Consider the following 57,541-nt stretch of genomic DNA (forward strand, 5'->3'; position numbering starts at 1 on the left):
ATGTGTGCTGTTTTATGTCACTTCAAGGTTTTCGGACGGACGATATAGATATCGCATTTTGCATAACGGGAAATGTTTTCAGAAACACTCCCAATCATGATTCGTTCCATCGCATTCATCCCGACTGCTCCGCAGACGATCAGACCCGCACCAACGCGTGGTGCGATGACCTTTGGAATCAGTGTTTTCGGAGAGCCATTTTCGATGATCAGCTCAACTGTCTCGACACCTGCTTCTCGTGCCCGCTTTTCGTAACGATCGAGCAATTCTTGTGCATATTCGGTAACGTTTTGATCAATGAAACGTTTATTGGCACGTACGTTAGCAAACGTCTGAATATCGATGACATGGGCGATGACGAGTTTAGCATGATCAAGTTTGGCAAATTTCACTGCCTTCTCAAATGCTAAATCTGCTGTCTCTGATCCGTCGACTGCTACCAAAATCGTATGATATTGGCTCTCCATCAAGATTCATCCTTTCCGCACGACTCTCTTACAACATCCGATCATTTTCATTTTCAAGGGCACGGTTTTCGTGATCAAGTTTTCGTTCCGCTTCGATTCCCTCTGGCTCTGTTTCCAGAATACTTTTTGGTTCCGGCGCAGGACGAGAAGCCCCTGCTTCGTCTGCCAACAGGACATAATCGCCTTGCTGGACACGTAAGACGTGTTGCCGAATATCTGCCTCCGGCAATCCGAGTTCCGTAAAAGCAGTTTGAATTTCCTCAGCCGAAGCTGGTTTGCCTGTAAACCGCTCAAACAGCGTCCGTTTTCCAGAGACGAGTTGCGCCGCCGATTGCCCACGTAACATCGCCATATCAGTCTTGTCTTGCAACACGATATATAGATCCTCTTCTAGATAACCTGCAAAATGTAAATCCTCGATCTTACGAATTAAATCCGTTTCATTCTGATAGACACCAATCCATTGTTTTTTCCCCATGATGCACGCCTCCCCCTTTTATAACAGCTATATGGGATATACCCCAAATTCACCTAAAACATAACTAGGACGAAGAAGACTTAGGTGAATGCTGTCGAAAAAGACGTTGACGTTTCTGAAAGACGTAATAACATAGGAGTAAAACACACATTATGCCAATTCCCGCTACGATCTGTTGCAAGAGAATGAGACGTTCGTTAAACAATAGTCCAGCTAAATACCAGATGAGTGCGAGACCAAATACCCAATCTGAATGGATTGCGATGAACAGGAGTCCACCGATAACAGCTAGTGCGAGCGCACTCGTGCTCCATTGGCGTTCGGAAAGACTGAATAGAGAAGTGAACTGAAAATCCGATAAGATCCGAAATGGTAAAATCAATAGCATCGTACTGATCCAGGCAAGCAACACTGAAACTGGAGAGCGCATCCACGGCGAACGCCGGGGATGGTGTTGAATTTTCATATAGACTAAGCAAAGGCTGATGAAAGAAATCGTCGTCGAGACGAGTTCCCAAGGGGGGCCACTCATACTACTGATTCCAAGCGTCACGAGTGATAATGCAAGCCACCCTCCGATATCTTCAATCAGTTCTCGATCCGCAGGGAAGGCACGTACCGGTCGAATACACCAAATCAATAATGTCGTAAACACGACACCGGCAATGGCGTCAAAGAATGGTGCAGGAACAAGAGGTAACTTAAGAATGGTCATCGGCTGTTGCCAAACGACGCGTGCTAGCATTGCAAAGAGGAATGCTCCTACATTCATCAAGCGTAAAAATGTTAAATACTGCACGTCCCTTTTCACCTCCTCGTTCAGTCTGTTATTTAATTCCCGCTGTAGGAGTCCGAAAAACTAAAATGTCGCTTTGTTCTGTTGCCAAATTCCGGTACGATGAAAGGAAAAGGAGGAACGAGAATGGACGCATTTTTACTACCCCATCAATACAATTTCATTCGGAATCAAGTCGAGCTGCTGCAACATCAATTCGCAGCCGTTCATGACCCTGATGTTCGTGATGCTGTTCGGTACAGTGCCGCTGAAAAGATATTTGATCTATTGCCAGTACTTACACCGGAACAGGAAATCTTGTTGACGAACATTCGTGACGCTGAATCCGAACAGGATCTTCTCATGTATTTGACACGTGTGGAGCCGTTCGTCCAACCATTTCCGACCATCTCTGAATCACGAATCCGACAGCTCTTTAAAAAAACGAAAAAGCTACACGTTCCGCCACTTCACTCCTTTGAGTGGACACACACGACGTTTTTAAGCTGGAACGATACCGGAAATCGGAAAAAATATTTCGTCTATCCCTTGAATGGTGAATGGATTGGCGTAGAAGGTACCTATCTACCATCGATTCAAAAAGGGATTTGTGCGATTTGTCATACGTATAGTGATATTACACTCGTAACTGTCACGACACGCCGTTCGACTGAACAGCATCAAACGATTGGTCATTATATGTGTATCGATAGTGATGCTTGTAATCAAGCAGTGACCAAGCCGGACGTTATTGAAACGTTCTTAGCCCGTTCGCAAAAGAAATGATATACATCAAAAAACACGTTCGTATGACTGGTCCGTTTGGATCAGTATACGAGCGTGTTTTAGTATATGATTTCATTTATACCTTCGTCACCGTCGAATCATGCATAAAAAATTGATTTTTCCCCCGACGTTTTGCTTCGTACATTGCAAGATCTGCCTGCTCGATCAAGTCCGATCGAGAGGCTGCATGTGTAGGATAAATCGCGCCCCCAATACTTGCCGTCACAGGAAGTGGAATGATGCCATGATGAAACGGCTGTTGAAACAAGGAAACCAGGTGTTCTCCACACTGCACGACTTCTGATTCTTGTTCAACGTCAAATAATAAGACGATGAATTCATCCCCACCCTGTCTCGAAATGACCGTATTAGGCGGTAGTTTCTTTTGTAAGCGTGCCGTGACGTCGATGATGAGCTGATCTCCGACACGATGTCCGTACGTATCATTAATCTCTTTGAAGTGATCGATATCGATAAAGAATAATCCGACTTGTCCTTCACTCGCTTCCGCTCGGTACAAGGCATCTTGAAACAATCGTGCAAACAGATACCGATTCGGTAACCCTGTTAAAGCATCGTGATACGCCATGTGCCGCATCTCTTCCATGGCAGATGCTAGTGCTTCCGTTCGTTCCTCTACCTTCGCCTCAAGGTTTTCACGCAGTCGTTGATTATCAACGACGATCCGAATTTGACGGGAAATTAATAACGGAATCGCAATCATCAGACCAATCGTCAAACCATTCCAACTGATTGTTTGCCGTGCCATCGTCACGAATAGAATTAACAAGAATACGTATGGCGTAATCAAACGCAAGACATCGATCCATTTCCGAGCGACATCAAAGCTGACGAATGATTCCTCAGCATCAAAACGATAAGCTGCTAATCCGACGATCATGACAGTCGCTAACCATAACGGATCGAGCCAACTCGAAGGGATGGGGTAATCAAATCGTTCTAGCACGACGTATAGAAGGTCGGCAAGTAACTGAAAATGAAAAGCGAGTAAAATTAATAACAACGAGCCACCATTGCCACGCTTCATCAAACCAAAAAACAAGACAATCATTCCACCGAGTAATAATAAATCGCCGATCGGATAACGGAGCCATAAAATCGTTTCGATCGTCAGCAGCGTATTCGCTTCTAAATACGGTGTCACTAAATAGTGCCATGAGAGCGACCCTGCAACGACTAGAATGATGAACTCATCGAATAAAAAAACACGCAAGTTGACCTCGCGTCGTCGATTGCGAAGAAAATAGCCAAAAGCGATCAAATAAATCAAGATTTGAAGACTGAAGATCAAGTCGATCCAGTCAAACGGTTCCGTTCGCGTTCGTCCTTGTAGAAAATATAGAAGCTGTCCACATTCGCCTAATCCAAGCATGGCGTTAGCGAACAATAAAAGAAGAAATAAACGATAGGTAAAAGGGCGTCTTGTCTGACGTCGTTGTGCCTGCCAAATCAAATAGAGGGAGATCATCACACCACCGATCGTGAACAGACTGTTGACGACTTGTCCGATAAATGTATCCGTTCCAATGCACGTCACCCAGCCGATATGAAAGAGTAACCAACCGATGACGACTCCCAACCATTTCTGATACATAACGAATCCCCCCTTTCCTTTTTTAACCATAGTTCGTTTGTCCTATAGGTATATCGGTTCACGATTGCTGTTTATTCACTCTTTTTTTATTTTATTAAAAATATTTTTGACAAGATTACTCTTTTTAAACGTAAGCAAAAACCGTGTTCACACCTAAGCGGTTTGAACACGGTTTAACAGAAATACATCATGTTTTCTTTAACTAGAACGTCGATTCTCTTCTGTCGAATCGATCGATTCACTTAAACTGAGCGGTAAGACGATGATGAAGCGACTGCCTTTTCCGACTTCAGATTCGACGTGGATGACGCCTTCATGTTCTTTGACGATTTCTTTACAAATCGATAAACCGAGTCCAGTTCCACCGATTCGACGTGTATCGGAATTATCGACACGATAGAATTTATCAAATAAATGAGTAAATGCGTGGCGTGGAATCCCAATTCCTTCATCCTTCACTTCAATGATGGCTTGATCGTCTTTCGTATCAATCCAGACATCCACACGTCCACCATCGGGAGAATACTTGATTGCATTGTTGATCAAGTTACTCATCAATTGTTTGATCCGGTCTTCATCTCCTAAGATGAATGGACGATCCGGACTAAGCAATTGCAAATGAAGATCGTGTCGTTCACTTGAAGCGTCATACAGGGACATCACTTGTTCAGTTAGGCTGAGCAAATCAAGATGTGCCATTTGGTACAACTGTCCACCCGACTGCATCCGTTGAACGTCTAAGAAGTCCGTGACGAGGTTCGATAATCGTTCTGTCTCATTATGGATCGTCGCTAGATACTTCTGCTGTTTTGAGTCATCGATCTTTCGATTTAGCATCAACTCTGTAAAACCGTAAATCGATGAGAGCGGCGTTCGCAATTCATGTGACACAGTCGAGACAAGTTCTGTTTTTAGACGATCGGCTTCTGTTTCCCGGGTAATATCCCGTAAGACGAGAATGATTCCCTTCCATCCCCCGACGACATCAATGCGTTCCGCGTAGACTTCTAGATGCGCCGTATTGTTTCGAACATCAAATCGGACTTTGTCCGGTGAAATCTTACCGGAACGAATTAAATCCAGATACGTATTAAAGGCTTCAACATCATCCACCAACTGACGCATCACATCAATGACGTACTCACTCGAAGGTAACGTCCGATCTACTGTGAATTCCGTTTGAAGTTCTGGAATCAAGTCAAACAATGGACGGTTGACGTATAACTCCCCATTTCCATCCTCGAGATAAATGATCGCTTCTCGAATTGAGTCCAACACTTGCTCTGTCTTTTCTTTTTCCTGACGCATCCCTTCATAAGAACGCGTACGTAGAAGTGAAAGCGTCATTTGTTGCGCAAACTCGCGAATATCCGTCAGCTGTTGTCCTTTATATGCAGATTTGTAGCGAACGAGATAGATGGCAGCAATCAATTCATGCGTTTCTGGATCTTGAACCGGAATCGTCACCTCATACGTACTAAAGGAATACGGATGCTCTTTTTCACGTGTAACGCGCTTCTCCGATTGAACGAATTCCATCTTGCGAACAGATCGATTGATGACGGACATCTCATCTTTCAGGAGATCTTTTAAATAGTCCATCGTCATGCCGTTTGTGGTTGCACCCATAAACTGCCCTTCTTCATAAAGCAATAGAGCACCGTACTCTGAAGAAGTGATATCGATCATCTTTTGAACGATTGCTGGATACGATTCGACAGTTTCGCGAACGGCAAGTGCCTCTGTTAGTTCACTACGTAATCGCAACTTTTCCTCATTCTTTTTCGTCGTTTGATACGCTTCTTCGAGTTCCTCTTGTTGCGCCTGTAACTCTTCTTGTTGCGCGAGCAATTCCTCACTTTGCGCTTGCAATTCTTCATTTTTACCTTGCATCGCATCCGTATGAGCATTCGTCGTCACGACCATCCGATTAAAGGAAGCACGTAATAATCCGATTTCGTCTGGACGTTTTTCTGTCGTCTTATCGATTTCAATCGGTTCCTTGCGAGCAAGTTTTTGATTATCGTCTACTAATCGTAACAACTGCCGCGTCATCCGGCGAAGGAACGGGTGAACGAATAAGAGAATGAATGCGACGAGCACAACGATACTTGAGATCCAAATCCATTGTGATTTTGCAACTTCACTCCGCAATTCCCCGACAGCGGTTTCTTGCTGTTGACTTAAATTCGTCCGGTATTCGTCAAGCGCTGCAGATGCTTTATCAATATCTGGTGTAATATCGATTGAACCGTCTGCGGTTGGCTTTAATCGTCCTTGTTCTACGAGACGTTTCGCGATTGGTAAGGAAAATAGACTGTCACCTTGTAAAAAATCCTCGTTGATTCGATTCGCCTTTTTTTCATTGACGTAAGACTGGGTCAGCGGAAATAAGGCGTCATAGTAAAGTTCATATAAATTCGTCATTTGTGCCGCGAATTCTTCTTCTTCATCCGTTTTTGCGTTTCGCATGAACCAATCGGTCTCACTTTTAATATCTGTTCGAAGTGCTTGAACCTCGTCAAACCGATCCTGGTCTCCAAAGATGACAAACCCTCGTAAACCGAACTGAACCGTTTGCCAATTGTCCCATAAATCGTTGGCTCGGCGATTTTGTTCACTGATCGTTTCTAAATTTTGTTTAGACGTTTCAATTCGCCCTTCCATGTAGTCATAGACAAAGAACGAAGTAATCGATACTACGATCAGTACCGCATAAAAAACCGTCAGCAACTGCCGACCGATTCGTCGCCGAATCCAATTCATCATGAATGTATCCTCCTCATCATTCATTGAATGATGCTTTTTCATTTGTTTCTTTTAATATAATAGAAACGCTTTCGAAGCAACAGCTAAGATGTACAAAAAAAGACCTTTTCTCGGAATGTACCCGAAAAAAGGTCTTTTCATGCTCTTATTTTTTCGCTTTTTTCACTGTCACAGACGTTACAGGACTCACTTGTCCGCGTGTATTCTTAACGTAAACCGACAGTTTCGCTTTCGCTTTTTGCTTCGGAATTTTGACGGAATAGTTTCCTTTAGAAGAAACCGTTCCTTTTCCGATGACTTTTTTCTTCGCATCTTTTACGTAGACACTCAATTTCTTTTCAGCTGTTCCGGTTACTTTCGTTTGACCGGCATAGACCGATTTCACTTTTGGTGCCTTTGGTGCTGGTAAGACTTTTACGATCGTCGGTTTACTTGTTCGTTTTGCAATATCCGTCACCGTAACGATCAAGCTTGAACCACCAACTTGCTTTGGTAACTTCGCGCTAAACTTACCTTTTGCATCGACTTTCGCTGTTGCAATTTTCTTTTGTTTCGCATCTTTGACTGTAATCGTACCACCCGCAAGAGCTGTACCTGTCATTTTTGTCGCACCGGCAAGAACTGGTTTCACTTTTGGTGCTTTTGGTGCTTTTCCAGGAAGGACTTCTGTCCGTTCCGATGTGACGTCTAATCCATTCGCATAGCGAACCGTCAGAACTGTTTTTTGGTTTTGACGCGGAATCTTGACGCTGTATTTTCCTGCTTGTGCTGTTGTCGTAGCTAACTTTTTATTCGTTGTTGTTTCTTTGCCATTCTTATCTTTTGTTACGACAGCTGCCCACACTTCAACTTTCGTCCCTGTCTTGACTGTTCCAGAAACAACTAGTTGGTTATCGTAGACATCATTGACGTTCCCGTTCAAGTTCAACTGGGAGATCGCACGTGGAATACTAACTTTCCCGTAGCCAGCGACTGGACTGACATAAGCTGGGAACTCAGGCTCGATTTTCTCACCATCTTCGTCCTCATCTTCAAATTCATACCAGTCATTCGGATTTTCAAACGCAAGCGGTTCTGCACTCTTACGCAAGATTTGTTCGATTTGCGCTGGTGTCAGTTTCGAATTTAGTGATTTCAAGATACCCGCTACTGCGGCAACATGTGGCGAAGCCATACTTGTTCCATCCATGTACACCGTGTTACCGTCTGGAATCAAACTAGCCACTTTTGATCCTGGCGCTACGACATCAAGTCCAACACCATAGTTTGAATAATCCGCGACCATTCCGAGAGGGTTCGTCGCTCCGACAGAAATCGCGTATTCCGAGTTCGCTGGGTAACCGACCATCATGTCGTAGTCATTTCCTGAAGCAGCTACGACCGTAACACCATGATCTGCTGCATATTTCATCATATAAGCCATCGTCCGGCTCTCACCGCCACCAAGACTCATATTGATGACTTTTGCATCATGATCAACTGCATATTTAATCCCGAGTGCGATGGCGTCTGTTTCCCCTTCACCGTTCGCATTCAAGACTTTAACCGGCAGGATTTGTGCCGATTGATGGATTCCCTGGATACCATAATCGTTGTTCATCGTTGCTGCGATGACACCTGCCACGTGTGTCCCGTGACCGTTGTCATCAATTGCATTCCCGTCACCGTTGACGGAAACGTAGTTCTTTTCATTTGCGATATCAACTTTGCCTTGTAAGTCCTTCAAACGATAATCAACACCTGTATCGATGACTGCAATCTTAACAGGAGCTAATTTTTTTGTTCCAAAACGTTGTTGGAATGCTTCAAAGCCGATCCCAACGTTATCAAATTGCTCAAAAGCAGTCTTTTTATTGACGGCCCACTGGTAGTCGAAGTTGATATCACTTGTCGCACGGTACGTCTGAACTTTCTCAACGTACTCAACGGCTGACGAACGATTGAGTGATTGTTTTAATGCTGCCGCTGATTGACCTTTAACAGTTGGATCTTCCGTCACGATGACGAAGTCTCCTGCATTGCCAAGGGATAAACGTTCTACATCATTTGCCTGAACGCCCGCAATCTTCATCGAACGGTTCATCTTACCTGGTTTTAATTTGACGATGTAACGTGTTGCTTCTTTTGATTGGATACTCATACCCATCGACTGGAATGTTTCGCTTAACGAACTACCACTTAATTTCGAGATATCCATTTTATTTGCATATCCATCAATCTCTTCAGCAATCACAGTAGGTGACGCTTCACGTGATAATTTGTAAAGACGATCGACAGCTTGTTGATCAGCTTTCGTCAACGTGTATGAAGTTCCACGCACGAGTGCTTCCATCGCTGGTTTCAATGTTTTTAAATCTTCGTATGCTTGTTGACGCTTATCTTTGTTAAATAAAAGTGTTTTGACGACATAAGGCGATGCTTTGTAGTAAAGCGATGTCAAAGCGCGTCCAGCATCCGATTGGCTCAATACTTGCTTTTGGATCGAGTGCATGAGCGCAAGCATCGGTTTTTCTTCTTTTGTTTGTTTGAGCGCTTCTTCTGCCATACAGCTGATATCATTGATCGGTTCATACTCAACCGGCAATTTGACGTTGTTATACGTTAGTTTAGCGTGCGCTGCTTTTGTCGTCTTCCCTTCTTCGATGTTCGGGTAATATTCTACTTTGACATAATACGGTCCATCCCATGCGTATGGAACAGCTAGTTTTGTCGGTGTTTTTTCATTTGGCTCTGCTTCTGTCCGGTAACGATCAAATGTATCGTCTTCTGCAGCCATCGCTTCGCTCGGATAAGCTGTTACTTGAACAGGTTGATCCGTATCGATTGATAACTCGAAGTGAGAGGCAGTTTTTTCTACACCCGCTTCATGATTGACGCGGTACCAATATGTATTTTTTTCTTCCGTTCCTGTTTCAAGCGTCGTCTCTTGACCTGCTTTCAAAAGCGTTGCTTTAGCAAGGGCAGTCTCCGCCTTTGCTGTCGTAGGTCCTACTCCAAGCGTCAAAATCAGACAGCTCAGCATGACCCAAATCATCAGTTTCTTCACAGATGTTCCTCCTTCAAAATGGACGTACTTTACCTTGATTATAAACAGGATATGGATAAAATGGATATTTATTTTATGGATGTATCTTACAATTTTGAAAGGAAAGGCACTCAATGCTCACACGCATTGAATGCCTTTAATGATTATTTAAAATCTGCTACATATTCGCTGTATCCTTCTTGTTTCAATTCCTCTTTCGGAATGAAACGTAAAGCAGCCGAGTTCATACAATACCGAAGTCCGGTCGGTTTCGGACCATCCGAGAAGACGTGTCCGAGGTGTGCATTCCCATGTCGACTCCGGACTTCCATCCGTTTCATGCCGATCGAGAAATCACTTTTCTCAATGATATTCCCCGGCTCAAGTGGTTTCGTAAAGCTTGGCCATCCTGTCTTCGAGTCATATTTATCGTTTGATGAAAACAGTGGTTCACCAGAAATGAGATCGACGTAGATCCCGTCTGCCTTTAAGTCATGATACGGATTATCAAATGCCGGCTCTGTCCCATCTTCTTGTGTCACCTCGTACTGGATTGCGGTTAGTTTCTTTTTAATTTCCGCGTCTGATAATTTTGGATACGTTGGAAGGTTAAGTTTTGGTTGATCGTTCCAGTAGCGATTGATAAAGTCATCGCGTCCAGAAGCTGCCCGATAAAACTTATATTTTTTCTCATTCGTTAAATAATAATCCTGATGGTATGCCTCCGCTTCGTAAAAAGGACCTGCTGCAATCAATGGTGTGACGATTTTATCATCAAAAACCTGTTGTTTCTCTAAATCCTGTTTCGATTGCGTTGCAATTTCTTTTTGTGTTTCATTCGTGTAGAAAATCGCTGTCGTGTACGATTCCCCTTGGTCAACGAACTGACCGTTTGCATCTGTCGGGTCAATCTGACGCCAGTAGACATCGAGTAATTGTTTATATGAGATGACGTTTGGATCAAACGTGATTAACACCGCTTCCCGATGCCCTGTCGTCTCCGCCGATACTTGATTGTATGTCGGATTTTTAACATCACCGCCCGTGTAACCGGAAATGACCGATTTAACTCCTTTTAACTCTTCAAACGGTGGCTCCATACACCAGAAGCATCCTCCAGCTAAGATTGCCGTCTCTTCCGGTTGATAACTCAATTCCTTACTACCACTTGATTTTGCCTGCTGTTGCTGGAACACGAAGTATCCCCCGACCATGACGACGATGAGACCAATGACGGATAAAACTGTCCACATTCGTTTCTTCATCTCCCTTCGCCTCCTTTATTTAGCTTACGTCGCGTGACGTTTATTGGATGTTATTTTATTTAACTGTAACGCGCTGATGCTGGCTTGTCGTAGCATGTGCTTAAATGAAGCACATTCATTTATCTCTTCCTATGATCCTACTAAGATATATGTTTTTAATAAAAAGCAGCTGACACATCGTCAGCTGCTTTTGTGTGTTCAAAATGATTAACGCACGCTTTCTTCTTTGATTTTTTGCGGCTTCATGATTTTTGCTTCTTTTTTCTGACGCATGCGTTCCGCATTCATCAGTCCCCCTAACATCAAAACAACAGCCGATAAATAGAACCATGTCATCAAGACGATGATTCCGGCAAGCTGACCGTAAAGACGGTCGTAACTCCCAAATTCAGCGTAGTAAGAGAAGAATTCCGAAACGACTTGCCAAGTAATCGTCGCGAAAATTGCCCCGGGAAGTACCTGACGAACCGTCAAATGGACACTCGGTAAGATCCGATATAATAAAATGAAAAAGACAAGTAAGAACAATGTCCCGAGTCCCCAGCGGAATAAGAACCAAATCCATGAGTAGTTCGTTACGAAATCAGCAACGATTGAAAAATGATTGATGAAACGTCGTGTTAGTTTCTCTGAAATCGGAACAATCAATGAAATCGGTAAGATGATCATCATCCCGATTGTAAAGGCGAAGTCTTGCAACAGTCCGCGCCAAAACGGTGCTTTCCGTGTCACTTCGAGCGCATCATTTAGCGAGCGGACAAGTGACTGGACCGACATCGAAGCAAGCCAAAAAGCGGCGATGAAACTGATCGAGGCAAGCTTAAAGCCGCCTTGATCAAAGATTCCGACGACGTTCCGCTGAATCAAGTCGTACGTTTCTGCTGGAGCAAATGGTCGAATCAAATCCAGCACGTTTTCCGACGTAAACGGTAAGAACGAGACGATCCCAACCACAAATAATAAGAATGGGAATAAGGACAACATCAGATAATAGGCGAGCTGAGCCGATTTATCAAAAAAGGCTTCACCAAAAAAACGGGCAAATACAGGTTTGATTAAAGACATACAAATTTCCTCACTTTCAACTCATTCTCTACACTATCCCCCATTTCATAACTTCTTTAAACTTTTGGGAGTCTTTTGAACTTATAACAACCTTATACATCATTCAAGTTTGGCGCTTCGTTTCTTCGCGGGGTACACTAGGAACAGAGATTGTATCGTGCTTGTTTTTCAGAAAGGATTTCGATTCGTGGACCCATTCATTCAATCCGAAGCAGAACGCTTCTTTACTTCTTATATAGAGCAATACCCCGAAATGTCCGGACGTCAGCAAGAAGTCATCCGTTCGATTCAAATGACAGGAACATATGAACAGACGGCTTCCGAGCTCGCGTTCGGTGCTAAGCTCGCTTGGCGCAACAGTAACCGATGTGTGGGACGCCTCTTTTGGGAGCAACTTCATGTCTTTGACGCGCGGGATGCGTTGACCGTCGAAGCGGTCCGCGACGCGTTATTTGAGCATATCCAGTTCGCGACGAATGAAGGACGAATTCGCTCGACGATCACGATTTTTCATCCGACACGTGTGCGGCTGCATAATCACCAACTGATTCGCTACGCTGGTTATGAGACTGCAACAGGAATCATCGGCGATCCGGCTTCTGTCCAACTGACACGACAATGTGAAGCACTTGGCTGGACAGGGGCAAAAACACCGTTTGACATCCTTCCTCTCTTGATTGAACTCGATGGACAACGTAGTCTGCATCCGATTCCAGACGAGCTCGTGCTCGAAGTCAGCATCACACATCCTGACTATGACCTGTTTGATGGTCGCGAAGTCCGCTGGTATGCCGTACCGATGATTGCTGATATGCAGCTTGAGATTGGCGGTATTGTTTATCCGTGTGCCCCGTTCAACGGTTGGTATATGGGAACAGAAATCGGCGCTCGTAACCTCACCGATACGGATCGTTACGATCTGTTGCCGCTCGTCGCGAGGCAACTCGGTCTGAACACATCGCGTGAACGTTCACTCTGGAAAGACCGAGCGCTCGTCGAACTGAACGTCGCCGTACTCGAATCTTTTGAACGCGCTGGTGTTACGATCGTCGATCACCATACCGCTGCGAAACAGTTCGCTCGTTTCGAAAAAAATGAAGTGGCATGCGGTCGCGATGTCACCGGGGAATGGTCCTGGCTCGTGCCACCGATGAGTGGTGCAACGACGCATATGTTCCATAAAGATTACGACCCAGAAATCAAACGACCGAACTTCTTTCCAAAATCAACACAGACAGCGCCTGTGACGGGTTGTCCGTTTCACCAAGGAGTATTGAAATGAATTATGTCGAACAGTTACGTCGAAAAATCGGTCACGATCCGGTCATTCTCGTCGGTTCCGTTGTCCTCGTCGTGCAACATGAACACATTCTGCTGGAACAACGGAACGAAGCACAAGCTCGCTTCGGTTTGCCAGGTGGATTAATGGAATGGGCGGAATCACCGGAAGAGACCGCTCGTCGGGAACTCCTCGAAGAGACTGGACTGGAAGTCGAACGATTGACGTTACTCGATGTCTACTCCGGTCCGCAATACGTGACGACCTTAGCGAACGGAGACGTCTTTCAAAGCGTCACTCTCGCCTATATCGGTGAACATCCGATCGGAACGTTAAAGCAAAGTGACGAAAGCATCAAACTTCAGTTCGTTTCGCTAGACGACTTACCCGATCACTTGGTCGGTTCTCACGCTCGAATGATTGAAGACTACAAAAAACGCCGCTGAAGGATAGCGGCGTTTTTCTTATAGTGACTGACGCATGATGTATTGCTTCAAATCCCGTTGTATCCATCCTTCAGAACGTAATGCTTCCCACACTTGTACATCTGTCGATTGATAATGATAGGTCGTTCCCGGTAAATGGCGGACGACTTCTGTCGCATGCCTTGCTTTATGTTCTGCTGGACCGACGACCGACAATAAAGCAGCCTCCGCTACAGCGACGACACTTTCCTCGAGTTGATAATAATTCGCCTGCAAGCGTTGCATGACATGAGGATCTTGTTGCCAGATGTATTCTCCTTGTCCACGATACTGTTTTAAGAACTCTGTTTCTTTGATCGCTGGCAAAGCGGATTTTTGATGTTCATCGGTTAAATGAAAATATCCAATTTCTCCAACAATCTTGTAGTGAAGCGATTGATACAATCGAATCGCCGGATCGTTCCCTTGAATGACTTCAAGCATCAATTCATCCATTCCGATTTCCTTAGCGTGGCTCAGTTGCGCTTGGTACAAGGCTTTTGCAATGCCAAGTCGTCGATACTGCGGTGAAATGCCCAGCCCTCCACATCGCATGATGCGTTGACCATCGATTTCCTTCCAACCGTTCAGCCAAAGACCAACCGGTTTTTCTCCATGGTAGGCAATAAACGAATGTTCCAACTGGTTTCCGTCTCGCTCGAGAATTCGCTTCTGAAACTCTGCTTCTGATAAGTGCAGCGGAATCAGATAATCTTGAAATCCATCCTGCATCGTTTGATATGCTGTTTTTAAGTCAGGCGCGCGTTGAATATGAATCATCGAAAAACCTCCTTTTCCACTGAGCAGTTTCGCTATCTTTCTTGCGATTTCCTGCACACAAAAACACCCTTGTCGCCAAGGGTGCCCTACTTATTGAATTTTAGAACGGCTACGTCCGTAACCAAAGTAAACAAGCAGTCCGATTGCTGTCCAAACGAAGAAGGCAATCCATGTGAATTTCTGTAAGTTGACCATCAACATGATACAAGCGAGGACTGATAGAATCGGTAAGACTGGTACGAACGGAACTTTAAAGGCACGCTTCAAATCAGGACGCGTCCGGCGCAAAATGATGACTGCGATTGAGATGAGCGCGAATGCTGCTAGTGTTCCGATGTTGATCAATTCAGCAAGTGTACCGAGTGGCACGAATCCAGCAATCAAACCGGCGATTGTTCCGAGAATCCATGTCGCTTTGACCGGTGTGTGTGATTTTTCATTAACATCCGAGAAGACTTTCGGTAAAAGTCCGTCACGGCTCATCGCGAACAAGAGACGAATAAGACCAAATGTCATAACAAGGATGACCGTCGTCATACCAACGATGGCACCCAAGTCAACAAATCCAGCAACCCAGTCTTGACCTGCGACTTTTAACGCAAGCGATACGGGACTATCGACACCCTCGAACTGTTTGAATGGAACGATTCCGACCATGATAGCCGAAACGACGACGTATAAAACGGTAACGATCGCAAGCGATCCCAAGATTCCGATTGGTAAGTTACGTCCTGGGTTTTTGACTTCTTCTGCCGCTGATGTAACCGCATCGAACCCAAGGTACGCAAAGAAGGCAATCGCCGAAGCTTGTAAGATCCCACTCATACCAAACGGAGCAAATGGTTTATAGTTGCCTGGTTCGACATACCAAATCCCGACGACGATGAAAAGAACAACGACGGCAACTTTGACGAGTACCATGACATTGTTGACGCGTTTTGTTTCTTTAATGCCAAGCGAAAGCAAGAGCGTGATGACCATTAAAATCAAGAATGCCGGTAAGTTAAAGAATGTCTCGCTTCCCGGTACAGCTCCTGGTGCAGCTGTTAAAGCCGTCGGTAAATGGACGCCGAAACCTGCTAAGAGCGACTGGAAATATCCTGACCAGCCAGTTGCAACGGCACTTGAAGCGAGTCCATATTCTAAGATCAAACACCACCCGATGATCCAGGCGACAAGTTCCCCGATCGTTGCGTATGTATACGTATATACACTACCTGAAACAGGAATCATCGACGAGAATTCAGCATAACAAAGGGCTGCGAGTGCACAGACGACTGCAGAAATAATGAATGAGATCGGTAAAGCTGGTCCAGCATAAAGAGCACCCGTTCCTGTTAGAACGAAAATTCCGGTTCCGATGATGGCACCGATTCCAAGTAAAATAAGGTCAAACCCTGATAAATGACGTGCCAGTTTGGAATGTTGTTTCATATCCATCATTACACTGACATCTTTCTTGCGAAGCAAACTCATGTTTCATCCTCCGAACTTTTCTCTTTTTTCTGAATATTCAAATCATTGAGGTAATTGACTTTCTAATCATAACAAACGATGTCAGGTTCGATAAGTCTTTTTTTCTGTATTTTTTCACAAAGTGGTCAAACCACTTTTGTGAAAATACGACAACGCTTTGATGCATCAACGCAAAAACGCCCTTTCCCCTAAAGTTAGAGGAAAGGGCGTACTCTCATTACGGACGATCATTAGGGTGATCGAGGTTTGGACGATTGTTAGGATGATCGAGGTTTGGCCCTTTATGATCATTTGGGTCAATCGGATAATCATCTTGTTGTGCTAAATCATTTTCTGGCAACGCACCTTTTGGTGTACCATGTGTCGTTTCATCTGTTGAAGATGAACGCGCTGAACGTGGTGCACGATCTGGTGTGACATCATCCGCTGCTTGTGACGCAGCACCTTTTGCTGCATCTTTCAAGCTTGGTGAAGAAGAAGTCGATGCAGACTTACTTGGAAGATTCGATGTGTCTACTTCCGTGTTCTCTGCTTTCTTTTGCAAACGATCGAGGTAACGCGATGCATTATCACGTCCACCGAGACCAAAGGCAAGACCGAAAGCAAGCGCAAGTGCTCCAAGGATCAAAATGAAGGCTGAGTTGACGATTGTATCCGCAACACCCAATTGATCAAGTGCCATGAAGACAGCAAGTGCAAGAATCGCATACTTCGCAACGCTTGAGAGGACTTTCAGTTCAGAGTTACCGAACAGGCTGTCCATCGTACGTTTGACAAGGTTGCTGACGATGATCCCGATTGCGAGAATGATGATCGCTGTCAAGACGCTTGGCAAGAAGGCAAGGACGGCACGACCGAGGTCGACCATGAAATCAAGACCAATCAAGTTGAAGGCTTCGACGACGAAGAGAACGACGATGACGATCTCAACGAGTGCACCAACGATGGAAGCTGGTGATGTAGACGCTTGGTTCGCATCCCACGTCCCGATTTTCAAGTGACGTGTTAGGTTGTTGAATCCAAGACGTGACAGAAGATCCGTAACGAATTTCTTGATGAAACGTCCGACATAAAGACCGACAAGAATCAGAACGACACCGACAATGATATTCGGAATCATACCTAGGACATCGTTCAACATGTTGATCGCTGGTCCTGTGATTCCTTTAATATTTAATTGATCAAGTGCTGAAATCGTGATTGGAATCAGAATCAAGATGAAAACGACTGTTCCAAGAATCGACGACAGTGATTTCGAATCTTTTTGATCATTTGACCCAAGATTGAAGCGAGATGCAAATTTATCCGTTCCAACAGCATGAAGGAAATTCGTCACGATATCGCGGACGATTTTCGCTACGAGGAAGCCAACGAAGAAGATGGCTGCTGCAGCAATCAAGCGTGGAATGAATCCAAGGAATGACGATAACAATTGGCTAAACGGTTGTGAGACACTCTCAATGTTCAACGCACCAAGTACACCTGGTAGGAACAGAAGCAAGACGAGGTAGAAGACGATCTCCCCTGCGATTTTTGGATAAGCTGAAAGATCTGTCTGACCTTGAAGCATCTTGTTCGAACGTACTTTGTCGTTCGCCATCAGCTTCGTACCTGCTTTGACGATGATCATGCGGAGAACGACCGCGATGACATATGCCAAAAGGAGGATGAGGGCTGCTTTTAGGATATTTGGGATTGCCGCGAGCAATGTACTCATCGTATCCGCAAGTGGTCCCGCAATGATGTTCAGATTAAGGATATTGAAGACCAAGATCAGGACGAAGACCATGAGAACCCAAAAGACGACAGTCCCGATAATTTTTTCAGGTGTCCACTTTTTCTTCTTTGGTGGCGCTCCTTCTTTTTGAGGCGATAACTTGTTGACGACTCCAGATTTCTCTAACGCTTTTTGAATCCCGTTCGCAATCAGCTTAGCAATGAGCCATCCAATTAAAAAGACGATGATCGCTCCAAGCAAGTTGCCGAGTGATCCGAGAATGCCGTTCAAGTTCAACGACGTTCCGTTCCAAATGTTATTCATCTTTTCACACTCCTTCACCTAAGATAAAATTATATATTTCTAACACTTCTTTAATTTCCCCAGCTAAAGGATTTGTTAAACCCTTACCTGTACCAGAATGTGGCGTTTCTTGTTTTTCCTACAAGAAATTGGATAACTGCGGTATGTGAAAATACACATTCGTAATAATCATTTCTAAAAAAAGCAGCATCGTCTACATGACGATACTGCCTTATATCATACGACTTCTTTTTCAGAGAATTGGCTGTTATACAGATCCGCATAAAATCCATCTGCCTCGAGTAATTCCTCATGAGTACCTTGTTCGATGACACGCCCTTGATTCATGACGAGAATCAAATCAGCGTCTTTGATCGTCGACAGACGGTGAGCAATGACGAAACTCGTCCGCCCTTCCATCAACCGTCGCATCGCTTGCTGGATGAAGACCTCCGTCCGTGTATCCACACTAGAAGTCGCTTCATCAAGGATCATGATCGGAGGATCGGCAAGAACGGCTCGAGCAATCGTCAACAACTGTTTCTGACCTTGCGAGATGTTCGAAGCTTCCTCATTCAAGACGGTATCATACCCGTCCGGCAATGTCCGGATGAAATGATCAGCATGTGCGGTCTTCGCTGCCGCGATAATCTCTTCTTCGGTTGCTCCACTTTTACCGTAAGCAAGATTGTCTCGAATCGTACCGTTGAAGAGCCACGTATCTTGTAAGACCATACCAAACGTCGTCCGTAAGTCTTCGCGTGACATCTCACGGGTATCGATGCCGTCAATCCGAATCGTCCCGCCGTTTAATTCATAAAAGCGCATCAATAGATTGATCATCGTCGTTTTACCGGCACCCGTCGGTCCAACGATCGCGACGGTTTGTCCCGGTGCGACATCAATGTTCATATCCTCGATCAAGAGATCATTTCCGTAACCAAAATCAACGTGTTCGAATGCAACGGCTCCTTCAGCCTGCGCAAGACGATGCGTCGTCACTTCTTTAATCTCTTCTGCTTCGTCGAGTAATTCAAAGACACGTTCCGCTGCTGCGACCGTCGATTGGACGATGTTCGCGATGTTCGCCGTTTGTGTGATTGGTTGTGTGAACTGACGTGTATAGGTGATGAACGCTTGAATATCCCCGATCGAGATCGCCCGTTGCGTGACGAGAATCCCACCGACGATACTGATCAGGACGTAACTGATATTCCCGATGAACATCATCATCGGCATGATGATCCCGGAGATGAACTGCGCTTTGCGCCCTGCTTCATACAACTCTTCGTTGACGGCATCAAACTGTTCGACCGCTTTGCGTTCATGTCCGAACGCCTTGACGACTGAGTGTCCGGTATACATCTCTTCGACGTGACCATTCAATTGGCCGAGTGTCCGTTGTTGATCGGCAAAATATTTTTGGGATCGTTTCAAAATCGGACGAATCGCAAAAATCGAGACCGGCAACGAGACAAGTGAAATCAGTGTTAACAATGGACTAATCGTCAGCATCATGATTAAAATCCCGACGATCGTCACGATCGACGTGATGAATGAAGTCACACTTTGTTGTAACGTACTCCCGATCGTATCGATGTCGTTCGTCACACGGCTTAGTGTCTCCCCGTTTGGACGACCATCATAGTATTTTAATGGCAAGCGTTCGAGTTTATGGTTGACGTCCTCACGTAAATCGTAGACTGTTTTTTGAGCGATACCCGACATCAAATACTGTTGCAAGTAATTGAATAGACTACTGACGACATACAGTCCGGCGAGCCAAAGCAGGATCTGTCCGATTTTCGTGAAATCGATTGCTGCTCCCGGCACACCTTGGAACTTCGCATATGCCCCTTCAAACAATTCCGTAATCGCCGTTCCCATGATTTTCGGACCGGCAATCATGAAGACTGTACTGAGGATCGCTGCTAAAAAGACACCGATCAGTGCCGTCCGACGCGGACGCAGATACCGAAGCAGACGACGGAACGTTGCTTTGAAATCCTTTGGTTTTTCACCAAGCATCATCATATTTCCGCCACCGGGACCACCAGGCGGAGGACCGCCGGCAGGTCGTTTCTTCTCACTCATGCGATTTCCTCCTCTGATAGTTGTGACTTAACGATTTCCTGATAGACGGCGTTGTTCGCAAACAACTCGTCGTGCGTGCCGATTCCGGCGACTTTCCCTTCATCGAGGACGATGATTTGATCGGCATCAATGACGGTACTGACACGCTGAGCAACGATCAAGACCGTCGCTTCGCGTGTTTCTTCCCGTAACGCTTTCCGAAGGGCCGCATCGGTCTTGAAGTCGAGTGCTGAAAAACTGTCATCAAAGACATATAGATCTGGTCGACGAACGAGCGCCCGAGCAATTGACAAGCGTTGTTTTTGCCCACCAGAGACGTTTGATCCGCCTTGTTCGATCCGCGCATCGTAACCATCCGGCATCCGTTCGATGAAGTCCGTCGCTTGCGCGATGTGCGCTGCGTGCGCGACCTCTTCATCTGTCGCGTCCTCTTTCCCGAAACGAATGTTTTCGGCAATCGTACCTGTAAACAGTAATGCTTTTTGGGGAACAAAGCCGATTTTCGACCGCAGTTCCTCTTGCGGTACGTCCTGGCTATTAACGCCATTGACGCGAATGCTCCCTTCCGTCACGTCATAAAAACGGGGAATCAAATTGACGAGCGTTGATTTACCGGAACCGGTCCCACCGATCACAGCCGTCACTTCACCTGGTCGTGCTGCAAAACTAATATCGGATAAAACCGGTGTCTCAGCTCCTGGGTAACGGAACGTGACACGATCAAAGACGAGCGTTCCTTTTTCACGGTCAGCGGTTTTTGTTCCCTCATCTGTCATGGTTGGTGTCATCTCGAGGACTTCATTGATCCGTTTCGCCGAGACGGCTGCCCGCGGAATCATGACGAACATGACCGACGCCATGACGAGAGCGAACATGATTTGCATGACGTACTGGATGAACGCCATCAAGTCCCCAATCTGCATGCCACCATTATCGATCCGGATGCCCCCGAACCAAATGACACCGACGACTGTCAAGTTCATCACGAGCATCATTACCGGCATCAAGAACGCCATGATTTTATTGACCTTGATCGAGACTTCCGTCAAATCTGCGTTCGCTTTCGTTAACCGGACTTGCTCATCGCGTTCCCGGTTAAAAGCGCGGATGACACGGATCCCAGTCAAGTTCTCACGTAGGACGAGGTTCAGACGGTCGAGTCGTTTTTGGACCTTTCCGAACAACGGAACCCCTTTCCACAAAATCAATAAGATTGAAAGCACAAGGACCGGCATCGCAGCGACGATGACGAGCGATAGTTTTGCGTCTTTTGAGACAGCCATGATCAATCCACCGATGAACATGATTGGTGCACTGACGACCATCCGTAACATCATGATGACGACTTGTTGGACTTGTGTGATATCGTTCGTCGTCCGTGTAATCAGTGAAGCCGTTCCGACTTGATCAAACTCTTGCAGGGAGAACCGTTCGACATGATTGAAGACTTGACGACGAATATCCCGTCCGAGCCCCATCGATGCCTTCGATGAATAATAACTGGCAGCAACTGCGGCTAACGCCCCGATACCGGTAATTCCGAGCATGACGGCACCAATCTTCCAAATGTAGGCGGTATCGCCAGTGACGACTCCTTTGTCAATGATGTCCGCCATCAGTGTCGGCAAATAGAGATCAGACATTGATTGTGCGAAAACCAAGACGAGCACCGCGAATACTGCCCATTTATACACCGTCAACCGTTTGAGTAACTTAATCATCCGAGCATCCTCCTTTCATTTCTGGCTGTAAGATACGTCCGATGCCTTCTGCAATCTGAGCATGCGTCGCAAGCATCTGTTCGAACACCTCTTGATCGATCGCCTCAAGGACCTGTTCGAGTTGACGTTGCATCCCCTTCTCTTGTTCTTGAATCTCCGTCACGAATTGTTGTCCCTGATCACTGAGCGATAGGACGACTTCTCGTCGATTTTCAGGATTCGTCTCCCGAATGACCCAACCGGACTGAACGAGACCTTCAATCGACTGACTCAGTGTGCTCTTTGGTAAATGCGTATGTGTCGCGAGTGCTTTTTGCGAGATCGGTCCACGTGGCGCAATCGTCATCAAGCTATGAAATTGCGGTAAACTGAGTCCGTTTTCCTGTGCCGTCTGGTGTGCTGCTCGAACGAGATGTCGTTGTACATTCCAAAACGACTGCATCATCGCCGTTGAACGAACCGTTTCCGTTTGCTCCATCCTGTTTCGCCTCCTTGTTCCATTTCAAATCGTTCCAAAAGGAACAATTACTTATATGAATTAAAATACGCTGATTATTTCTAGTTGTCAACGAAAAGGCAATGTGAAAAATCACATAGTTTTGTTATGCTTTTGTAGAGAAGGAGTGGAGATAGATGAGACATGAGATGGGGTTATATGAAGTACCGTTTCGTTCGATTGAACAACGGCTGAAGACGGTCGAAATTCGACTCAATGATCTGAAACGCCAACAGGTACAAGTCGGTGATCAGATTCAGTTCACGCATACGGAAACGAGCGAGACACTACTCGTCCAGGTGACGAAACGGGAGACATTTCAAGATTTTCAAGCACTGTATGAACACGTATCACAGGAATCCATCGACTGCGTCGGTTGGTCGATCGATGAACTCGTAACATCTACGTATACGATTTATTCAGCGGAAGCCGAGCAACAGTACGGAGCACTGGCTCTTCACATCGAGTTATTGCCATAAAAAAACGTCTTTTCTACTGTCAGCGTAGAAAAGACGTTTTTGAATTCATTCGGGTTCGACGTGAACATGGATATCATAAACTCCGTATTCTTCCGTCAGCGTATCCTCAACACGTGTCGCAATATCGTGCGCTTGATGGATGTTTAAGGTGGAGTTGACGAGGATGACGACATCGACGACTTCATTGTTGCCGTAGTTACGTCCTTTGATCGACTTGATGCCTTTGACACCTTCGAGATCGAAGATAACATCTTCGTACATCTTCAGTTTCTTCTCATCAAAGCCATCTGTCAGTTCGTGTGACGCTTCCGTGAAGATATCCCACGCTGTCTTACAGATCAAGAAGCCGACGATGATCGCTGTCACGACATCAAGCCAGGGCATGCCGAACTGTGATCCGACGATCCCGATTGTCGTCCCGACACTGACCCAAGCATCGGATAGATTATCTTTCGCTGCCGCCATGACGGCTTTGCTTTCAATCTCCTCGGATAACTTCTTATTGTAACGATAGACGAAGTACATCACGAGAGCCGAACCAATTCCGACGTACGCTGCAAGAAAATCAGGCGATTCCTGCTTGCCTTCAAATAACGTCGAGATCGTATCGATCAAGACTTGGAGACCGACTGCCATCATGATGAAGGAAGCTACGAGCGAGGCAATCGTCTCACTTTTCCAGTGTCCGTACTTGTGATCGTCATCTGCCGGACGTTGTGAGATCCGTAAGCCGATTAAGACGGCAATCGACGCAATAATGTCGGTCGCGTTGTTCAAACCGTCCGCCCGGAGTGCGGCAGAATCTGCTGTATAACCAATGATTAATTTTAAAGATGATAACAAGATATAGGCTGCGATACTGATCATCGCACCGTGTTCGCCGCGTTTTAGATTATCGTATTTTTGTTGTTCCATTCTCGTCGCCCCACTTTCTCTGCGATTAGCAAACCTCATCGTACCAGTCGGAAATCGAGTGGGTCTAGAGAAATCATTTTGTTTCGAACTAGGTAATTAACAAAAGCGCAATAATGTTTCCCTATACCAAACTGAATTTGATTGAGTCATGTGGCTCTTTTAAAGAAAATCGGTAGCATTATCTTAAAGAGCAACCAACTTTTTTGACTTGTCAGACTCTTTGACGAACATAATTCGTGCAAGTTCTGAAGGGAATCGGTAGACTAAAGGTACAACACCAAGAGGAGGAGTTCTCACAATGGCAGAATTCATTAAGAGTGAAGAAACATTCAAGGAATTGATTTCAAGTGATGCACCGGTCATCATCAAGTTCGAAGCAGACTGGTGCCCGGACTGTAAACGGATGGATTACTTCATGCCGGACGTCGAGTCACAATTCGACCACTTACCAATCCACACGATCGACAAAGATGAGTTCCCTGAAATCGCATCGAACCACGATGTCATGGGGATTCCAAGCTTACTCGTCTTCAAAAACAATGAAAAACTGGCACATTTGCATAGTGCAAATGCTAAAACGCCAGAAGAAGTCGCAGCATTCCTAAAGCAAAACTTCAACTAAGCAAAAATAACCTGACGCCGCAGCGTCAGGTTATTTTTTATGTACCGATCTGATTTGGAGTGCTACTTCAATCCTTCTCAGCTTTTCTTAAAAAAGATGCGAGTGAATAGATTCGTAATCGTTCCAGCTATAGCTGCTTCGATCAGAGCGACGACCACGATTGCTAATAAATCCTGTATACCTAATGCGCCTAAGAAATTAATGAGATTCAGAATGAAAAATAGAATGAAGAAAATTAAATAGTCTCGTTTTCGCATAGTAATCCTCCTACTCAACACATACTTGTCGTCTTTCATCGCTACAACATTACCATACATGATGATTTTCCAAGGATTACATAATTGAAAGGAACATCTAATCTCTACAAAAAAGTAGTCTTTCTCCTGCTCGAGAAAGACTACTTTTTCTTATTTAACGTTCACACGCAATACCGTCTTTATCCCGGTCACTTTTCGTGTTTAAGTTATACGTCGCAAGACTCACGTATGCCTTATATTTTGTTGCTTTGTAGATTGGTTTTCCATTCTTGTCATAACCCGTTCGATTCTTTAGCCCCGCTTTTTTCGCGACACCACCTTTATAGGTCTTCTGCATTTCCGTACAGTTCTTAAAGGCTTTGGCTTTCGTCGCCGCTTCACTAACTGCCGGAACATGAAGCAAAGCGAGACTGACGACACCTGCGAGTACGAGCCGACTCCATTTTTTCATAGGGGTTCCTCCTTTTTTCAAAAAACAACGATTCGTCTTTTGATTATAAGAGGTCGTTTTTAGAAATTGTTTCCTTTTTTCATTTTTACATCAATGATTTTTAAAATCTGACAATCAACGAATATAGGACGAGCTGACAAGGTCGTCTTTTAAGATTGAAGTCGGGATCTTAAATTCAACGATTCCCATATAGCCTGGAGCGATGCTGTATTCATCAAACGACAGGACTAATTTGTGGTCTGTTGTAATATAGAAATTTTGCTGCGCGGAAATGCGCTTGAACTGTTCGCTCTCCGGTACATCTGGTGTTCCTTCGACAAAGTAGACTTTCTCTTCATCTGCCTTCATTTGCCGACGCATTTCTTCCTTTAGATAATCACTGATCGTCGTGATATATCTGTCATTCTTGAACAAGGATGGTAACGTCAGGACAAGCTGTTGCTTCTTATCAATCGTATCGTACTGGACGCTTTCCGATGCACTTGCCCGTGTCTCCGTGACGATTCGACCAATCGACAACAGGTCGTCCGTATCCGTCTTGATGTCGTATCGGCTATCGATCGCAAATACTCCCTCTTGTCCGTGCGTCTCTTGTTTGAACTTTTCATATAACGCTTGTCCTTCCGCGATATACTTTTCATTCAGCTGTTGCTCGAGCGCTTTGTCCGGTAACGTCACTTGGGGTGCTTTAATATCAGCCGACTGTTGTGTCTTCGTCTCTTTCCAGTCGATCGTCACGATCTCAGTCAGTTGACCGAAGACCGGCACCTTCGCCATCGCATCTGCAAACGACGCATTACTATTTAATCCGCCAATGAATAACGTGATGGCAGCCGCTGTAATTAACACGGATTGCTTCGTCCGCGAAGGACGAGTTCGACGCTCGACTCGGGCAATCATTTCATCGAGTTCTTTTGGGACCGGTGGTTGTTGGTAAACCTGTTTCAGATCATCAAGTTTGTTTGACATCTAGATCATCTCCATTCAATTTCATTTTCAGTAAGGTCAACCCTTTATAGAGGCGAGACTTGGTCGTACTTAGATTCAGCTCTAAAATCGTCGCGACGTCTTTTAAGATCAAATCCTCGAAATAGTGTAAGATAACGACTTCCCGGTACATGACAGGTAGCTCCTCTAGCGCCTGTCGCAAATCGGCATCCGGGTATGTATCTTCTTTCGTCGCGACAAGTTCGATCAGTCGATCCGTATCGTAACTGACGCTATGCTGCCGCTTCCGAATTGCATCGATCGCTGTTCGTGTCAAAATCTGATAGAACCAGGCTTTCATCCGTTCATCATCCTCGAGTCGATCAAGCGACTGTAACGCTTTTTGGATGCTGTCCTGAATGACATCCAGACTATCCTGTTCATTTTTCATATAACTGTAGGCTAACCAGTAGAGATTCGGTTTGTATTGCTTTAAAAAACGGACGAATGCTTTTTCCCGTTTTCTGATTTGGCGAGAGGTCATAGGCCGCGGCTCCTTTTTTCGATATCGTTCTGTGTATACATCATTAAGACGGGCGAGTCGAGAAAAAAGTTGACGACACAACAAAAAAAGGCGACACAAGGTCACCTTTTTGAATCAATAATCTAAATGCCGTGATGCATCATTCCAGACTTTTACGTGAAGTGTGATCAAGGCGATACCGTACAGAACACTCATGTATAACGAAAACTCACCAAACAGAACATCCGTCCAGGCATTTAATCCAAACAACGGGACGACGAAGAGGAAATAGAATATGAACTGAACACTCGCAAGCCCATCAAACCAAATCGTCTCAGAAAACGCGCCTTCAAGTAACGAAACACCGTAAATGAATAACGCCGCAACGAGACCAATCCGGATATACCAGACCATAAGTCGAAGCGCTTTACCATCTTTGATATAGAATAGAGACCCGACTAAACCAATAAGCCAGGCGACGGAGGCAATGCTTTGCCATCCGTTAATCGTTTCGTCCGGATGGAGCATGGCGGACCATCCGTTAATTCCGATCATGACAAGTAAACCTAAAATAAAGATGAACCGATACGGTAAGTCCCTCTGACGCATGACGTTTCCTCCCCTGAAAACGAATAGAAGTCACTTCTATCCTTTACATTCCATATGATGGGTTTTAATCCTTTTTCTTTTACACATTTTTTCACCCTATTTCTATTGATTTTTTTATTTAATCCGGGCAAAAGGGGCTGACTCAAAAGTCAGTCTCTACAAAGATAAGGGTGGCAGAATGATGATCTGCCACCCTTATCTTTTAACAAAAAGAATGACGCGTCACACGCCACTCCTACAGGAAAAAGCGCATTATGCGCTGTCAGAGACAAACAAGACCCGATTTCCTGCTTGAATGAAGCAGGAAAACTGGCTTGTGTCTCGCCTGAGGAAAGGGCGTGAAAAGACGCGTCATTCTTTTTTTGAGTCAGCCTCTTTTCCTTATACGCTTTGGGGAAGCGTAGCTTTATGTCGCTTGATCACGTTCGCATACCAATGAGCACTGTCTTTCCAAATTCGTTCCTGTGTTTCGAAATCGACATAAAGGATTCCGAAGCGTTTTTCGTAACCGAAGCTCCACTCGAAGTTGTCAAGAAGCGACCATAAGTAGTAGCCATCAATATTCATGCCTTCTTCGTTCAAATCCGAGATTGCTTGCAAGTGTTGCGCAACATAATCGATTCGGTTTTGGTCGGCGACCCGTCCTTCAATCAGCTCATCGTCAAATGCGGCTCCGTTTTCTGTAATATAGATTGGTAAATCTGTATATTCCGCTCGCAATCGGCGAATTAAGTCCTTGAATGCGTTCGGTGCAATGTCCCAGCCCATCGCGGTTCTGTCGTAGTCCGAATACGCAGCTTTTTGTAGAAAATCATTTGCTGCGCTGAATTCGACGAGGTTACGGCTATAGAAATTAATCCCGAGGAAGTCACACGGTACAGCAATCGTTTCCATATCCCCTTCCCGGATGAAAGCAAACGAATGGACATATTTTGAGAAAAGATTCATCATGTCGACCGGATAATGTCCCTTAAAGACCGGATCAAGGAACCAACGATTCGCATAGCCGTCTGCATTATTCATCGCTAACCGATCATTGACCGAATCTGTCTTTGCATATTTAGGCGCCAGATTGAGTGTAATGCCGATCGGTGTCGTCGATTTCATCTCTTCCTTCAGCATCTCGACTGCTTTTCCGTGAGATAAGAGCAAATGATGCACCGCATGAACGGCTTCGTTCAGATCAGTATGACCGGGTGCATGTTCCCCGATGTGATAGCTGAGGAACCCAGCACACCACGGCTCATTGTGCGTAATCCAAGAGTCGACGACTTCGTCAAGCTCCGTAAAACATGCCCGTGCAAAATCAAGGAACCAGTCGACCGACTCTCGGTTGACCCAGCCGCCTTCTTCGTGTGCCCAGAGTGGCAAATCCCAATGATACAGTGTGACAGCCGGCTTAATGCCCTCTTCGCGCAAGCGTGTTGCAAGCTGCTTATAAAACGCCATGCCTTCAGGATTATAAATTCCTTTTTGCGGAAAAATCCGTGGCCAGGCAATCGAGAAGCGATACGTATCGACGCCAAGCTTCTTAATATGGGCGATGTCCTCTTCATAACGATGGTAATGATCACAAGCGACGTTACCGTTTTGCCAGTTGAAGACCTTGCCATCTTCTGCGCAAAACGCATCCCAGATGGAAGGCGTCCTTCCGTCTTCGTTGTAAGCGCCCTCGATTTGATACGACGATGTGGCTGTTCCGAATACAAAGTTTGGTGCAAATTTCATGTATGTCATCTCCTTTGACGAATTATTCTTTGACGGCACCAGCCGAGATACTGCTAACGATATACTTCGAGAGGAACAAGAAAGCGATCATGATCGGCACGACGGAAATCGCGATGCCGAGATACAGTGACCCTAAGTTCTCTGCGACTTGTGAACCTTTCAAGAATCCCATCAAGACCGGGAGCGTATACTTTTCCGGCGAGAAGAGTAAGACGAGCGGCATGATGTAGTTATTCCAAGAACCGATGAAGGTGAAGATCGACATCGTCGCGATCGCGGGCATCATCATCGGTAAGGCGATCGTATGGAAAATCCGCCATTCGCTTGCTCCATCGATACGCGCTGCTTCAATCAAACTGGGATGGAGGACCGTCTGAACGTACTGCCGGATGAAGAACACAGTGAACGGGCTAGCAATAGCCGGTACGATGAGCGGAATGAAGCTATCGAGCAATCCTAAGTTTTTGCTGAGCTCATAAAAACCGATCAATCCGAGCTGTCCTGGAATCATCATCATGATCAGCATGAACACGAACAAGACATTTTTTCCTTTAAATTGATAGAATGCAAAACCGAATGCGGTCAGGGCGGAAAAGTATCCTGACAAGACGGTCACGAGTACAGCAATGATCAAGCTGTTTTTAAAGCCGGACCAGATATTGACGTACGAACTCAACGCCGCGTAGTTGTCAGCAAGCGAGTTGCCCGGGATCAAAGAAAAGCCGGACAGGACTTCTTCGTTTGACCGGGTTGCGTTGACGATCATCATCAAGAATGGAATGATGCAGGCAATCGTCAAGGCAATCAATGCGAGGTAAATGATTGTTTTTCCAAGCCATGGTTTTTTCCGTTTTGGAGGCGGCGTCAATCGAAGCGGATGCTCCGAGCGTTCTGGTTGTTCTTCCGTTTGTGGCACGAGCCGGCGTGCTTCTGCATTTCGTTCCATCGGTTAGGCTCCTTTCGGTGAACGTTCTTTTCGGAACATCCCTTTGAAGACGATGATTGAAAAAACAAGCGTGATGGCAAACAACCCATAAGCGACAGCTGCAGCATAGCCATAGTTGTTGTATTTGAATGCCTGGTTATAGAGATACAGCACCATCGTATTCAGTGCCCCGTCCGGCGCTCCGATTCCATCTGTGATCAGCATCGGCAGGTCGAACAATTGTAACCCACCGATCAGTGAGGTGATCATGATATACAATAAGATTGGCTTGAGCAGCGGCAAAGTGATTCGAGAAAAAATTTGCCATCGGGTCGCTCCGTCAATCAAGGCCGCTTCAAAATAATCTTTCGAGATGCCAGACACGCCTGCCATGACGACGATGAACGAGTGACCGAGCCACATCCATGTCAGGATGAGCGAGACAGATACTTGTGCCGTGACAGGTTGCGTCAACCAGTTGATTGGCTCTGAAATGATACCGATCTTCATCAACATCATGTTGAGCGAGCCATGTTGCCAGTCGAGCAAGATTCCAAACAGTAACGCCACGGAGCTGATCGTAATCAAGTTCGGCAGATAAAAGGTCGCTCGGAAGAACGCGAGTCCCTTCAATTTCAATTGGAGGTCGGAGAACAGCAACGCAAGCAACAATGCCCCGCCAATTTGTAAGGTAAAGTTGACAGCCCAAATCTTGATCGTGTTAAAGAACGCTTCGATGAAGTAACTGTCACTCAGTAGCCGAGTATAGTTCGCAAGACCAACGACTTGTTCCCCTTCAGCCCCCGTGTAGTTCGTAAAGCTATAATAGAATGTCAGGGCGACCGGATAAATACTGAAGATCAGGAAGACGATCCAAAACGGTGCGATGAAGAGATACCCAGTGCGATCGATTTTTTTCACAGGTTAAGCTCCTTTCTTCCATGAGAAAAGGTGAGGCAGGATGCGCCCCACCTGCTCGTTATTCGGGTACTTTTACATCAGGGTACGCATTTTTGACTTTTTTATAGAATTCCGTCAGAGCTTCGTCCTTTGATTTTTTTCCGCGAACATACTCAGTCACGGCAGCTCCATAGAGCGTGTCAAGTTGTTGATCATACTTCGTGACGATGCCCGGTTTGATTTGGTCTGCTTGCTTTAAGAAAAATTCGTAGTTGTTCTGTCCATCCAAGAAATCTTCTTTAAAGTTGGTCTTGATTTTATCCGTGACTGGCTTGAATGCTAAGACGTCACCCGTTTCCTTTGCCCAGTCTGTCAAGAATTCTTCATCCTGCGTCATCATTTTGACGAAATCATAGGCGAGTTTTTGTTTTTTCGAATCTTTGTAGACGCCTAACCATGTTCCGCCCCAGAAGTAAGGACTCGGTCCGCTCGTGACAGCCCAGTCTCCTGCGGATTTTTTCACGTTTTCCTTCAAGACGCTATGCAGTCCCCAAGTCGGTAACACATACGAGAAGACCTCTGTCTGAATTTCCTTGCCATTCTCTTTGACTTTGACTGGTTTATCCATGCCGGCGTACCACGATGGTGACCATTCCGGTGCAAGGGCCGTATATTGTTTCGTACGGAGTTCTTTTGCGTAGTCCATATATTCTTTTCGCGCATCGGTCAAGACGAGCTCCTGCTTGTCGTTGACCCATGGTTGTGGATCATTGCCTTGCACGAACCAACGAATCGATCCTTCATCCGGGAACATTTTATAGCCTTTTTGCTTCATTTTATCGGCGACTTCAAATACCCCATCCATTGAATTCATCATGCCGCCGATTTTTTTCGGGTCGTCTGTTCCGAGTACTTTTTTCGCAATGCTTCGTTTGTAGTAAATGCCTCCTGGCGTCGTTTGCCAAGAGAGTGCACGCACGTTTCCTTCTTTATCTTTCCCCATGTCAAATACATACGGAATATAGTCTTTAGCGACGTCATCTGCATTAAACGGCTTTTCGGATAAATTGGCCCAGTAGCCAGCGTCGACCCATTGTTTCAAGAAGGCGATTTCACCCGTGAAGATATCTGGTGCTCCGACGCCACTTTCAAGAGCTGGTTTCAACTTCGTCGGATAGTCGGCCATTGGCACGATCGTCAATTCGACTTTGACACCATTCTTTTCTTCAAATTTTTTGATTGGTTTTTTTAATTCATCCGTAAACGACCAGATTTTTAAGACCTCTTTGCCACCACTTGTAGTGTCTTCGCCACTTCCCGTACATCCCGCTAAGACAGTTGCTGTCATGGCACCAATCGTCATTGCACTAATGAACGTCTTTTTCATTTCATCCCATCCTTTATCAAATAGTTTTTAAGTAAGCGGTTTCAATTTAATCGTTTAATTCGAAAGCGCTTTCGAAAATGACAAGAGAATAACCGAAAGCCCTTTCGGAACTGCCGTAAAAATAATTTCGGAATCGCTCTCGCGTTTTCTCCCTGACAACCAGCGAGAGCGATTCCGAAATCGTCGCACGTCATACAGGTGCAGGACCTGTCGAATGACGAACGATCAACTCGACGGGAATGACGTCTTGTGTCGTCATCCGCTGTTTATCGACAATTTGTTCGATCAAGACTGAAGCCGCATGCTGACCAATCGTTTCCGTATCTTGCCGGACAGTCGTTAGCTTCGGTGTGATGTACTTCGCCATCTCGATATCATCGTAGCCTACGAGTGAAATATCTGTTGGAATCTGTAAGCCAGCTTCATGAATCGCTTCAATAGCGCCGATTGCCATTTGGTCCCCTGCCGCAAAGACAGCAGTCGGTCGATCCGGTAGCGCCAGCAACTCTTGCATCGCCCGTTTTCCTTCTTCTCCGGAAAACAACCCACCGTTTGCAATATAGCCGTCCGGAATCGATAGGCCGAACTGGGTCATTGCTTGTTTATAACCTTCAATCCTTGCTGCACCAGCATCCGTCGTCGTGTCGCCAGCGATATGCGCAATCCGGCGATGACCTAATTCATATAGATGATTGACGGCTAGTCGCCCACCCGTAATATTATCGGAATAGACGACGCTACAATCCGGACTGTACATATCAACGACAACAATCGGAATCGTACTTTGAATCAATTCTTGAACGTGCAGATCCAACTGGTCCGAACAGATGACGACAATGCCATCAACCGCTCGGTGCCGAAAGTGCTCCAAGTAACTCATGTCCCGATTACGTAAATTTCGTGATGCAAAAATCAGATCGTAACCTTGTTGCTCTGTTGCTTTCCGGAAGCTTTCAATGATCGCATTAAAGAACGGATGCATCATGCCGACACCATGTGCTTCTGAGAACATGACACCAATCGTCCACGAACGTTTTGTCGAGAGCGATTGAGCATGCGCATTCGGCAAGTATCCCATCTCAGCTGCGGCCTGGACGATCTTCGCTTTCGTCTTTTCACTGACATCTGAATAATTATTTAAGGCTTTCGAGACCGTCGTGATCGAAAATCCGGTCATCTTCGCTAAATCATAAATTGTTCCCATACTACTCACTCCATTTCACCGAAAGCGCTTTCGATAAATTTAGTATACGAAGTCTTTCTGGAAGTTGCAACCTATTTTTTATAAAAATCAGATAAATTGAAACCGTTATCATTTATACTAAATAAATCAGCAACCCACTCTTTTTATACGAACAAATGTTTGGTATACTAAAAGAAACACATTCTTCCTTTTGAAAGGAGCTTTCCCATGCCGATTAATCCGTATCTTGTCTTTAATGGAAATACCCGTGAAGCATTGACGTTTTACACGGAGGTGTTTCAGGAAGAAATGCCGGAAATCATGGAGTTCGGACCAGGTCCTGGACCGGATGGTCAACCGTATCCACCGGAGCACCAGACACTGATTTTACATGCGCAGCTTATCGTCCATGGCACACGTCTCATGTTCTCAGACGCGATGCCACAAAACCCTGTGACGTTCGGACAAAACATTACGCTAGCCCTTCACTTAGCCGATGTGGAGCTATTGCACGAAACGTTCGCGCGGCTCGCTGAAGGCGGCAAGATCATCATGCCGATTCAAAAGACGTTTTGGAGTGAAGCATACGGTATTGTCGAAGATGCGTTTGGCGTACAATGGCAGGTTAATCATGAAACGAGTATGGACTAATGAATAATGATCCGGCTTTTAGAAGCCGGATCATTATTCATTCAAAAAACAAGTGTAGCACATCATACATAGAAGGGAGGGGTTCCTATTGAATCACCAAGAGCTGTATACGATCTTTCCCCAGCTCGTCTTATATCCGAACTTATTTTATCACAATGCGAACGGAATCCGCTTTGAGCTAGGCGATTCGACATTGCTCAAAAACGTTGGTCTAGATGATCCGAATTATCTAGAGTCCGCCTATCGAAAAGCCCTAACCTTATTCGAAGCCATTCATGCTCCATCTGATCTTATCACATGGATCGTGCAGGTCAGTCCCTACAAAAGAACAAGCGGTTGGAAGCCTGTCGTGCATAGTGGATTTGTGAAGTACTTGAAGTCCTCTTCTTTCCGCTATCGCCTGCGGTGCGATCGTACACCGCAATATGTGGAAGAGCATCCCTATGCTACATACACATTGTCTTTGACCTGTACGCGGCAAGAGATTCATTATCCAGCTTTAATCCGTGATATTTGCAGTCACGATGTCACGGATCGCCCTTCTTTTATCCATCGTACCTTTTTCTTTAATCCGAGACGAAAGAGTCTGTTTCACATCTATGATGACCGAGGCTGTGACCTGATTGGCGAAAAACCTGACGCTATCCGTGATCTCTACGATGATTATAAGCATTGGATATTGAACTATGATAAAAACACTATTGATCAGACATTCTCACTATAAAGAGGCGATTCTTTGACTTAGAATCGCCTTTTAATTAGCTCTCGCTTAAAGAAGTCGAACGCACAGTTGACTGAATCAATTGCTTTAACCATTTTCGTCTCGCATCTGTTGAAAAGTCTTCATTTCCAAATACCTCTACTCTAAAGGGAAGCGTTTTTAACACCTGACGCTCCAGTGCTTGGCGCGCCTGTAAAATTGAAATCGTTCCATCTACTCCTGACAGCGAGCGATTTACACCATGTGCTTGCTCCGTGTAATAGGATACAAATCCATCCGCCCATTCTGTTGGACGCTCGTTTAATGCTTTACGGAAGCTTTTTTCTACATCCGTTTGATCAACATAAACTAGAACGGGTTGTAGCGGCGTAATGATTGTCGCTATGCGTTCGATGTACGCTTGTAACGTCGCTTCCGGTAGATCGTATTTGATGAGCCCCATCGTCAATGGATTTTGTAAAAAGCAGCATTCAAAAATATACGTTGTATTCGCTATCAAAGCTTGAGCAACGAACGCTTCCCACTTCTTTAGTATCAGTGATTGATGTAACTCGAACGGTAGTTCATAGATATCACGTGCTTGCAAAAATGAAAGCGCAGCTTCAGCAACATTCTGTTTTGACTGCCACTGACGATATGATACAAGCACATAATCATTGAACACCTCAGCAAATCGTAAGACCTCGAGTGAAGCGTACTTACTTTGAAACTCTACCCATTCACTAAGCGTTAAGTAAGCGACACTCTCGTAATCCGCAGGATGGTTGAGGTCTCCTTCGATATGAAGACGCGTATTGATTTGTTGCTCTTGTAGTAGACGAGTCAACGCTTCAGCTGTTGTTGTTTTGCCTGAACCCGGTAGCCCTTCCATTAGATAAAGTTTAGCTTTCATACTATACACTCCTCAAATCATTTTCGCTTCATTTTTTGATACTTCATCTTTATCGTACATAAAATAATAAAAAAGCGGTATATATGTAAAAAATAGGTATAATTAAAAGAAAAAATAAAGGAGACTCTTAATGGCTGTACTAACAAACGAGCTAGAAATACTTCCATTACGTGATTTGTTCAACATTCCTCTCCGTGTTCCTTCGTATCAACGACCTTATAAATGGAGTGCACGCTCAACCAATCTTTTGTTCATCGATACTTATGAAGCATTTCAAAATGATTTAGAGGAATATCGTCTTGGGTCTGTCATTCTTCAAAAAGATCAAAGCAATACATACAATATCGTTGACGGTCAACAACGACTCACTACACTTTCGATATTACTTTATTGTCTAGGTGATACAGATCAATCATTATTGCAAGAAGAGTATTCCGAACTATCTACAAATGCAATACTGACGAATCACAGCGTTCTCTCTAGAAAAACTAATGAGTTAAACCCTGATGAACAAACTCGCTTTAAAAATTATCTTTTAGAAAAATGCACAACTGTTCAAATCGTCACAGATAAGGAACAAGAAGCTTTTCAATTTTTTGATTCTCAAAATTCACGAGGAAAAGCGTTAGCCCCTCATGATCTCCTCAAATCTTATCACCTTCGTGAAATGACAGCCGAAGATGAGTCACAAAAGGTAAATGTCATTAGTCGCTGGGAGGCTGTCAATCAAGAGGATTTGAGTAACCTATTTAAAAACTACTTATATCCGTTAACTCAATGGTATAAAGGAAAACATGGTCTCGGTTATTCCTCGAGTAAAATTGATGCTTTCAAGGGAATCGACGCCACCCACGTCTACAATTATGCGTTATACCATAAAGCTAGTAATTTATTCATAGAACAATTTAATAAAAATGGTCATCATGAACTGCTCGCTTCAAATTCTTTGAATCAGTTCCAACTGACACAACCGTTAGTTGCCGGAAAGCGTTTTTTCGACTATATCCTTCATTATGGACAGCTACTAGAACAAATCCAGAAGCTCATTAAGTCCTATGCAGAACACAAAAACCAAATGCCACGTAAAGGAACCGGTGATACTTACATCATGCAATTGTTTGAATGCTCATTGCTATTTTTTGCTGATCGTTTTGGGATTGAAAGCTTGAATAAATCGGTACTCGATTACTTTTATACTTGGAGTTACTCTCTCCGATTAGTCATGAATGCTGTCTATCAAGAAACGACTAACAAGTACGCAAAAGGTAAGCATGAACGTCTCAACGAGGGATTCGATATTTTCACGATTATCAGTGAAATGAATACACCGGCAGAATTAGATTTATATGTACTAGAACAACCAATCGTTAATTCAAATAACAAAGAGAATTATCAAGCAGTGTATGACAAACTCTATCACTTGAATGGATGGTGCTAATATGACCGATAATCTAAAAGTCATACCAGCAGCAAATGTATTCGCAAATACTAATTATTCAGTTCCGATTTATCAGCGGAATTATGCTTGGAACGAACTTCAAATCCTCCAGTTGATCGAGGATATTGATAGCGCCATTCTTAATGATGAAGACCGTACATATTTCCTCGGAAATCTAATCGTCAATCAGACTGACAATAACGTCTACGAAGTCATTGACGGTCAACAACGTTTAACGACGTTGTATTTACTCGAACGCTATCTGAAGTTTTCTTTTTCAAAAGACGCCCTTCGTTTCGAAGCGCGTGATACATCAAATCGTACACTCGCTCACCTTAGTGATTGTAAGGTCCACACATTACCAGAAGAATTAGCTTCGGCTGAAATTTTAAATGGTTATCATATCATTCAAAATTACTTCGAAACGAATCCAATCAATAAAGAAAAATTTTCTAAAAAACTAGAATCCGTATTTTTGATTCGAGTCCAAGTTCCAAAAAATATTAATTTAAATCATTACTTCGAGATTATGAATACGCGTGGCGAGCAATTAGAACTTCACGAAATCGTAAAAGCAAAATTACTCGAAGTGCTTAAAACCGATCAGGATAAGCACATTGGCTCAATGATTTGGGAAACTTGTTCAAATATGAATTCTTACGTACAAATGAATTTTAATCCAAATCACAGAAGGATCCTCTTCACCCATAATTGGAGTAGTCTTCAATCTAAAATTGAGAGTTTTGATACGATCGTTGATCAAATCGATAACGAAAAGAACATCTCACAATCTAAAAAATCGTTACTTGCTATTCTAGATAGCAGCAAAACACCAGACACGAAGAGCAAAGAACTTGAAGACGAAAATGAACGGTTCGAATCAACCATCTCTTTTCCTGATTTCTTACTACAGGTGAATGCTGTCTTAAAAGATTCTCACTCAAGCGCTAGTCTAGACGACAAACACTTTCTCCAAACTTTAAAATGGTCTTGGACAAGCCCTGACAATGCCAAGCACTTTTTGTTCACTTTGTTGAAATGTCGTGTCTTGTATGACAAATACATTGTAAAACGTGAATTCGTCAAAGATTATAAAGAAACAGGCAAGTGGTCTTTGCAAAGGTTAGAAAAGTACCGGGATACAAAAAGAAAAAGTGATAAACCAGCGTATGTTAGAACATTGAAACGTGAAAAGCAGAATCAAAAATTAAGAATGCTTCAATCTTGTTTGCGTATCACCTACACTTCTCCGAAAACCATGCACTGGATATCACTAGTCCTTTCTGAATTACTAGATGATGAATCAACGGATCTCATTGAATTACTCGAGCAGTACTGCTGTGAGAAAGTCAGCGAATCTAATTATGAAACGAAATCAGGGTTTAAAATAGAACGAATCGTTTTTTCTTATCTAGATTATTTAATCTTTCGTGATGGCTACTCATATAAGAACAAACAACTCGTATTTCCATTAAATGATGACTGGCAGTTCCAGTTCAGAAATTCCATCGAGCACTTCTATCCACAACATCCGATTGACGGAATGAAATGGGATGACCGTGATTTGCATAGCTTAGGTAACCTAGCGTTAGTAACGATTTCCGGAAACTCGAAATTCTCGAATTTATCTCCGCTCAGTAAAATTGACTCTTATCCAAATCTAATTAAACAGAGTCTAAAACTAGCGATTATGCAGACTATAACGATATCTAGTGAAGAGAAGTGGACGACAGAAAAAGCAAATGAGCATCAAATAGAGATGACGACTATTTTGAATAAAGATTTAGCGAAATATGCTAGTGTATCATCTTCAATATTGCAGGTAACACCTTAAAAGAAATAAAAAAACTTTCCGATAAAAAATACGGAAAGTCTTTTTTATATTTCCTTACACAATAATAGAATTTCCGTTAAAAATAGCGTTCTTCTACCTTCATTACAGATTATTAATTCACTATTTTTTCTAGATGAATTTTTTATTTAATTTATGAAGCGAGTAATCATATCTTTATTCATCTTATATTAGTGTCATTTTACGACCCGCCCTGTATAAAACACCTCATCTTCATCCATATCATAATCACCTAGAGAAATGATTGTTCCTCCTGCATCCAGTACGCGAGTAATAGACTCCATCAAAAATTTACTATCTAAGCCAATCTCAACGTCTTTATTTCTCGCATCCACATACTTCAATAAATAAGAGTCTGGTGTCGATAATTTTGAATCGGGTCGCGGTTCTACATCCACTTCAATCAATTCGACGTGAACTTCTTTTGAATCATTAAGATTTAACTGCTGTAATGTAGATGGATTATTAAACGTTTCCCCATGCGTCAACATACTCTCTAACATTAATTCTAAAACATCTTTCGCCATGAAAAGTGCATGTTCATACGTCTCTCCATACGTAAATACATTATTTAAATCTGGAAAAGAAACATCGTATCCATCATTACCTTCATCACTAAACCCTTCATCTTCTTCTATTTTTGTCAGTACTGCATAATACTTATATATCGCCATTTATGTTCTCTCCCTTGCTTCTTGTTATATTCAGCTCATAGCGTGTCTAATCCATTAATTCAAAAAATACATGTGTAATCGGAAATGAATTATGTCTTTTATGACGTTAAATAGTTCCCGTCCTGATGTTTGGCTTGCGATTGATAACACGTCGCCATCAAATGTAAATGGCTTCCCCATCTTCGGAAAAGGCATCTTCTTCAATAACCGTTCTACTTTTAATGAATCAAATGGTCCTTTTAACTCCGCCGTTTGCGCATCCTTCAATTCCCGATACTTCTCCGCATGCAAATACTCATAAAAGAACGGCGCGACTTCTTCGGCCGTAATCGGCTCCATCCAGCGCTCTTCTCCCCGCTCCAGCATCGCTAACAAAACAATCATCTTATAACTTCGGTTCATGATCGTCTTTTCGACCTGCTCAATCAATTCTCGATTTGCATCGTATGCCTCGATCTCTTCGTCAGATAACTCTTGATGCTCCTTCAAGAACCCAACATAAGAACCCCACTCTTGTTTATAACCTTGTGGAACTGCCGCATATTCGCCGATTTCAACATACGATAGTCGACGACCGAGTTCGTATTTGATTTGCTCATATTGCTCGATTAGTCGTAACTTCCGCTGACTTGGTTGCCGGAGTCGATGAATCAATTCCAGTGCACGCGTATCGAACTCAATCACACAGCCGGGTGGTGACGTAATTGGTTCTGTCTCCCCACGCTTGAACGATTCTTTCATCGTTCCAAGTAGTTTCAGTTTCGTCTCGACGTTACGATAGTTCCCGATCAAATCGATGATGACGCAGTGCGATTTATCTTGCGCTAAGCGTAAACCGCGTCCAATTTGTTGCGTATAGATAGCGACGGATTCAGTTGGACGACAGAAAAGGAGTGTATCGACTTTCGGAATATCGACACCTTCGTTGAACAAATCAACCGTAAAGAGGACGTCAATTTCGCCTTGTTCGAATGCTTGCATGTACTTTGTGCGATTGGTCGTCTGCCCAGTCAGTGCAAATGCCGTCGTTCCTTTTTCCCGGAATACTTGCGCCAGATATTCCGCCTGCTTGATCGACGAACAAAAACCAATCGTCTTCGTTTGACGACGTTTCTCCCATGAATGATAGATATTATCCGCGACCTCACGATCAAGTTGTCGATGCTCGAGCTGCGACGCATCATATGTCCGACCGATTCGTCGAATCTGAGAATAGTCAATCGTGTCATGAATACCGTAATAATGAAACGGTGTCAAAAAGCCTTCAGCAATCGCTGCTGTGAAATGCATCTGGAAAGCAACGTTATGATGACAGATCGCATAGACATCTGCACCGTCCATGCGATCTGGTGTCGCCGTCAGACCAAGTAAGAAACGAGGCGTGAAGTGATCAATGATTTTCCGGTAACTCGTTGCTGCCGCGTGATGGAACTCGTCAACAATGATGAGATCAAACTGATCCGTTGCAAAACGGTCCAAGTGACGCTTTTGCGCCAACGTCTGGACGGAAGCGAAGACGATCTCTGTCGTCTCTGTGACGGTCCGGTCACTACCGATGTAAAAGCCGGTCTGCCACGCCGGATTGACTTTTTGAAACGAACGCTCTGCTTGCAGTAATAGTTCTTTTTGATGTGCCAGGAACAGGACTCGTGTAAAGTCTCTCGTAAAGAACGCACTGAGGTAGGTCTTCCCTAGTCCAGTCGCAAGCACCGCCAACGCCCGTGTCCGCCCTTCTTCCATCGTTTCCCGTAACGCGCGGAGTGCTTCTTCCTGCACTCGGTGCGGCAGGATTTCTGGCGCGACGACAACTGTTCCTTCGTTATACTCGACTTCTGGTTCCGCGACATATTGCCGTGCCGCGTACTCTTGACGATAAGCATCTAAGACAACCGGATTCAGTTCTTCTGCCGATTCGCTGAGATAAAGGTCCATGAAGGCATCAATCGCATCATCAAGAATCTGTGGAGCGACAGCTTGTGGTAGATGAACGTTCCATTCGATACCGGACCGAAGCGCACTGTTCGAGATGTTCGACGAACCGACGATTGATAAGCCAGTCTCTGCGTTTCGAAACAGATATGCTTTCGGATGGAACGAGCGTCCTCCTGACCGATAAAAGCGAACTGACAACCCATCAAGCGCAAGCAACTGCGCCAATGCTTCTGGATCGGTGATATGTAGATAATCGCCAATCAACAGCCGAATCTCGGCTCCTCGTTGCAAAGCACGACGAAACGCCGGGACGAGTAAAGCGACGCCTGACTTCTGAGCAAACGCTGCGACGATATAGACTTCCTCTGCCTGATCAATGGCATCGACGAGTGAGTCATATAAGTGATGCGTCGTCAGCTTCGCTTCCGGGATCAATCCTCGACCTCGATCAGGTAGAGGCGTTCTTCGAAGCCGCCGCGCTGTTGCTGTTTCTTCTGTCGGACGGCTTCCAGTTCCTCGACTGTCACGCCATGTGTCTTCGCTAACGCTTGGATCAGCTCTAGTAAATCAGCTAACTCCTCGACAGCGTCTGCGTCCGTCGTTGCTTCCTCGTATTCAGCGAGTTCTTCATGCAATTTCTTTTTCGCTTCCACTAGGAATTTATGTTCGTCCAGCGTTTGGAACGTCGCTTTTTTCCCGTTTTGGTCGATGATATTTGGAATCGCGTCTCGAACTAATTTATGATAAAGTGGCATATCAATTCACTCCTTTGAAGGGTTGAGGGATATCCGAGTCGAATCACTCGGTGTCGTACATATGTATTTTATAAGAGGAGGTTCTTTTCATGTCTACATTCAAACAAATCGACACACCGAACGCCCCTGCTGCAATCGGTCCATATTCACAAGGCTTCATCGCAAACGGAACACTCTATGCTTCCGGTCAAATCCCGATTGATCCGGCAACGAGTGAACTCGTACCAGGTGGTATCACGGAGCAGACGGAACAAGTCATGCGAAACGTCGATGCCATCCTGAAAGAAGCAGGACTGACACCTAACCGCGTCGTCAAGACGACATGCTACTTAACAAGCATGGAACACTTCGCTTCTTTTAATACGATCTACTCCGATTACTTCGCACCACATGATCACTTCCCAGCACGTTCTTGTATCGCTGTGAGGGAACTACCAAAAGGTGCATTGGTCGAAGTCGAGATCTTAGGACTCGTGTAATCTGATCGCTACGCACTCGTTGCGTAGCGTTTTTTCTACTTAGAGTGACTACATACTATCTGGCCTCTTCACCTAACTCTTTTTTCATGACTTTGTTTTGAATCGCATTCATCACCATTGGTATTTGTACGACCAGATTCAAGACACTCACTCCAAGAACCAGTTGATTGACTGTCAATGGATTGAAGTATCCTTCGCCGTATCCTTCCCCTACACTGAGTGCAATCGCGTACGAAATTACAAACGAAGCCATGTTGCCGATGACGATGTATTTCGGTTTCCCACTCCGCGCAAGTGAATACGACAGAACACCAAGTCCAAATAAAAATAAGGCATACCCTAGTATCGAACCCTCTTTCCAGTCGAGGTAAGGTCCAAGCCAAGCAAACGGAATCAAGTACAATAGTGCTCGTTTCATTGTTCATCCTCCCCTTCTTCGTCTTCTCGGTTACTCCCGGCATCATAGTAACCGTATAAGAGTTCCCGAATCATCTCCCACCCTGGTGGAAACACATTTGAACGTGACACTTTTTCTATACCGTGTTCTGTCGTCACATGAATTTCCCAATCCGTTCCGTCCATAATCGTAAGACTTTCAGGATCTGAGTATTCCCGCCATTTCTCGGCATCGAACAAATCTGACCACATGTCGATCAAATAGATATCCTCTTCCGTCAGTTTTATAAGTAACGGATCCATTTCGTCAGGTAAAATTAATCCATGAGGAATCCATGGTGCTAATACTTCTTCCTCATCTTCCGCACGAACCGTTCGAGTTGCACGGTGCCACCAAAACGTCTGTCCTCTTCCCATGCCGGACTCTCGGAAATAAATTCGTTCGACTGTTTGCATCGTGATCATCCTCCAAAATTGATATTTCCATTATAGCCCATTTGATATTATTAACCTGTTACATTTTTTACTACGGTTCTGCTGATTTCTGTGACTGTGAAACATTTTCCTCCTTATATCAGTAGATGTAGTGAAAGGAGATGTTTCATATGCATGTATCCATTCACCAAGCTGGTTATGACGTCGGTCAGCCCGTCTTACAAGAGATCGCGTTTGCTTTACAGCCTGGATCCATCACCGGTTTGATCGGTACGAACGGTGCAGGAAAAAGTACGACGATTCAAGCCATGTTCGGTACGCTGCCATGGGTCGAAGGAGAGATCGATTTACCGGCCTCACTCGCCTATATTCCGGAACAGCCGACCTATTACGAATATTTGACGCTCGCCGAGCACCTTGAGCTGGTCGCCTCACTTCACGAGACAGATCACGCCTACACGGAACGACTCTTAAAGACATTCGAACTGCATGCCGTCACAGGTGACTATGTATCCTCTTTCTCTAAAGGAATGAAACAGAAGGTGATGCTCGTCTGTGCCTTGATGCAACGCGCAGACTGCTTGATCATCGATGAACCGTTCGTTGGTCTCGACGCGGTCGCAACGATTCGGTTGTTGCATTTACTTGAAGCAGAACGAACGCGTGGCGTGGCGATTCTGCTCGTCACTCATGTCCTCGATTCAGCGGAACGTCTGTGTGGCGATTTCGTCTGGATTGATCAGGGACGTATCAAACATCAAGGAACGCTCGCTCAAATCGGTGAAGCCGCTGGTCAGCCAGGTGCCCGCTTATTCGACATCATGGAAGCGATGGTGCTCGAGCATGATTGAAACCTTTCTGAAGCAACGGATCCGTCGACGTCACGCGGAACAGCGTCGCTTCTTTCGAGAAATCTTCGACTGGACGATCTTGCTGTATCTTGTCGTTCCAGTCGGTCTGTTCATCATCTATGAGACGGTTCAGATCTTAAGTGGTCAAGCGGACTGGGTTCAAACGGTTCCGATCGCTTGGATTTTACTCGGATGGATTCTATATGGATTCCTGCCCGCCTTTTACGCTTGGTTCGAACCAGCGGACCGTCTCTTCTTCAAACTGGTTCCTGGAGCAATCGTCCGAATGAAGCGGTATTCTGTTCGGTATCACTTCGTGCGGATTTTCTTATTAACGGCCGGCTTACATCTACTTTGTTTCCCGCTACATCACATCCGGTTTGACCAATCCAGTATCACCGTACTGCTGACTAGTCTCGCGCTTTCTTTACTCCAACCGTTCTTTAGCTTCTGGACATACCGGTTATCTGGGCAACTGTTCTTGCGAAAATGGAGCGGTCATCTCTTCCTGGCAGCAGGACGCATCTCCCTGTTGCTCCTGCTTTGGCTTCAACCGCATCCAGTCCTCTTCGTTGTCGCACTGGGTATGTTACTGTTCGGATCTCTTCATGTCCGGCACTGGTCACAGCGTGAGGACGGATTAACGGAGGATATCCTGTTGTCAATGAAACGACAGTCGAGTTTATCCGCGACCGTCCTTGAATTGAACGGTGCCTTACCGAAGCCGTCTCATCGAAAGCGACCCTTCCTTCATCTGCGACTATTCAAGAAAACGCATCAGCAACTCCCACTGATCACGTATCTGCGGGATCCGAGTAAGCGCCGCTTCTTGCTCCAGCTGTTCGCTGCAATGAACTACGGTCTTCTCGTCTTACCATGGATTGGACGCGGTCTCGTCATCACCTTCGTACTATTCGTTCTCTTTCAAGAACGGAAACAACATCACACGTGGTTCCGCAGACAATCATTCTACCAACATATTTCCAATTGATTGATTTCTGCTATACTTTTCTAATACATAGTTGGAGGGATGACTTCATGCGTACTCATTTATTCTTATTTGGAGGCGGTCCTCCATTTACACCGAATTTGCGAAAACGGTTTGCTGCATTAACAAATGGTGGTCCGGTCGCGATTCTGTATGTCCCACGTACTGGTAAGGACTGGGTGACCTACGCCTCGATTTATACGGAAGCGTTGCAGGAAGAGGGTATTTCGTCCTTCGTCCATCTACCACTGTCTGACGCGCCAACGGATGAACAGCTCGCGCAACTACAGCAATGTCAAGGGATCATCATCTCCGGTGGCGAGACAGAATTATATCAGCAATACTTGGTCGCGACACCGATTGGTGACATCATCCAGTCGCGTTTCGTAAACGGTGTTCCGGTCGCCGGCTTTTCTGCCGGTGCCCTCGTTTCGCCTGAACGGTGCGTGATTCCGGAGATTGACCAACGCGATAATCGACGCCTTCGCTTGCCTGGTCTTGCCCTGCTGAAAGACGCGGTCGTCTGTGTGCATTACGAGACGTGGGGTGAAGCCGCCCACCTCGTGCAATCCTTTACGGAAGAAGGCACGAGCCGTGCCTTCGGACTTGCCGACGCAAGCGGGATCTATCTGTGCGATCAGTACCTGATCGAAACAGAAGGAACCGATCCCGTCGTGTTATCGCGGAGTCCCGTCAGATGACGGCGATCGTCCCTGCTGTCAAAGGCATCATCATTCACGAGCAACGTCTCCTGATTGTCCGCCGGGCTGTCGCTGACTTCGGCGGCGGAACATGGGAATGTCCAGGTGGAAAGATCGACTTCGGTGAACTGCCGCTCGACAGCCTTGTTCGCGAGATAAAAGAAGAGACACAGTTGACGGTTACGCCAGAACGTCTACTCTATGCCTCTAGCTTCCTAACGCATCCCGATCGGCAAATCATTTTGTTGATGTACGTCTGCTCGACGAACCAGACGAGCGTTCAGTTATCCGCAGAACACGACGCTTATCTCTGGGCGGACGAAGAAATGATCCGTCAGTTGATCGCTCCAAATATTTTGGCTGATTTTGAGCGATATGATGTCTGGTCTCTCCTTAGTTGACCGTAATATACTGCCCTGTCCAATGCTCTCGTCAGACAAGACAGTATTTTTTTCATTACCGGACAGTTGTTGTGTTTTTAAAGTAACGAACAGGGAATCCCTTAAATATATCTATCGTATACATTATTAAGGGGGAATCTTTCATGGACCGTCAAGCCGAAAAACGAAAAAGTAAGATGCCGTTCTTCATCATTCTTGTCATTGCCATCTTTGTCATCGTTGCTGCTGCGTTGATCATTTATGTGACGTCTGAACCAAAAGAAGAGACACAAGCACTTATGACACATCTTGCGACTGTCCTTCCGATTTACGTGAACTAGATTCACAAGACCTTTACACAAGTCGTACAACGCCTTCATACATGTTGAGCTATCTCCTCCCGATAGGAATACGGGAGGAGATATTTTATGCCAAAGAAAAAACGATTACTGGCACAACAATTAAATGGATGGTTGATTCCGATCGTCGCCATCGGACTGATCGTGATCAGTGGTCTAAGCGTTTACGCGTCGTACCAACAATCCGTCGCAGCGACTGAGGAACGGCTGATGCGCGAATTAACGATGTTTGATGCGAACGTCCGGGCAACGTTTCTCGCATATCCGAATGACGCAACAGACCGTACGCGTGCCATTAAACGATTGCAACAGCAACAGCGAACCGACTTATCACGTGATGACTACACGACTCGCTTTCAAAGCCTGAACACGAGTGAGGCGTTCCGACCGTTGACACTCGACCCAGCAAAACGGAAACAACTACTACAGCATTTAAAAACAGCTCGTACATATGCCTTTTCAAATCAAGACCAGTTTCTTGTCGCGATGACGATTCCGGAACTTGATGACGTCATCTTGCTGACGACCGATCGCGATAAATTAATCGCTCCTGCTCGAGATTTAGCTTGGACACTTATCTGGGTGAGCGTAATCACACTTGTCAGCATCAGCCTCTTGATCCGCTGGCGAATTCAACGACAACTGGCACCGTTATCGAAACTCGCTCTACAGATTGAAGAAGCCCATGCAAAGCGATCGTATCGTCCGTTAACGCTTAAGACGACGACCTTTGAGTTACAACAGCTGACGTTTCAATACAATCAGTTGATGCAACAGATTGGGGATTTGACGGTCGAGATGCAACAAGCCAGTCAGGAACTTGAATCCGTCCAGCCTCACTTTTCATCGCATTTATCCGCGATGGATGAATCGGTGCAGGCCGTCTATGAAGTCGCCGGTTCCTTACTTGCGCAATCGACGCAGATGAATCAGACGATCATCGCCTCCACATGTTTGACTGCCCAAGGACACGATGCGTTAAGCGAAATGCAAACGACACTTCTGAACAGCCAACGTGCCGTAACTCGTTTTCAACAGACTGTTCAGACGAATCACACGACACTTGGGACATTACAACAAGAAAGCTACTTGCTGAAGGAACAATCCGCGACGACAGAGCAAATCTTGCAACAGACCTCACATCTACAGCAGCAGATGGACACCTCGATTTCCCACATCCAGCGTGTCGCTGAAGAGGCGCGCCGCCTATCGCTGAATGCGCTGATCGAGGCAACTCGTGCCGGCGAAGCCGGTCGTGGCTTCACGGTCGTGGCCAAGGAAGTCGAAAGACTAGCGATCGATATCCGGACGAGTACGGACCACATCCGTCAGGTCAATCAGACGTGGACGACAGGGCTCACTCAAGTCGAACAAGCGCTCTCGCAGATGACGGAACGGTTTCTCTCGACGTCACAACAGCTCGAAACCGCAACAGAGCACTTGCAACAGATGCTGACTGAAGCGACGACGATCGAGACGACACTGGGGACCGTTGAACACCAACGTCAAATCGTCGCAGAAGTCCAGTCGAATATGCAACAGCATCTACAATCTGTCCAAAAGTTGATGTCAGAGCTCTCGTCCTATAGCCAAGTACTCGGGGATCAAATGCAACACCACGTCATTCAGCAAACGGAATTGAAGACACATAGCGCGGTACTCGAGTCACGGATCAGTTCGTTGCAACAGACCGTTCGCTCGAGCGAATCGTCGTCTTAACAAAAAGAGCGCCTGCCATTCCTGGCAAGCGCTCTTTTCCTCTGTTCTCAGCCGATATAACGTGCTTCCTTTTTATCGATGATATTGCGAATCCGGTTCTCCGTCACCTGATACTGCTCCGCCAGTTGACGAATCGTCTTCCCTTTTTCATATTGGGCGCGAATCGCTCGAATCTGGAATGATGACAGTGTCACATGTTGTTCTAATAAGAGATCAAACTCACCAAGTAGTTCGGTATACTGCTGATCAAATGAAGGCAACACGTCCAAGTTCGACAACTGATCGTCAGCTCGTTTACCGTTGCGTCGGACGAGTCGCGCTTCCGTAACGTCAACCGTCAGAAAAGCTTGCGCAACGAGTAGACCGACCTGCACTCGTTCTCCTCGCCCCCGTTGATAGAGCGTGACTTTCCGATATCCTTCCCGATTGAGCCGCGGTCGGAGCAAGACACCTTTTCGTCGTTGCCGGACACCGCGACATGTCACGATCGTCCGATCAAGCGACCTGACGCGACCAAGCGATGAGACTTCATATATACCTACATAGCCGATGACGGCTTTCCATTGCTCTTGCATAGTTGTCCTCCTTCAGACAAGGACACGACGGGACTTCATACCTGAATTATATCAAATTACGAACAAACGTTCTAGTGATGTCACTCATCGGAATGTGCTATTCTTAGCAGAAAAAGGAAATGAGGTTCGTCCATGAAATTTGTCTTGTTACTTGGTCCCCAAGCAGTCGGAAAGATGACGATTGGTCAGGAAATCGAACGGTTGACGGAGATGAAAGTCTTCCATAACCACCAGACGATCGACTTGTTATTGCCTTACTTTGATTTCTCTGAACCCGCCCATCACCGCTTAAAAGATACGATTCGGCGCGAGATGTTCAAGGAAATGGCGAACAGTTCGCTTGAAGGTGTCCTGTTTACATTCCTCTGTCTATTCGGCGTCGAAGGTGGTGGTCTCGAGTTCATCGAAGAAACGGTTGAGTTGTTCGAACAAGCAGGTGCTGACGTCTATATCGTTGAACTGGATGCGCCGGTCGCGACCCGTCTGCACCGGAACACGACCGAAAACCGATTGACGCACAAAGTGACGAAGCGCGACCTCGCTGCTTCTGAACAAGACTTACGCGAGACGGCGGACGGATACCGGACACGCTCGCTACCAGGCGAATTGCCGGACGTCAATTACCTCTTTCTTGATACGGAACAGTTAAGTGCGCGTGAAAGCGCTGAAGCGATTTGCGAACATTTCAACTGGTCGAAAACAACGGTCTAATCACAAATAAGCCCCGTTCTGCTCAGCAGACGGGGCTTTAATGATGAAGTTCGCGTGCATATCGATTCGCCTGCAACTGAAATCCGTTCCGACGCCAGACCGTGTCACTGCCCGCTTCACTATAAACACGCGTCAGTAATAACGTCCGTGCGAGATAAGACAAAATCGACGTCAAGGCTTCCGTGATGTACCCGTGCCGATCGTCCTCATCAGTCGTCGTGTAACGTAAGGTTCCGGTGGATGCATTCCAAGTGAAGATAATCGTTCCGATGATCGTTTTCTCACGTATCGCATGTAGCGTCCACTTACAACCCGATTCTTCATCCGTTGCTTCGACAAATAATCGTGACGTTTTAAAATCCGGATGCCGTCCTTGCATTCAGCTCTCCTCCTCGACCTCAAACGTTGCTGTCGCGTAAGCCTCTCCATTAATCAAAATCGTCAATGTGTGTGTACCAGGATAATGGACACGCGTCGTCATGTTCCGAAACGATTGGCGTCTTTCGACTTGTAAGACACCTTTAACTTCCCGCTCCCGCAGTTGAAACACCTTCCGACTCGTTCTGCGTTGTTTGACGTAATCGATCGCGTACTCCAAGCGTAAACGTTGTGGAACAGAACTCGTCACGGTGAACGAGAAGTCGAGCTCTCCGCCAATCGTAACCGGCGAGACGACTAAATTTGTAATCTCGACCTCACCTTGCGTAACGTGACCGAACAATTGTAAGACTTCTGGATTTCCGCGTTTGAGTAACGTCCGGGAGGCGTGGCGCAAAATCCAGTCCGTGTTCGGATCTGTTGCTAAATGACGTTCGATCCGCTCAATCAGATATTCCGGATGTGTCTTTGAAATATCGTTCAAGTGATTGGCGACACTTTTTCGGACGTAGAGTGACGGATCCTGTAGTAACGCGTCAAGAACCGGTAACGCCGGTCGCGGATCAGCAATCAGACTCGGAATCGCTTGTCCCCATGGCAGACGCGGTCGTGTCCCTTCCGACGCTAAGCGCCGAACATGTTCATCGTCTGATGTTGCCCACATGAGTGCTTGCTCGAGATAACGCTCTTGATCAGCGAGTAGAAAACGCCGGACAGCGAACTCAGACGTCGAATACGGCGTCAATTTAACGAGTGTCTCTAACGCAAGCTTCCAGTCAACGAGTGTTGCTGTCCGTTCGACATACTCGGGAAAAACAATTCCCGGTAGTCCGGTAAACTGCGGTGCGAGTCGCTCTAGCTCCGGCACCGAGTCCGGAAACGGTGGCAGGACGGATTCTAGCGTCTCCGCAACACGACGGACGCGTTGTTTAAACGCAAGCTCGTCCCAGTCCTTGCGTTCGACTCGTCTGCGAAAGTCTGGTACGTCGACCGCTTCTTCTAATTCATCGAGCCAACTCGGTGAAAACACATCTTTAATCAAACTCATCCTATATCTAGTCCCTTCCGTGTACGCTCCAGTTTGAGCAATGTTTCCTTGCGTGCAAGTCCCCCAGCGTATCCACCTAAATCCCCGTTCGTTCGAATGACCCGATGACATGGAATGATGATTGCTAGTTGATTTGCTCCGTTTGCTCGTGCGACAGCGCGGACGGCGGTTGGTTGACCAATTCGGATTGCCAGTTCTTGATACGAGATCGTCTCGCCACTCGGAATCCGTTCAAGTTCTTCCCAGACGCGGCGTTGAAAGGGCGTTCCGTACCGCATCAGTGGCGTCTGAAACAAGACCGGTTCTCCTTTGAAGTAACGACGGAGCTCCCCTTCAATCTGTTTAAAGACGAGTGACTCCCCAGGCACGATGACAGCACGCGCTTTTTGACGCAATTGTTCAATTTCTCGCTCAAGTCCCCGTCGATCGACGAATTCAAGGAGATGCAAGTGTTGTTCATCCGCAATCGCAAGCATCGAACCGAGCGGTGTATCGAGCCATTTCGCGCGCAAGACCTGTCCGTCAAAACGAGACGGTGCTTCCCCGAGCATCCGTGCTGACGCTTCACGAAAACCACTGCTTGATTCATAGCCTCCTGCTAACTGCCCTTCGATGACCGGCTTCCCAGTCCGAATCTCTTTCATCGCTAACCCCATCCGCCGTGCCCGAGCATAGGCAACGAACGTCATCCCGAACCGTTTCTTGAACTGGCGCCGTGCTGTTGATTCGTCCAAACCAAGTGCTCGGAAATCAGCTTCTTTGAACCGTTTATCTGGTTCTGCCTCGACTGCTTCGATCAAACGTTGAACCGTACCGTGATCGCCTGGATAAGCGAGCGGATGACACCGCCGACACGGTCGATAGGAAGCGAGCAATGCCTCTTGCGCCGTCTCGAAAAACTCGCAGTTCTCCGCCTTCGGTTTTCGTGCCGGACATGTCGGGCGGCAAAAAATACCGGTCGTCTTGACCCCGACGAAAAACGTTCCTTCGTACGTCACGTCTCGTCGAACGAGTGCTTCATAATACGTGTGATGTTCCATCGCTTTCTCCTCCTTTGCCTTTAGTATAACGGCTTGTCCGGTTACGATGTCGCCGAAAATCAGGCATTGATCTGTTTAAGATTCAGTTAAGAATTCTCCTCCTGTTTTCGAAAGGGACGACGTGCATACTACATGCTATACTCAACGGAAAGTAGGGTTTTCATGTTTGATTTTTTTAAAGAAACACTTCACGGAATCGGTGATCTTCGGATTTCAATCAAAGAAGGAGCACAAGGCATCCAACTGATTTGCTCGAATGCGATTGAAACGATCTATACGCTAGAGGAACTAAACGCGTGACTGACGCCGTTCGGAACGTCTGACGCATCGCGTTCTTCCGGCGGTTCCGGTATTGGTCTGTCGATCGTTCAACAAATCATGGCGCGCCATCACGGAAGTGTCCAGCTCACTTCAGCAGACAACCGCTTTTCCGTCACGTGTCGTTTTCCGCGTCATTCGTAAGTCAGCATCCGATGCTCTCGTCGGGTGCTTTTTTGGGCTAGGTTGTTACTTCTTAGACACTTCTTTGAAATTGGAATTCGATACACTAAAGACTGTTAGAAATTAGTTGTCGTTTTAAAGGAGTTGTTCGTGTCTTATGAAATCCTCGTCTCGTTCGATTACATATATGCCAGGGCTTGACGGCTTACGTGCTTTCGCTGTCCTGTCTGTCATTCTCTACCACTTATCTGTTTCATTCTTCTCTGGTGGTTTCCTCGGTGTTGATCTCTTTTTCGTCCTATCCGGTTACCTGATTACTGGTCTTTTGTTACGCGAGTGGCGAACGACCGGGCGCCTCGATTTGAAACGGTTTTGGATTCATCGTTTCCGTCGTTTGTTCCCAGCTCTATTCGTCATGCTGTTACTCGTTCTCGGATATGTAACCGTCTTTGAACGCGAGCTATTGCATACAGTTCGTCAAGATAGTGCCTTTGCGCTTATTTACGGAACAAATTGGTGGTATATCTTCCATGACGTCTCGTATTTCGAGTCGTTCGGGAAACCGTCACCGATCCAAAACCTTTGGTCGCTCGCGATCGAAGAACAGTTCTACCTGCTATTCCCGATCCTACTTTGGTTCGGCATGAAAAATCGTCGCCTGTTCCTTCAATTGATTGGTGTCGCGATCGGCGCATCCGTGCTCGCGATGGCGATTCAATTCACACCGGGTGAGGATCCGAGTCGTGTCTACTACGGTACCGATACACGATTATTCGCCTTATTGATCGGGAGCTTGCTCGCGTTCGCGTGGCAACCGACCCGCTTTAAGATTGATATCCCAAAACGTGGTGTTCGATTGTTGAATCAAACAGGTGCTGTCACGTTGCCACTCTTACTTTTACTGATGGTTGTAACGAGTGAGTTCGGAAGCTTTTTATACCGCGGCGGCTTTTTCATCGTTTCGCTCCTTGCCGCCCTATTGATTGCTACGATCGCCCATCCGGCGTCGATTTGGAGTCGTTGGTTTGCGCGTCCATCACTTATTGCGATCGGCAAACGGTCGTACGGCTTATATCTATGGCATTTTCCCGTCATCACGTTGCTGACACCGGTCGAGCAAATTGGAACATTCTCGGTACTACGGACTATATTGATCATAGTTATTCTTGTTGCGTTAACAGAAGCGTCGTATCGCTTCATCGAGCGTCCGATTCGTCAACTCGGACTGTCTGGTTACTTGAAGCGTTTATCGCTACATCCGCAACAGTTACGTCAGTTCTCAACGATACAGTGGGCGAGTGTTGCCGTGTTGACGATCCTTATCGTCAGCTTCATTGGTAACTTATCGATTCTTGCTGTTTCCGATACACCGAAGCCAGAACCCGCCTTCCATAAGATAGCGGCGCCAAAAGAAAAACCGAAACCGGTCCTCAAACCGACGACACCGAAAGCAAAACCTGATCAACGAAAAATTTGTCGACCGACGCTTGCAATCGGTGACTCCGTCCTGCTCGGTGTCGAAGATTATCTCGGCAGTACACTCAAACAACTGACGATTGATGCGAAACTCGGTCGACAGCTACGAGAAGCGATTCCGCTAAGTGAGCAGTATGCGTCGTACAATCAACATGGACGCCAAGTCATCCTCCATCTTGGAACGAACGGCAGCTTCCGCAAAGATCAGTTGAATAGCTTACTCGACCAATTTGCAAATGCCGATCACGTCTATCTCGTCACAGCACGGGTGCCACGCCCGTGGGAAGCAGAAGTCAATCAGATGTTACGAGAGGCATCAAAGCGGAAACGGGTCGAACTGATCGACTGGCATGCCACTGCTATCAAACACCCATCTTATTTTGAAGCGGATGGTGTTCATTTGAATATCAAGGGCGCCCGGGCCTATTCGAAGATTCTTGCGAAAGCAACGAATTGCGCCGTTTCGACAAAATAAAATCACGACAAACAAGGTAGCGGAACTATCCGCTACCTTGTTTTTTTGTGTTCACCCTGTCGCAAGTAGTCCCAGGTAGATCAGACTGACACTAAGAAGGCTCAGCAAGACACCCAATGCATGTCGTCTGAATCCGAGTAAGAGCAGTGGTAAGGTAGCGATCCCCATCATCAAGACCCACCCGTCCCCTGCTGGACCACTGACCGGTAGTTGACCTAACGTCGGTTGTTCCAAACGACTGAGTGATGCACTTGCCATGAACAGAAGTATTAAAATAATACTCTCCATCCGGAGTAACGGACGCGGATCGTATGTCGAGTCGAAACGTAACCGACGCCGGACAAGCGTGCCATTACAAAAGGCGTAGAACAAAAGCGGCAACAACAAAAGATGCTTCAGCAACATGGCTTGACCGTATGGCACGCCCCATAGATTCGGATAACGTTCAAGCGGAATCGCCAGTTGCATCAGTAACAGACCTGACAGGATGACACCGGTAAAAGCAATCCGGGCAAACGGACTGAACCAACTTAAAAAGGCGGACCAATGCTCGGTCGAACGGGCACCAACAGCTACCCAAAACACAACACCGATCCAAGCCGTCACACATAAGAAGTGACTGAACTGAAGCGTCCACCCAAGCGCCCCGTATTTCGTTGCGGCATGACTCGTTCCTGCAATGCCAATCCATATCGGGATCGTCAAGAGTGCGAGTAGGACGGACAGATGTTTTCGCCAGGCAAGTACGATCAATAGGAGTAAGACAGCGAAGTAAACGACAAGAAACATTTGACCGATATGCAAAAGTAACCCCGTTCGTAGAGCCCCCGTCATCGTTTGCGTCGAAAGCAGAAAACGAACGGCACCGATGACCGGGATACTTGTTCCAAGAACAAGCATTCCGAGCCCCGCTACCGCCCATGACGTACCATCCATTAATGGCGGTTTGTGTTTCGTTGAGATGAAGCATAACACCAGATAACCCATCCAAATCGCTCCACCCAGGTAGACGAGCAGTTCTCCTAGAAACGCACTCATATCGAACGACGACGGAATAAGAGAAGTAAGACGATGCTGACTAATAATCCACCAACAATCCAAGGAAGTAGCGTCGGAACGAGTCCTTTTGAAACAGGCTCAGCTTCTGGGACGACCGCTGCCTTTGTTTCCATCGGCTCCGCCTTTTCAACTGTCTTCGCCTCAGTTTTTTCCGTACCCAGTACTGTAAAACGAATCGTCCCTTTGACCGGATGACCATCATCTGAAATCGATGCCCATTTAATCGTGTACTGTCCTTTTTTCAATGGTTTCGAGACGACGGCACTGAGTTCATTCCCGATGATGAGCGGTTTCGCAAGCGATTGTTCGACACCGTTCGCGTCCACTACACGTAAGGTACTCGTCTTTTCGACAGCCTCACTAAACGTCAAGCGGATCCGATCGACAGGTTCAGGTAATGCCGAATCCTCTGCCGGATTGGAACTTTTAAGACTCGTGTGTGCTTCGACCGATATAGGCAATAGACAAATCAGAAATAGAAGTGCAAATCGGATGATACGCATGTCGTTTACCTCCTTTCTGCTTGATGTGTATAAGAAAACCCGCTGTTTCCAGCGGGTCGTCCTTTATTGTTGCGGGCGACGACGGAGTGCGAACAATCCAAGGATCGATGCTGCGGCAATACCAAGCAATGACCACACGATACCTGTCGCCGATGATGCTGCTTGCATACCACCGAGACCTGTGTTCGGCATACCAGATGGTGCACCTTTGAATTTATCTGGGAACTGATTGACGATTGCTGTCGCTGTTCCTTCCCCTACGCCGTACATATGCGCGTACGCTTCGCGAATCGCGGGGTACGCTTTGTCGTAATCTTTTTCATTGTAGCTATTGAAGGCGAGTAAGAGTTGGTCGATGTGGACCTTCAGTCCTTCTTCCAAATCTTTTGCTTTTAAGCGTCCTTCCGTTGCAGCATCGAGGAATGCTGCTTGTTCGACACGGTACTCATCGAGTTCTTTTACAGCCATGTCGCGTGCTTGATCGTCTTTTGCACCTGTTGCTTTGACGTAGTCGACGAAGTAGCCGATATGGCTCGACCAGATTTTCTTGAATTGTTGTGCTGCTTCACTGCCGTAAACGGAACCGATTGAAGCCGACAAATCATCTGTATTTTGACTCAAGGCACCGGCTGCCGCGTCAAAGTCCTTTGCACCGTCAATTCCTTTTTGCATCGCGAGCACCGCAAGCGCTGCGTGCTCTGAGAAGTTCCGGTTGAGCCCGGCACGAAGATCGGCTGCTGGTGTATCGACTTTCGTATTTTTGAATTTATCCGGATACTGATCAACGATCGCACCAGATAATCCTTCTCCGACCATATACATATGCTCGATTGCTTCACGTAGATTGCTGTAGGCAGCGTCATAATCACCAGCAACGTAACTATCAAACGATGTTAACAATTGCGTGATATGGACTTTGAGCCCTTCTTCGAGATCTGCTGCTTTCAATCGCCCGCCTGTTGCTTTATCAAGGAATGCAGCCTGCTCGACACGGTACTCATCCAAATCTTTCAATGCTTTTTGTTTAGCATCTTCATCTTTTGCTCCAGTCGCTTTGACGTAATCGACGAAGTAACCGATGTGGCTCGACCAGATATCTTTAAACGCTTTTCCTGCATCGTCACCGTAGAC

58 protein-coding genes (1 of these 58 only partly in view) are annotated in these 57,541 nt (G+C 45.8%); 20 read left to right on the top strand and 38 right to left on the bottom strand.

Annotated features, from left to right (window positions below; genetic code table 11):
- Window positions 1–17: 17 nt before the first annotated feature.
- The 3 genes from B3S86_RS00600 to B3S86_RS00610 form a co-directional block, all read right to left on the bottom strand.
- Complete coding sequence (locus B3S86_RS00600) at window positions 18–467, bottom strand: universal stress protein (protein ID WP_056063846.1); 450 nt, start codon at window positions 465–467, stop codon at window positions 18–20.
- A 28-nt stretch (window positions 468–495) separates the two neighbouring features.
- Entirely contained in the window at window positions 496–945 is a 450-nt protein-coding gene (locus B3S86_RS00605; protein WP_035411135.1) for a general stress protein, read from the bottom strand.
- Window positions 946–1,009: 64 nt separating this feature from the next.
- Window positions 1,010–1,744, bottom strand: coding sequence for a hypothetical protein (locus B3S86_RS00610; RefSeq protein WP_035411138.1), 735 nt, complete (start codon window positions 1,742–1,744; stop codon window positions 1,010–1,012).
- Between the two features lie 123 nt (window positions 1,745–1,867).
- Here B3S86_RS00610 and B3S86_RS00615 point away from each other — a divergent pair, with 123 nt between their 5' ends.
- Window positions 1,868–2,506, top strand: a complete 639-nt coding sequence (locus B3S86_RS00615) for a FusB/FusC family EF-G-binding protein (RefSeq protein ID WP_035411141.1) — start codon at window positions 1,868–1,870, stop codon at window positions 2,504–2,506.
- A 76-nt stretch (window positions 2,507–2,582) separates the two neighbouring features.
- Here the strand turns inward: B3S86_RS00615 and B3S86_RS00620 are convergent, their stop codons facing one another.
- The 5 genes from B3S86_RS00620 to B3S86_RS00640 form a co-directional block, all read right to left on the bottom strand.
- On the bottom strand, window positions 2,583–4,121 hold the full coding sequence (locus B3S86_RS00620; RefSeq protein ID WP_290748055.1) for a GGDEF domain-containing protein: 1,539 nt from the start codon (window positions 4,119–4,121) through the stop codon (window positions 2,583–2,585).
- A gap of 198 nt (window positions 4,122–4,319) precedes the next feature.
- The gene (locus B3S86_RS00625; RefSeq protein ID WP_290748058.1) at window positions 4,320–6,890 is read right to left on the bottom strand and encodes a HAMP domain-containing sensor histidine kinase; all 2,571 of its coding nucleotides are present in this window, start codon (window positions 6,888–6,890) and stop codon (window positions 4,320–4,322) included.
- A 145-nt stretch (window positions 6,891–7,035) separates the two neighbouring features.
- Window positions 7,036–9,936 (bottom strand): S8 family peptidase, encoded by a 2,901-nt coding sequence (locus B3S86_RS00630; protein WP_290748061.1) that lies wholly within the window; start codon window positions 9,934–9,936, stop codon window positions 7,036–7,038.
- A 143-nt stretch (window positions 9,937–10,079) separates the two neighbouring features.
- The gene (gene msrB, locus B3S86_RS00635; protein ID WP_290748064.1) at window positions 10,080–11,180 is read right to left on the bottom strand and encodes a peptide-methionine (R)-S-oxide reductase MsrB; all 1,101 of its coding nucleotides are present in this window, start codon (window positions 11,178–11,180) and stop codon (window positions 10,080–10,082) included.
- Window positions 11,181–11,387: 207 nt separating this feature from the next.
- On the bottom strand, window positions 11,388–12,245 hold the full coding sequence (locus B3S86_RS00640; protein ID WP_290748067.1) for a YihY/virulence factor BrkB family protein: 858 nt from the start codon (window positions 12,243–12,245) through the stop codon (window positions 11,388–11,390).
- A 187-nt stretch (window positions 12,246–12,432) separates the two neighbouring features.
- Between B3S86_RS00640 and B3S86_RS00645 the strand changes: the two genes are divergently transcribed.
- A complete protein-coding gene (locus B3S86_RS00645; protein WP_414651159.1) occupies window positions 12,433–13,527 on the top strand; it encodes a nitric oxide synthase oxygenase in 1,095 nt (364 codons plus the stop codon).
- Complete coding sequence (locus B3S86_RS00650) at window positions 13,524–13,970, top strand: NUDIX hydrolase (protein WP_035411156.1); 447 nt, start codon at window positions 13,524–13,526, stop codon at window positions 13,968–13,970. The genes B3S86_RS00645 and B3S86_RS00650 overlap by 4 nt, the downstream gene beginning before the upstream one ends.
- A gap of 18 nt (window positions 13,971–13,988) precedes the next feature.
- Here the strand turns inward: B3S86_RS00650 and B3S86_RS00655 are convergent, their stop codons facing one another.
- From B3S86_RS00655 to B3S86_RS00680, 6 genes are all read right to left on the bottom strand, one after another.
- On the bottom strand, window positions 13,989–14,768 hold the full coding sequence (locus B3S86_RS00655; RefSeq protein WP_290748072.1) for a GNAT family N-acetyltransferase: 780 nt from the start codon (window positions 14,766–14,768) through the stop codon (window positions 13,989–13,991).
- Window positions 14,769–14,858: 90 nt separating this feature from the next.
- On the bottom strand, window positions 14,859–16,244 hold the full coding sequence (locus tag B3S86_RS00660; protein ID WP_035411158.1) for an amino acid permease: 1,386 nt from the start codon (window positions 16,242–16,244) through the stop codon (window positions 14,859–14,861).
- A gap of 217 nt (window positions 16,245–16,461) precedes the next feature.
- Window positions 16,462–18,285, bottom strand: a complete 1,824-nt coding sequence (locus B3S86_RS00665; protein ID WP_290748078.1) for a mechanosensitive ion channel — start codon at window positions 18,283–18,285, stop codon at window positions 16,462–16,464.
- A gap of 216 nt (window positions 18,286–18,501) precedes the next feature.
- Window positions 18,502–20,358: an ABC transporter ATP-binding protein gene (locus B3S86_RS00670; RefSeq protein ID WP_290748081.1), complete on the bottom strand. Its 1,857-nt coding sequence runs from the start codon at window positions 20,356–20,358 to the stop codon at window positions 18,502–18,504.
- Window positions 20,355–22,079 carry an ABC transporter ATP-binding protein gene (locus tag B3S86_RS00675; protein WP_290748084.1) on the bottom strand — a complete coding sequence of 575 codons (1,725 nt, stop codon included), beginning with the start codon at window positions 22,077–22,079 and terminating at the stop codon, window positions 20,355–20,357. The genes B3S86_RS00670 and B3S86_RS00675 overlap by 4 nt, the downstream gene beginning before the upstream one ends.
- Entirely contained in the window at window positions 22,072–22,557 is a 486-nt protein-coding gene (locus tag B3S86_RS00680; protein ID WP_290748088.1) for a MarR family winged helix-turn-helix transcriptional regulator, read from the bottom strand. The genes B3S86_RS00675 and B3S86_RS00680 overlap by 8 nt, the downstream gene beginning before the upstream one ends.
- A 155-nt stretch (window positions 22,558–22,712) precedes the next feature.
- Here B3S86_RS00680 and B3S86_RS00685 point away from each other — a divergent pair, with 155 nt between their 5' ends.
- Entirely contained in the window at window positions 22,713–23,054 is a 342-nt protein-coding gene (locus tag B3S86_RS00685) for an ASCH domain-containing protein (protein ID WP_290748091.1), read from the top strand.
- A 45-nt stretch (window positions 23,055–23,099) separates the two neighbouring features.
- Here B3S86_RS00685 and B3S86_RS00690 read toward each other — a convergent pair whose 3' ends face one another.
- Window positions 23,100–23,969 carry a cation diffusion facilitator family transporter gene (locus B3S86_RS00690; protein ID WP_290748095.1) on the bottom strand — a complete coding sequence of 290 codons (870 nt, stop codon included), beginning with the start codon at window positions 23,967–23,969 and terminating at the stop codon, window positions 23,100–23,102.
- A gap of 298 nt (window positions 23,970–24,267) precedes the next feature.
- On the opposite strand from B3S86_RS00690, the gene B3S86_RS00695 reads away from it, so the two are divergent.
- On the top strand, window positions 24,268–24,591 hold the full coding sequence (locus tag B3S86_RS00695; protein ID WP_290748098.1) for a thioredoxin family protein: 324 nt from the start codon (window positions 24,268–24,270) through the stop codon (window positions 24,589–24,591).
- A 77-nt stretch (window positions 24,592–24,668) separates the two neighbouring features.
- Here B3S86_RS00695 and B3S86_RS00700 read toward each other — a convergent pair whose 3' ends face one another.
- The 10 genes from B3S86_RS00700 to B3S86_RS00745 form a co-directional block, all read right to left on the bottom strand.
- Window positions 24,669–24,848, bottom strand: a complete 180-nt coding sequence (locus B3S86_RS00700) for a hypothetical protein (protein WP_214813533.1) — start codon at window positions 24,846–24,848, stop codon at window positions 24,669–24,671.
- Between the two features lie 154 nt (window positions 24,849–25,002).
- Entirely contained in the window at window positions 25,003–25,299 is a 297-nt protein-coding gene (locus B3S86_RS00705) for an excalibur calcium-binding domain-containing protein (protein WP_290748104.1), read from the bottom strand.
- A 114-nt stretch (window positions 25,300–25,413) separates the two neighbouring features.
- Complete coding sequence (locus B3S86_RS00710) at window positions 25,414–26,268, bottom strand: RsiV family protein (protein ID WP_290748108.1); 855 nt, start codon at window positions 26,266–26,268, stop codon at window positions 25,414–25,416.
- Window positions 26,252–26,770 carry an RNA polymerase sigma factor gene (locus tag B3S86_RS00715; RefSeq protein ID WP_290748111.1) on the bottom strand — a complete coding sequence of 173 codons (519 nt, stop codon included), beginning with the start codon at window positions 26,768–26,770 and terminating at the stop codon, window positions 26,252–26,254. Before B3S86_RS00715 ends, B3S86_RS00710 begins: the two co-directional genes overlap by 17 nt.
- 114 nt (window positions 26,771–26,884) lie before the next feature.
- Window positions 26,885–27,358, bottom strand: a complete 474-nt coding sequence (locus tag B3S86_RS00720; RefSeq protein WP_290748114.1) for a hypothetical protein — start codon at window positions 27,356–27,358, stop codon at window positions 26,885–26,887.
- 381 nt (window positions 27,359–27,739) lie between these two features.
- Window positions 27,740–29,086 (bottom strand): GH1 family beta-glucosidase, encoded by a 1,347-nt coding sequence (locus B3S86_RS00725; protein WP_290748117.1) that lies wholly within the window; start codon window positions 29,084–29,086, stop codon window positions 27,740–27,742.
- A gap of 22 nt (window positions 29,087–29,108) precedes the next feature.
- Window positions 29,109–30,032 carry a carbohydrate ABC transporter permease gene (locus B3S86_RS00730; protein ID WP_081780419.1) on the bottom strand — a complete coding sequence of 308 codons (924 nt, stop codon included), beginning with the start codon at window positions 30,030–30,032 and terminating at the stop codon, window positions 29,109–29,111.
- A gap of 3 nt (window positions 30,033–30,035) precedes the next feature.
- Entirely contained in the window at window positions 30,036–30,932 is an 897-nt protein-coding gene (locus tag B3S86_RS00735) for a carbohydrate ABC transporter permease (protein WP_035411191.1), read from the bottom strand.
- A 58-nt stretch (window positions 30,933–30,990) separates the two neighbouring features.
- A complete protein-coding gene (locus tag B3S86_RS00740) occupies window positions 30,991–32,298 on the bottom strand; it encodes an ABC transporter substrate-binding protein (protein ID WP_290748123.1) in 1,308 nt (435 codons plus the stop codon).
- 190 nt (window positions 32,299–32,488) lie between these two features.
- Window positions 32,489–33,502, bottom strand: coding sequence for a LacI family DNA-binding transcriptional regulator (locus B3S86_RS00745; protein ID WP_290748126.1), 1,014 nt, complete (start codon window positions 33,500–33,502; stop codon window positions 32,489–32,491).
- Between the two features lie 207 nt (window positions 33,503–33,709).
- Between B3S86_RS00745 and B3S86_RS00750 the strand changes: the two genes are divergently transcribed.
- The gene (locus tag B3S86_RS00750) at window positions 33,710–34,132 is read left to right on the top strand and encodes a VOC family protein (protein WP_290748129.1); all 423 of its coding nucleotides are present in this window, start codon (window positions 33,710–33,712) and stop codon (window positions 34,130–34,132) included.
- Between the two features lie 88 nt (window positions 34,133–34,220).
- Window positions 34,221–34,856: a DUF3885 domain-containing protein gene (locus tag B3S86_RS00755; protein ID WP_290748132.1), complete on the top strand. Its 636-nt coding sequence runs from the start codon at window positions 34,221–34,223 to the stop codon at window positions 34,854–34,856.
- A gap of 34 nt (window positions 34,857–34,890) precedes the next feature.
- Here B3S86_RS00755 and B3S86_RS00760 read toward each other — a convergent pair whose 3' ends face one another.
- Window positions 34,891–35,745 (bottom strand): hypothetical protein, encoded by an 855-nt coding sequence (locus tag B3S86_RS00760; protein WP_290748135.1) that lies wholly within the window; start codon window positions 35,743–35,745, stop codon window positions 34,891–34,893.
- 130 nt (window positions 35,746–35,875) lie between these two features.
- On the opposite strand from B3S86_RS00760, the gene B3S86_RS00765 reads away from it, so the two are divergent.
- Both B3S86_RS00765 and B3S86_RS00770 read left to right on the top strand, forming a co-directional pair.
- Window positions 35,876–37,183 (top strand): DUF262 domain-containing protein, encoded by a 1,308-nt coding sequence (locus B3S86_RS00765; protein ID WP_290748138.1) that lies wholly within the window; start codon window positions 35,876–35,878, stop codon window positions 37,181–37,183.
- Between the two features lies 1 nt (window position 37,184).
- Complete coding sequence (locus tag B3S86_RS00770) at window positions 37,185–39,017, top strand: DUF262 domain-containing protein (protein WP_290748141.1); 1,833 nt, start codon at window positions 37,185–37,187, stop codon at window positions 39,015–39,017.
- 194 nt (window positions 39,018–39,211) lie between these two features.
- Here B3S86_RS00770 and B3S86_RS00775 read toward each other — a convergent pair whose 3' ends face one another.
- Genes B3S86_RS00775 through B3S86_RS00785 form a run of 3 tightly spaced genes read right to left on the bottom strand, consistent with a single transcriptional unit; the run spans window position 39,212 to window position 42,396 of the window.
- The gene (locus tag B3S86_RS00775; protein ID WP_290748144.1) at window positions 39,212–39,709 is read right to left on the bottom strand and encodes a type II toxin-antitoxin system HicB family antitoxin; all 498 of its coding nucleotides are present in this window, start codon (window positions 39,707–39,709) and stop codon (window positions 39,212–39,214) included.
- A 54-nt stretch (window positions 39,710–39,763) separates the two neighbouring features.
- Window positions 39,764–42,076 carry a DEAD/DEAH box helicase family protein gene (locus B3S86_RS00780; RefSeq protein WP_290748147.1) on the bottom strand — a complete coding sequence of 771 codons (2,313 nt, stop codon included), beginning with the start codon at window positions 42,074–42,076 and terminating at the stop codon, window positions 39,764–39,766.
- On the bottom strand, window positions 42,073–42,396 hold the full coding sequence (locus tag B3S86_RS00785) for a nucleoside triphosphate pyrophosphohydrolase (RefSeq protein ID WP_290748150.1): 324 nt from the start codon (window positions 42,394–42,396) through the stop codon (window positions 42,073–42,075). The genes B3S86_RS00780 and B3S86_RS00785 overlap by 4 nt, the downstream gene beginning before the upstream one ends.
- Before the next feature lie 89 nt (window positions 42,397–42,485).
- Between B3S86_RS00785 and B3S86_RS00790 the strand changes: the two genes are divergently transcribed.
- Window positions 42,486–42,875 carry a RidA family protein gene (locus tag B3S86_RS00790; protein WP_290748153.1) on the top strand — a complete coding sequence of 130 codons (390 nt, stop codon included), beginning with the start codon at window positions 42,486–42,488 and terminating at the stop codon, window positions 42,873–42,875.
- 55 nt (window positions 42,876–42,930) lie between these two features.
- On the opposite strand, the gene B3S86_RS00795 is transcribed toward B3S86_RS00790, so the two are convergent.
- Together B3S86_RS00795 and B3S86_RS00800 are read right to left on the bottom strand one after the other, a co-directional pair.
- The gene (locus tag B3S86_RS00795) at window positions 42,931–43,293 is read right to left on the bottom strand and encodes a hypothetical protein (RefSeq protein ID WP_290748156.1); all 363 of its coding nucleotides are present in this window, start codon (window positions 43,291–43,293) and stop codon (window positions 42,931–42,933) included.
- Window positions 43,290–43,727 (bottom strand): hypothetical protein, encoded by a 438-nt coding sequence (locus tag B3S86_RS00800; RefSeq protein WP_290748159.1) that lies wholly within the window; start codon window positions 43,725–43,727, stop codon window positions 43,290–43,292. Before B3S86_RS00800 ends, B3S86_RS00795 begins: the two co-directional genes overlap by 4 nt.
- Before the next feature lie 149 nt (window positions 43,728–43,876).
- Here B3S86_RS00800 and B3S86_RS00805 point away from each other — a divergent pair, with 149 nt between their 5' ends.
- The 6 genes from B3S86_RS00805 (at window position 43,877) to B3S86_RS00830 (ending at window position 48,704) form a co-directional block, all read left to right on the top strand.
- Window positions 43,877–44,557, top strand: a complete 681-nt coding sequence (locus B3S86_RS00805) for an ABC transporter ATP-binding protein (RefSeq protein ID WP_290748162.1) — start codon at window positions 43,877–43,879, stop codon at window positions 44,555–44,557.
- Entirely contained in the window at window positions 44,550–45,548 is a 999-nt protein-coding gene (locus B3S86_RS00810) for an ABC transporter permease (RefSeq protein WP_290748165.1), read from the top strand. Before B3S86_RS00805 ends, B3S86_RS00810 begins: the two co-directional genes overlap by 8 nt.
- 47 nt (window positions 45,549–45,595) lie before the next feature.
- Window positions 45,596–46,246 (top strand): Type 1 glutamine amidotransferase-like domain-containing protein, encoded by a 651-nt coding sequence (locus tag B3S86_RS00815; protein WP_290748168.1) that lies wholly within the window; start codon window positions 45,596–45,598, stop codon window positions 46,244–46,246.
- Window positions 46,243–46,647 carry an NUDIX hydrolase gene (locus B3S86_RS00820; protein WP_056063969.1) on the top strand — a complete coding sequence of 135 codons (405 nt, stop codon included), beginning with the start codon at window positions 46,243–46,245 and terminating at the stop codon, window positions 46,645–46,647. Before B3S86_RS00815 ends, B3S86_RS00820 begins: the two co-directional genes overlap by 4 nt.
- Before the next feature lie 143 nt (window positions 46,648–46,790).
- Window positions 46,791–46,967, top strand: a complete 177-nt coding sequence (locus tag B3S86_RS00825; RefSeq protein WP_023466867.1) for a hypothetical protein — start codon at window positions 46,791–46,793, stop codon at window positions 46,965–46,967.
- Window positions 46,968–47,054: 87 nt separating this feature from the next.
- Complete coding sequence (locus B3S86_RS00830; RefSeq protein WP_290748173.1) at window positions 47,055–48,704, top strand: methyl-accepting chemotaxis protein; 1,650 nt, start codon at window positions 47,055–47,057, stop codon at window positions 48,702–48,704.
- A gap of 47 nt (window positions 48,705–48,751) precedes the next feature.
- Here the strand turns inward: B3S86_RS00830 and B3S86_RS00835 are convergent, their stop codons facing one another.
- Window positions 48,752–49,279, bottom strand: a complete 528-nt coding sequence (locus B3S86_RS00835; RefSeq protein ID WP_052019130.1) for an NUMOD4 domain-containing protein — start codon at window positions 49,277–49,279, stop codon at window positions 48,752–48,754.
- A gap of 132 nt (window positions 49,280–49,411) precedes the next feature.
- Here B3S86_RS00835 and B3S86_RS00840 point away from each other — a divergent pair, with 132 nt between their 5' ends.
- Window positions 49,412–49,990: an AAA family ATPase gene (locus tag B3S86_RS00840; protein WP_290748180.1), complete on the top strand. Its 579-nt coding sequence runs from the start codon at window positions 49,412–49,414 to the stop codon at window positions 49,988–49,990.
- A 37-nt stretch (window positions 49,991–50,027) separates the two neighbouring features.
- Here the strand turns inward: B3S86_RS00840 and B3S86_RS00845 are convergent, their stop codons facing one another.
- From B3S86_RS00845 to B3S86_RS00855, 3 genes are read right to left on the bottom strand one after another with little or no spacing between them, the layout of a single operon-like run.
- On the bottom strand, window positions 50,028–50,369 hold the full coding sequence (locus B3S86_RS00845) for a GNAT family N-acetyltransferase (protein ID WP_290748183.1): 342 nt from the start codon (window positions 50,367–50,369) through the stop codon (window positions 50,028–50,030).
- The gene (locus B3S86_RS00850) at window positions 50,370–51,416 is read right to left on the bottom strand and encodes a DNA alkylation repair protein (RefSeq protein ID WP_290748186.1); all 1,047 of its coding nucleotides are present in this window, start codon (window positions 51,414–51,416) and stop codon (window positions 50,370–50,372) included. It abuts the gene before it with no gap.
- The gene (locus B3S86_RS00855) at window positions 51,413–52,456 is read right to left on the bottom strand and encodes a bifunctional transcriptional activator/DNA repair enzyme AdaA (RefSeq protein WP_290748188.1); all 1,044 of its coding nucleotides are present in this window, start codon (window positions 52,454–52,456) and stop codon (window positions 51,413–51,415) included. Before B3S86_RS00855 ends, B3S86_RS00850 begins: the two co-directional genes overlap by 4 nt.
- A 162-nt stretch (window positions 52,457–52,618) precedes the next feature.
- Here B3S86_RS00855 and B3S86_RS00860 point away from each other — a divergent pair, with 162 nt between their 5' ends.
- The 3 genes from B3S86_RS00860 to B3S86_RS00865 all read left to right on the top strand — a co-directional run bounded on the left by B3S86_RS00860 (window position 52,619) and on the right by B3S86_RS00865 (window position 54,848).
- Window positions 52,619–52,756, top strand: a complete 138-nt coding sequence (locus B3S86_RS00860) for a hypothetical protein (protein WP_290748191.1) — start codon at window positions 52,619–52,621, stop codon at window positions 52,754–52,756.
- Window positions 52,757–52,918 (top strand): ATP-binding protein, encoded by a 162-nt coding sequence (locus B3S86_RS15380; RefSeq protein WP_313533213.1) that lies wholly within the window; start codon window positions 52,757–52,759, stop codon window positions 52,916–52,918.
- 136 nt (window positions 52,919–53,054) lie between these two features.
- A complete protein-coding gene (locus B3S86_RS00865) occupies window positions 53,055–54,848 on the top strand; it encodes an acyltransferase family protein (RefSeq protein WP_290748194.1) in 1,794 nt (597 codons plus the stop codon).
- Window positions 54,849–54,899: 51 nt separating this feature from the next.
- On the opposite strand, the gene B3S86_RS00870 is transcribed toward B3S86_RS00865, so the two are convergent.
- The 3 genes from B3S86_RS00870 to B3S86_RS00880 form a co-directional block, all read right to left on the bottom strand.
- Complete coding sequence (locus B3S86_RS00870; RefSeq protein ID WP_290748196.1) at window positions 54,900–55,835, bottom strand: CopD family protein; 936 nt, start codon at window positions 55,833–55,835, stop codon at window positions 54,900–54,902.
- 47 nt (window positions 55,836–55,882) lie between these two features.
- Window positions 55,883–56,410: a copper resistance CopC family protein gene (locus B3S86_RS00875; RefSeq protein WP_290748199.1), complete on the bottom strand. Its 528-nt coding sequence runs from the start codon at window positions 56,408–56,410 to the stop codon at window positions 55,883–55,885.
- A gap of 63 nt (window positions 56,411–56,473) precedes the next feature.
- Window positions 56,474–57,541, bottom strand: the 3' portion of a protein-coding gene (locus tag B3S86_RS00880) for a copper amine oxidase (RefSeq protein WP_290748202.1). 303 nt of this gene lie beyond the right edge of the window; the window shows 1,068 of its 1,371 coding nt (coding positions 304–1,371); the start codon falls outside the window, past its right edge; it ends in the stop codon at window positions 56,474–56,476.

The organism is Exiguobacterium sp. UBA3968 (assembly GCF_002385115.1).
Classification (GTDB): domain Bacteria; phylum Bacillota; class Bacilli; order Exiguobacteriales; family Exiguobacteriaceae; genus Exiguobacterium_A.

What these genes read in the sequence shown, in the direction of transcription:
- B3S86_RS00600 (WP_056063846.1), bottom strand. Translation starts at nt 467, where the DNA reads ATGGAGAGCCAATATCATACGATTTTGGTAGCAGTCGACGGATCAGAG.
- B3S86_RS00605 (WP_035411135.1), bottom strand. Translation starts at nt 945, where the DNA reads ATGGGGAAAAAACAATGGATTGGTGTCTATCAGAATGAAACGGATTTA.
- B3S86_RS00615 (WP_035411141.1), top strand. Translation starts at nt 1,868, where the DNA reads ATGGACGCATTTTTACTACCCCATCAATACAATTTCATTCGGAATCAA.
- B3S86_RS00620 (WP_290748055.1), bottom strand. Translation starts at nt 4,121, where the DNA reads ATGTATCAGAAATGGTTGGGAGTCGTCATCGGTTGGTTACTCTTTCAT.
- B3S86_RS00625 (WP_290748058.1), bottom strand. Translation starts at nt 6,890, where the DNA reads ATGATGAATTGGATTCGGCGACGAATCGGTCGGCAGTTGCTGACGGTT.
- msrB (WP_290748064.1), bottom strand. Translation starts at nt 11,180, where the DNA reads ATGAAGAAACGAATGTGGACAGTTTTATCCGTCATTGGTCTCATCGTC.
- B3S86_RS00640 (WP_290748067.1), bottom strand. Translation starts at nt 12,245, where the DNA reads ATGTCTTTAATCAAACCTGTATTTGCCCGTTTTTTTGGTGAAGCCTTT.
- B3S86_RS00650 (WP_035411156.1), top strand. Translation starts at nt 13,524, where the DNA reads ATGAATTATGTCGAACAGTTACGTCGAAAAATCGGTCACGATCCGGTC.
- B3S86_RS00655 (WP_290748072.1), bottom strand. Translation starts at nt 14,768, where the DNA reads ATGATTCATATTCAACGCGCGCCTGACTTAAAAACAGCATATCAAACG.
- B3S86_RS00660 (WP_035411158.1), bottom strand. Translation starts at nt 16,244, where the DNA reads ATGAGTTTGCTTCGCAAGAAAGATGTCAGTGTAATGATGGATATGAAA.
- B3S86_RS00665 (WP_290748078.1), bottom strand. Translation starts at nt 18,285, where the DNA reads ATGAATAACATTTGGAACGGAACGTCGTTGAACTTGAACGGCATTCTC.
- B3S86_RS00670 (WP_290748081.1), bottom strand. Translation starts at nt 20,358, where the DNA reads ATGAGTGAGAAGAAACGACCTGCCGGCGGTCCTCCGCCTGGTGGTCCC.
- B3S86_RS00675 (WP_290748084.1), bottom strand. Translation starts at nt 22,079, where the DNA reads ATGATTAAGTTACTCAAACGGTTGACGGTGTATAAATGGGCAGTATTC.
- B3S86_RS00680 (WP_290748088.1), bottom strand. Translation starts at nt 22,557, where the DNA reads ATGGAGCAAACGGAAACGGTTCGTTCAACGGCGATGATGCAGTCGTTT.
- B3S86_RS00685 (WP_290748091.1), top strand. Translation starts at nt 22,713, where the DNA reads ATGAGACATGAGATGGGGTTATATGAAGTACCGTTTCGTTCGATTGAA.
- B3S86_RS00690 (WP_290748095.1), bottom strand. Translation starts at nt 23,969, where the DNA reads ATGGAACAACAAAAATACGATAATCTAAAACGCGGCGAACACGGTGCG.
- B3S86_RS00695 (WP_290748098.1), top strand. Translation starts at nt 24,268, where the DNA reads ATGGCAGAATTCATTAAGAGTGAAGAAACATTCAAGGAATTGATTTCA.
- B3S86_RS00700 (WP_214813533.1), bottom strand. Translation starts at nt 24,848, where the DNA reads ATGCGAAAACGAGACTATTTAATTTTCTTCATTCTATTTTTCATTCTG.
- B3S86_RS00705 (WP_290748104.1), bottom strand. Translation starts at nt 25,299, where the DNA reads ATGAAAAAATGGAGTCGGCTCGTACTCGCAGGTGTCGTCAGTCTCGCT.
- B3S86_RS00710 (WP_290748108.1), bottom strand. Translation starts at nt 26,268, where the DNA reads ATGTCAAACAAACTTGATGATCTGAAACAGGTTTACCAACAACCACCG.
- B3S86_RS00715 (WP_290748111.1), bottom strand. Translation starts at nt 26,770, where the DNA reads ATGACCTCTCGCCAAATCAGAAAACGGGAAAAAGCATTCGTCCGTTTT.
- B3S86_RS00720 (WP_290748114.1), bottom strand. Translation starts at nt 27,358, where the DNA reads ATGCGTCAGAGGGACTTACCGTATCGGTTCATCTTTATTTTAGGTTTA.
- B3S86_RS00725 (WP_290748117.1), bottom strand. Translation starts at nt 29,086, where the DNA reads ATGAAATTTGCACCAAACTTTGTATTCGGAACAGCCACATCGTCGTAT.
- B3S86_RS00730 (WP_081780419.1), bottom strand. Translation starts at nt 30,032, where the DNA reads ATGGAACGAAATGCAGAAGCACGCCGGCTCGTGCCACAAACGGAAGAA.
- B3S86_RS00740 (WP_290748123.1), bottom strand. Translation starts at nt 32,298, where the DNA reads ATGAAAAAGACGTTCATTAGTGCAATGACGATTGGTGCCATGACAGCA.
- B3S86_RS00745 (WP_290748126.1), bottom strand. Translation starts at nt 33,502, where the DNA reads ATGGGAACAATTTATGATTTAGCGAAGATGACCGGATTTTCGATCACG.
- B3S86_RS00750 (WP_290748129.1), top strand. Translation starts at nt 33,710, where the DNA reads ATGCCGATTAATCCGTATCTTGTCTTTAATGGAAATACCCGTGAAGCA.
- B3S86_RS00760 (WP_290748135.1), bottom strand. Translation starts at nt 35,745, where the DNA reads ATGAAAGCTAAACTTTATCTAATGGAAGGGCTACCGGGTTCAGGCAAA.
- B3S86_RS00765 (WP_290748138.1), top strand. Translation starts at nt 35,876, where the DNA reads ATGGCTGTACTAACAAACGAGCTAGAAATACTTCCATTACGTGATTTG.
- B3S86_RS00770 (WP_290748141.1), top strand. Translation starts at nt 37,185, where the DNA reads ATGACCGATAATCTAAAAGTCATACCAGCAGCAAATGTATTCGCAAAT.
- B3S86_RS00775 (WP_290748144.1), bottom strand. Translation starts at nt 39,709, where the DNA reads ATGGCGATATATAAGTATTATGCAGTACTGACAAAAATAGAAGAAGAT.
- B3S86_RS00785 (WP_290748150.1), bottom strand. Translation starts at nt 42,396, where the DNA reads ATGCCACTTTATCATAAATTAGTTCGAGACGCGATTCCAAATATCATC.
- B3S86_RS00790 (WP_290748153.1), top strand. Translation starts at nt 42,486, where the DNA reads ATGTCTACATTCAAACAAATCGACACACCGAACGCCCCTGCTGCAATC.
- B3S86_RS00795 (WP_290748156.1), bottom strand. Translation starts at nt 43,293, where the DNA reads ATGAAACGAGCACTATTGTACTTGATTCCGTTTGCTTGGCTTGGACCT.
- B3S86_RS00800 (WP_290748159.1), bottom strand. Translation starts at nt 43,727, where the DNA reads ATGCAAACAGTCGAACGAATTTATTTCCGAGAGTCCGGCATGGGAAGA.
- B3S86_RS00805 (WP_290748162.1), top strand. Translation starts at nt 43,877, where the DNA reads ATGCATGTATCCATTCACCAAGCTGGTTATGACGTCGGTCAGCCCGTC.
- B3S86_RS00810 (WP_290748165.1), top strand. Translation starts at nt 44,550, where the DNA reads ATGATTGAAACCTTTCTGAAGCAACGGATCCGTCGACGTCACGCGGAA.
- B3S86_RS00815 (WP_290748168.1), top strand. Translation starts at nt 45,596, where the DNA reads ATGCGTACTCATTTATTCTTATTTGGAGGCGGTCCTCCATTTACACCG.
- B3S86_RS00820 (WP_056063969.1), top strand. Translation starts at nt 46,243, where the DNA reads ATGACGGCGATCGTCCCTGCTGTCAAAGGCATCATCATTCACGAGCAA.
- B3S86_RS00825 (WP_023466867.1), top strand. Translation starts at nt 46,791, where the DNA reads ATGGACCGTCAAGCCGAAAAACGAAAAAGTAAGATGCCGTTCTTCATC.
- B3S86_RS00830 (WP_290748173.1), top strand. Translation starts at nt 47,055, where the DNA reads ATGCCAAAGAAAAAACGATTACTGGCACAACAATTAAATGGATGGTTG.
- B3S86_RS00835 (WP_052019130.1), bottom strand. Translation starts at nt 49,279, where the DNA reads ATGCAAGAGCAATGGAAAGCCGTCATCGGCTATGTAGGTATATATGAA.
- B3S86_RS00840 (WP_290748180.1), top strand. Translation starts at nt 49,412, where the DNA reads ATGAAATTTGTCTTGTTACTTGGTCCCCAAGCAGTCGGAAAGATGACG.
- B3S86_RS00845 (WP_290748183.1), bottom strand. Translation starts at nt 50,369, where the DNA reads ATGCAAGGACGGCATCCGGATTTTAAAACGTCACGATTATTTGTCGAA.
- B3S86_RS00850 (WP_290748186.1), bottom strand. Translation starts at nt 51,416, where the DNA reads ATGAGTTTGATTAAAGATGTGTTTTCACCGAGTTGGCTCGATGAATTA.
- B3S86_RS00855 (WP_290748188.1), bottom strand. Translation starts at nt 52,456, where the DNA reads ATGGAACATCACACGTATTATGAAGCACTCGTTCGACGAGACGTGACG.
- B3S86_RS00860 (WP_290748191.1), top strand. Translation starts at nt 52,619, where the DNA reads ATGTTTGATTTTTTTAAAGAAACACTTCACGGAATCGGTGATCTTCGG.
- B3S86_RS00865 (WP_290748194.1), top strand. Translation starts at nt 53,055, where the DNA reads ATGAAATCCTCGTCTCGTTCGATTACATATATGCCAGGGCTTGACGGC.
- B3S86_RS00870 (WP_290748196.1), bottom strand. Translation starts at nt 55,835, where the DNA reads ATGGGTTATCTGGTGTTATGCTTCATCTCAACGAAACACAAACCGCCA.
- B3S86_RS00875 (WP_290748199.1), bottom strand. Translation starts at nt 56,410, where the DNA reads ATGCGTATCATCCGATTTGCACTTCTATTTCTGATTTGTCTATTGCCT.